The sequence below is a fragment of the Kosakonia sp. SOY2 genome (assembly GCF_027109175.1).
In the GTDB taxonomy this organism is placed as follows: domain Bacteria; phylum Pseudomonadota; class Gammaproteobacteria; order Enterobacterales; family Enterobacteriaceae; genus Kosakonia.
Map to the genome: position 1 here is coordinate 286,996 of NZ_JAPVXH010000003.1, position 57,671 is coordinate 344,666.

The following is a 57,671-nucleotide window of genomic DNA, read 5'->3' on the forward strand; positions in this document are numbered from 1 at the left end:
TAAAACGGGTCATTTGCTCTCTCAGCCGTTCAACAGCTCTACACCCGTGCTGTATTACAACAAAGACGCCCTTAAAAAAGCGGGTCTGAATCCGGATCAGCCGCCGAAAACCTGGCAGGATCTGGCCGAATACACCGCCAAACTGAAAGCGGCCGGGATGAAATGCGGCTACGCCAGCGGCTGGCAGGGCTGGATCCAGATTGAGAACTTCAGCGCCTGGCATGGTCTGCCGGTTGCGACCAAAAACAACGGCTTTGACGGTACTGACGCGGTACTGGAGTTCAATAAGCCGGAGCAGGTGAAACACATCGCCATGCTGGAAGAGCTGAACAAAAAAGGCGATTTCAGCTACTTCGGGCGTAAAGATGAGTCCACTGAGAAGTTCTATAACGGCGACTGCGCCATTACTACTGCCTCTTCTGGTTCGCTGGCAGATATTCGCCATTACGCCAAATTCAATTATGGCGTTGGCATGATGCCGTATGACGCCACCGTGAAAGGTGCGCCGCAGAACGCCATTATCGGCGGCGCAAGCCTGTGGGTGATGCAGGGTAAAGACAATGCCACTTACAAAGGCGTTGCCCAGTTCCTCGACTTCCTGGCAAAACCGGAAAACGCAGCGGAATGGCACCAGAAAACTGGCTACCTGCCGATCACTACCGCAGCGTACGATCTGACGCGTAAAGAGGGCTTCTATGACAAGAACCCGGGCGCAGATATCGCTACGCGTCAGATGCTGAACAAGCCGCCGTTGGCGTTCACCAAAGGTCTGCGTCTGGGCAACATGCCGCAGATCCGTACCATTGTTGATGAAGAGCTGGAAAGCGTATGGACCGGTAAGAAAACCCCGCAACAGGCGCTCGATTCCGCCGTTGAGCGTGGTAACCAGCTGCTACGCCGCTTCGAGCAGTCCACCAAGTCTTGATGTAGTGTTTTGCCGGGAGAAAAGTACTTATCCGGCAGACAAAGACGGCCTACTTTACGGTAGGCCGTTGCTATCCGGCCTATCTGAAAAGAGTTGCTTATGTCCTCATCCCGTCCGGTGTTTCGTTCGCGCTGGCTCCCATACGTGTTAGTAGCGCCGCAGCTGGCTATCACCATTATTTTCTTTATCTGGCCTGCGGCTGAAGCGCTGTGGTATTCGGTACAAAGTGTCGATCCGTTCGGCCTCTCCAGCCAGTTTGTCGGGCTGGATAATTTCGTCGCGCTGTTTCACGACAGCTATTACCTGGACTCTTTCTGGACCACCATGCGCTTTAGCGCGTGGGTGACGTTCAGCGGCCTGCTGGTTTCCCTGTTTTTTGCCGCGCTGGTGGATAACGTGGTGCGCGGCAGTCGCATTTATCAAACGCTGATGCTGCTGCCCTACGCCGTTGCGCCAGCGGTTGCCGCTGTGCTGTGGATTTTTCTCTTTAACCCCGGTCGCGGCTTGCTTACCCATTTTCTGGCGCAGTTTGGCTATGACTGGAACCATGCGCAAAACAGCGGCCAGGCCATGTTCCTCGTGGTTTTTGCTTCGGTATGGAAGCAGATCAGCTACAACTTCCTGTTCTTCTTTGCCGCTTTGCAGTCCATTCCGCGCTCACTGGTTGAAGCCGCCGCCATTGACGGTGCCGGGCCGATCCGTCGCTTCTTCAAATTGTCACTGCCGCTCATTGCGCCGGTGAGTTTTTTCCTGCTGGTGGTTAACCTGGTGTACGCCTTTTTCGACACGTTCCCGGTGATCGACGCCGCGACAGCCGGTGGCCCGGTTCAGGCGACGACGACGCTGATTTATAAAATTTACCGCGAAGGTTTCGCCGGGTTGGATCTCTCCACGTCTGCGGCACAGTCGGTGGTGCTGATGTTTTTGGTGATAGTGCTGACGGTGGTCCAGTTCCGTTATGTTGAAAGTAAGGTGCGCTACCAATGATTGAGAATCGCCCCGGGCTGACGTTATTCAGCCATATCATGCTTATTCTCGGGATTGCGGTGGTGCTGTTCCCACTGTATGTCGCCTTCGTAACGGCGACGCTGGATATCAACGCCGTGTACGACACGCCCATGACGCTGATCCCCGGCACCCATTTGTGGGAGAACCTGCGCAACATCTGGGTCAACGGTATTGGCGCGAATAGCGCGCCGTTCTGGTTGATGCTGACCAACAGCTTCATCATGGCGTTTGTCATCACCGTCGGCAAAATCGCCGTATCGATGCTCTCCGCCTTCGCCATTGTCTGGTTCCGCTTTCCGCTGCGCAACCTCTTCTTCTGGATGATCTTCTGCACGCTGATGCTGCCGGTTGAGGTGCGTATTTTCCCAACGGTGGAAGTGATTGCGAACCTGAAAATGCTCGACAGCTACACCGGTTTGACGCTGCCGCTGATGGCCTCCGCAACAGCAACGTTTTTGTTCCGCCAGTTCTTTATGACCTTGCCGGACGAGTTGATGGAAGCCGCGCGAATTGATGGCGCATCGCCAATGCGTTTTTTCCGCGACATCGTGTTGCCGTTGTCAAAAACCAACCTCGCGGCGCTGTTCGTCATCACCTTTATCTACGGCTGGAACCAGTATTTATGGCCGCTGCTAATTATCAGCGACGTCAATCTTGGCACCGCCGTGGCGGGGGTAAAAAGCATGATTGCCAGCGGTGAAAGCACCACGCAATGGAACCAGGTCATGGCAGCGATGTTACTGACGTTGATCCCCCCGGTCGTTATCGTTTTAGCCATGCAGCGCGCCTTTGTGCGTGGCCTGGTCGACAGTGAGAAGTAGGTTGTACGTGACGTCGACGCTGAGCCGAAACCGCGTAATCAAGGCGGAGGATGATGGACATAGTGGGCCTATGTCCAAATCCGACAACGCAGAGTACGCGGTTTCGGCACGCGTCCCGAAGGGCTGGGGCCATTTTTGCCCAAAGCTTCGTTACTCGCGTTTTATTTGGGCCCACCAAACTTCGCCGCTCGCGCCTTGCCTTGGGCAAAAATGGCCGCCAGCGACGTTCACGAACAATCAAGAGATGCAACCTTATATGGCAGGATTAAAATTACAAGCGGTCACCAAGAGTTGGGACAGCGGCAAAACCCAGGTGATCCAGCCGCTGACGCTGGATGTCGCCGACGGTGAGTTTATTGTGATGGTTGGCCCGTCGGGCTGTGGTAAATCAACGCTGCTGCGCATGGTCGCAGGCCTGGAGCGCGTAACCAGCGGGGATATCTGGATTGATACCCAGCGCGTCACCGAAATGGAGCCCAAAGATCGCGGTATCGCGATGGTGTTCCAGAACTATGCGCTCTACCCGCACATGAGTGTGGAAGAGAATATGGCGTGGGGGCTGAAAATTCGCGGCATGGGCAAAGAGCATATCGCCGGGCGTGTCGCGGAAGCGGCGCGTATTCTTGAATTAGAGGGCCTGTTAAAACGCCGCCCGCGCGAACTCTCTGGCGGCCAGCGCCAGCGTGTAGCGATGGGCCGCGCGATTGTCCGCGATCCAGCGGTGTTTCTCTTCGATGAACCGCTTTCCAACCTTGACGCCAAGCTGCGTGTGCAAATGCGCCTTGAGCTGCAACAACTGCATCGTCGTCTGAACACTACTTCACTGTACGTTACCCACGATCAGGTGGAAGCAATGACGCTGGCGCAGCGCGTGCTGGTGATGAATAAAGGCGTGGCGGAGCAAATTGGTACGCCGGTTGAGGTGTATGAAAAACCCGCCAGCCGCTTTGTGGCGAGCTTTATCGGTAGCCCGGCGATGAACCTGCTTGATGGCCGTATCAGCAGCGCCGGTACGCACTTTGAACTGGAGAGCGGCATGGCACTGCCGATCAACTGGTACTATCGCGGGTATGCAGGCCGCAAGATGACGCTGGGTATCCGCCCGGAACATATTGCGCTAAGCTCACAGGCCGCAGGCGGTGTACCGCTGGTGATGGACACGCTGGAGATCCTCGGCGCGGATAACTTAGCGCATGGTCGCTGGGGCGAGCAGAAACTGGTGGTGCGTTTGTCGCATCAGGATCGCCCGACGGCGGGCAGCACGTTATGGCTCCATCTGCCGGAAAATCACCTGCACTTATTTGATGGTGAAACAGGACAACGAGTATGAGCAACTGGCCATATCCCCACATTGTCGCCCATCGCGGCGGCGGTAAACTGGCACCGGAAAACACACTGGCAGCCATTGATGTTGGCGCGCGTTACGGGCACACGATGATTGAGTTCGATGCCAAGCTGTCGAAAGATGGGCAGATTTTCCTGCTGCATGACGACAATCTGGAGCGTACCAGTAACGGTTGGGGCGTCGCGGGCGAACTGGCGTGGAATGATCTGCTGAAAGTGGATGCAGGTGGCTGGTTCAGCGGTGAATTCAAAGGCGAACCGCTGCCGCTGCTCTCCCAGGTGGCCGAGCGCTGTCGCCAGCACGGCATGATGGCGAATATCGAAATTAAACCGACCACCGGCAGCGGGGCGCTCACCGGTAAAGTGGTTGCGCTGGCCGCGCGCGATCTGTGGGCCGGAATGACACCGCCGCTGCTTTCATCGTTTGAAATTGATGCGCTGGAAGCGGCGCAGCAAGCCGCGCCGGAACTGCCGCGCGGCCTGCTGCTCGATGAGTGGCGTGATGACTGGCAGGTGCTCACAGAACGGCTGGGCTGCGTATCGATCCATCTGAACCATAAACTGCTGGATGAAGCCCGCGTACGCATGTTGCGCGATGCGGGCTTGCGCATCCTGGTCTATACCGTCAACCAGCCCGCACGGGCGGCGGAACTGCTGCGCTGGGGCGTTGATAGCATCTGCACCGATAAAATTGACGATATCGGTCCGCATTTCCAGTACTAAGGTGTTGTCGACGGCGATGTGCTTTGCAGCATGTCGCCGTTTTGCGTTTGCGGCAGCATATGTTGCTGCGTCATACCGCTGCTAGTTGTTCCCCCGCTGAGCATCCCGGGGCTGTTGTTGGGGAGCACTTGCTGGCCGCCGGGATTGAGCTCCCCCGGCTGCGCCTGCCTTACCCGTTGGGAATTGTTGTTCATCTGCATCTGCAATTGTTGCTGTTGTAGCTGGGTTTGCGTTTGCATCTGTTGTTTCAGCATTCCTTGATGCTGTTGCTGCTGGTTGAGCATCTGCGTTTGCATTCGCTGCTGGCTTGGGATCACATACCCAGGCTGGTGCGGATCATTGGTGGTGTTTAATGGCTGTGCGAAGGCGCTAAAGGGCAGCAGCGCCGCCAGAATCAGTAATCGTTTCATCGTCCTGTCCTCCATTGAGGTTTCCTATCAGTTTACTCGCTTTCATTCGTGACAATGCATTTTTAAGAGTTGTGAACCAGGCTTAAGCGGGGACTGTAGCCCTTACTCGGGAGAACGACGATGATGAAACAGAAGTTTGCGCGTTGGCTGGCGATTGCCGCGCTGATGGCGGGAGGATGTTTTGGCGTTGCGGCGGCGCCGCCAGAAGGGCAGGCGACCGCGCCGCCTCCGGTATCTTACGGGGTTGAAGCCGATGTCTTTCATCCTGTTGTAGCGAAACAGGGCATGGTTGCCTCGGTGGATGAAACTGCCACGCGCGTCGGTGTCGATATTCTCAAGCAGGGCGGTAACGCGGTGGATGCAGCGGTGGCGGTTGGTTACGCACTGGCGGTTACGCATCCGCAGGCCGGTAACCTCGGCGGTGGCGGTTTCATGCTGATTCGTAGCAAAGAAGGGAACGTCACGGCGATTGATTTCCGTGAAATGGCCCCCGCTGGCGCGACACGCGATATGTTTCTCGACGATCAGGGCAACCCGGACAGTAAAAAATCCCTGACTTCTCATCTGGCGTCCGGCACGCCCGGCACCGTTGCAGGTTTCTCGCTGGCGCTGGAAAAGTACGGCACGCTGCCGCTGAACAAAGTGGTGCAACCGGCGATCAAGCTGGCGAAACAGGGCTTTGTGGTGAACGATGCGCTGGCGGGCGATTTTAAAACCTATGGCAGTGAAGTGTTGCCCAACCACGAAACCAGCAAAGCCATTTTCTGGAAAGATGGCGAGCCGCTGAAAAAGGGCGACAAGCTGGTGCAAAGCAATCTCGGCAAAAGCCTTGAGATGATTGCGGAGAAAGGCCCGGACGCCTTCTACAAAGGCGCGATTGCTGAGCAAATCGCCCAGCAGATGAGCAAAAACGGTGGGCTTATCACCAAAGAGGATTTAGCCAACTACAAAGCCGTGGAGCGCACGCCGATAAGCGGCAGCTATCGCGGTTACGAGATTTACTCCATGCCACCGCCCTCATCAGGCGGGATTCATATCGTGGAAATCCTCAATATCCTGGAAAACTTCGATCTGGCGAAGTACGGCTTTGGCAGTGCGGATGCGATGCAGGTGATGACCGAGGCGGAGAAGTATGCCTATGCGGACCGTTCGGAATATCTGGGCGATCCGGACTTTGTCAAAGTGCCGTGGCAGGCGTTAACCAACAAAGAGTACGCCAAATCGATCGCCGCGCAGATTGATGTCAACAAAGCGCGCCCCTCCAGCCAGATCCGCCCCGGCAAGCTGGAACCTTACGAAAGTAACCAAACCACGCACTTCTCGGTGGTGGATAAAGATGGCAATGCAGTTGCGGTCACTTATACGCTGAATACGGTATTCGGCACCGGGATTGTCGCTGGCAATACCGGCATTCTGCTGAATAACGAAATGGATGATTTCTCTGCCAAACCGGGCGTGCCGAATGTCTACGGGCTGGTGGGCGGCGATGCGAATGCGATTGGGCCGGGCAAACGCCCACTCTCTTCAATGTCGCCAACCATTGTGCTGAAAGATGGCAAAACCTGGCTGGTCACCGGCAGCCCCGGCGGTAGCCGTATTATCACAACAGTGCTGCAAATGGTGGTGAATAGCATCGATTTTGGTATGAATGTCGCCGAAGCTACCAACGCGCCGCGTTTTCATCATCAATGGCTGCCGGATGAACTGCGCGTCGAGAAAGGCTTTAGCCCGGACACGTTAAAACTGCTTGAACAGAAAGGGCAAAAAGTAGCCGTGAAGGAAGCGATGGGCAGTACGCAGAGCATTATGGTCGGGCCGGACGGTACATTGTATGGCGCGTCGGATCCGCGCTCGGTAGATGATTTAACCGCCGGATACTGAACAATTCCTCTCCCCGTTTGGGGAGAGGAATTTCTTAGCCTTTCATTCGTGCCATATAGTACGAATCAACATACTCGCCGTTACGCAACGCATAACGCTTGCCTGTACCCTCAATCTCGAAACCAAATTTACGGTACACGGCGAGCGCGGGGGCGTTATCAGCAAACACCGTTAACTCAATGCGTTCGATGCGCAACCAGTTATCGCACAGGTTAATCATTTCACGCATCAGCGCACTGGCGACGCCCCGGTTCTGGAACGCCGATGATACCGCCATGCCAAAAAAGGCGACATGGCTACGGCGCGGATTTTGTTCCACCATTAACGTCAGGTTCCCGACGACTTGCTCGTCAATGCAGGCAACCAACTGGCGGCGGCCGGGTTGCGGCTTCAGGCGATCTTCCCACAGTTCTGCAGGGGGATGAGGTAGCTGTAGCAGGTTATGATACACCTCGGGTTGCGCATAAAACTGACGTAAAGATTCTGCATCGCGCGCTTCGGCATGGCGTACCACTATCTTGCTCATCCTGCTTCTCCTGTTGATGGGGTAGACAGCTACCTTCCTGGCTTTCTGGCGAAGCGTCAACTGCCATTTTTTGCAAAAAAAAGTGGACAGGTGCGAATGATAATGATTATTATTGCCATGCGTTCAGGGAAACCGTTGCGGTAATCCTGAAAGCACGACATTGCTCACATTGCTTCCAGTATTTCTTAGCCAGCCGCGTGCTGGCTTTTTTTTGCCTGCGATTTGCCTTCCCGTTTGCCGCCCTTTTGGGAAAAGGGTCAGGGACACGTCCTTTGCAGATGCGCTATGGTTGTAAGAGTCAACTTGATAAGGACTGGATTATGACGCTACATTGCGCCTTTATCGGCTTTGGTAAAAGCACCACCCGTTATCACCTCCCGTATGTTCTGCACCGCAAAGACAGCTGGCATGTGGCGCATATTTTTCGCCGCCACCCGAAGCCGGAAGAGCAGCATCCGCAGTATCAACACATTCACTTCACCAGTGATATTGACGACATCTTTAATGATCCGCAGGTCAAACTGGTGATCGTTTGTACTCATGCCGACAGCCATTTCGACTACGCTAAGCGTGCGCTGGAAGCGGGTAAAAATGTGCTGGTGGAAAAACCATTCACCCCAACAATGGCGGAAGCGGTAACGCTGTTTGAGCTGGCAAAACGCAAAGGCCTGACGGTGACGCCGTACCAGAATCGTCGTTTTGACTCCTGCTTCCTCACCACGAAAAAGGCGATTGAAAGCGGCAAACTCGGTAACATCGTGGAAATCGAAAGCCATTTTGATTACTACCGCCCGGTAGCGGAAACCAAACCTGGTTTGCCACAGGACGGCTCATTTTATGGCCTTGGCGTGCATACGATGGATCAAATCATTTCGCTGTTTGGCCGCCCGGATCATGCCGCGTATGACATCCGCAGCCTGCGTAATAAAGCCAACCCGGATGATACTTTCGAAGCCCAGCTGTTTTATGGCGATTTAAAAGCCATCGTCAAAACCAGCCATCTGGTGAAGATTGATTACCCGAAATTTATCGTCCACGGCACCAAAGGGTCGTTTATTAAATACGGTATCGACCAGCAGGAAACCAGCCTGAAAGCCAATATCATGCCGGGCGAACCCGGTTTTGCCGCTGACGACAGCAAGGGCGTTCTGGAATATGTGAATGCGGCGGGTGAAACGGTGCGGGAAGAGGTCGCTCCGGAAACTGGCGACTATGGTCGCGTCTACGATGCGTTGTACGAAACGCTTTCAAACGGTGCGCCAAATTACGTCAAGGAATCTGAAGTTCTGACCAACCTTGAACTGCTGGAGCGCGCCTTTGAGCAGGCTTCTCCTGCCACGATAACCCTCGCGAAATAACTGAAAAAGACTCCTCGCAACTTGTTCACTTTTTTTGAACAGAGGAGTCAATTTTCACCCTCTATGATCGTTGGTCAATTGCGTCCACACTTACTCCATCGAAAACATACGGGGGTAAACAAGATGATCTTCTTACGCAAAGCAAATGACCGTGGCCATGCAAATCATGGTTGGCTGGATTCCTGGCACACTTTCTCGTTTGCCAACTATTACGACCCAAATTTTATGGGCTTCTCGGCACTGCGTGTGATTAACGATGACGTTATCGATGCAGGCCAGGGCTTTGGCACTCACCCGCACAAAGACATGGAAATCCTGACGTATGTGCTGGAAGGGGCGGTTGAACACCAGGACAGCATGGGCAACAAAGAACAGGTTCCTGCGGGCGAGTTCCAGATTATGAGCGCCGGTACTGGGGTGCGCCACTCGGAATACAACCCGAGCAAAACCGACCGTCTGCGCCTGTATCAAATCTGGATCATTCCAGAAACTAACGGCATCACGCCGCGCTATGAACAGCGTCGCTTTGATGCGGTGCAGGGCAAACAACTGGTGCTATCGCCGGATGCGCGTGATGGTTCGCTGAAAGTGCATCAGGATATGGAGCTTTACCGCTGGGCGCTGCTGAAAGATGAGCAGTCTGTACACCAGATTGCCGCTGAACGCCGCGTGTGGATCCAGGTGGTGAAAGGCGAAGTCACTATCAACGGGACAAAAGCCACCACCAGCGATGGTCTGGCCATTTGGGATGAGCAGGCTATCTCGGTGCATGCCGATAGCGACAGTGAAATCCTGCTGTTCGATCTGCCGCCGGTATGATGTTGGTTAAATAAATGACGCAACCTCCTGGTTTTGGCCGGAAGGTTGCGCGTTGTCCGTGATAAACTGAGGAAATCTCTTACTCAGAAAAATGTCAGGACGATGAAAAAGAAAAGACCCGTACTTCAGGATGTGGCCGATCGCGTTGGCGTGACCAAAATGACCGTCAGCCGTTTTTTGCGTAACCCGGAGCAAGTTTCCGTCGCGTTACGGGGCAAAATAGCTGCTGCGCTTGATGAACTGGGTTACATTCCAAATCGGGCTCCCGATATTCTCTCCAACGCCACCAGCCGGGCGATTGGTGTGCTTCTCCCTTCCCTGACCAACCAGGTTTTCGCCGAAGTGTTACGCGGCATTGAAAGCGTGACCGACGCGCACGGGTATCAAACTATGCTGGCGCACTACGGTTACAAAGCCGAAATGGAAGAAGAGCGCCTGGAATCGATGCTCTCATGGAACATTGACGGCCTGATCCTTACCGAACGTACCCATACCCCGCGCACGCTGAAAATGATTGAAGTTGCTGGGATTCCGGTGGTGGAGCTAATGGACAGCCGCTCGCCTTGCCTCGATATCGCCGTTGGCTTTGATAACTTCGAAGCGGCGCGGCAGATAACGACCGCCATCATTGAGCGCGGCCACCGTCGGGTTGCTTATCTCGGCGCACGCCTGGACGAACGTACTATCATCAAACAGAAGGGTTACGAGCAGGCGATGCTGGAGGCAGGTTTAACGCCGTACAGCGTGATGGTGGAGCAATCTTCCTCTTATACCGCCGGTATCGAACTGATGCGCCAGGCGCGCCGCGAGTACCCTCAGCTTGACGGAATTTTTTGTACTAACGATGACCTTGCCGTTGGCGCGGCGTTTGAGTGCCAGCGTCTGGGGCTGAAAATTCCGCAGGATATGGCAATCGCCGGGTTCCACGGTCACGACATTGGCCAGGTAATGGAGCCGCGTCTGGCAAGCGTGCTCACGCCGCGTGAACGCATGGGGCGAATTGGCGCTGAACGCTTACTGGCGCGCGTTCGTGGTGAGTCAGTTACGCCGAAAATGTTAGATTTAGGTTTCACTTTGTCACCGGGCGGATCTATTTAGTCTGACAAATTTGAGCTAGCTCACACTTATTTATCTCTGGCACGAATGGATATTGCTTCTCCGTTACCCCAGCAGGACAATGTTACCGATAACAGTTACCCGTAACAATTCACTCTTGCACCAGTGGGGGCTACCCTTGAGCACGACTAACCTTGATCACCACGTTTATGTTCTGATGGGCGTTTCAGGCAGCGGTAAATCCGCTGTCGCCAGCGAAGTGGCGCATCAGTTACATGCCGCGTTTCTCGACGGCGACTTCCTCCATCCGCGCAGCAACATCACCAAAATGGCGTCCGGTGAACCGCTGAACGACGATGACCGCAAACCGTGGCTGCAGGCGCTGAACGACGCCGCTTTCGCTATGCAGCGCACCAACAAAGTGTCGCTGATTGTTTGCTCGGCGCTGAAAAAACACTATCGCGACCAGCTGCGCGACGGTAACCCAAACCTCTCGTTCATCTACCTGAAAGGCGACTTCGACGTGATTGAAGGCCGTCTGAAAGCGCGTAAAGGGCACTTCTTCAAAACGCAAATGTTGGTAACGCAGTTTGAAGCGCTGCAAGAACCGGGCGCGGATGAGCCGGATGTTCTGGTTGTGGATATTGACCAGCCGCTGGAGGGTGTTGTTGCCAGCACCATTGAAGTCATTACTAAAGGCAGTGCTAAGTGAGTACATTAACGCTTGTTTTAACAGCAGTAGGCTCGGTTTTGCTGCTGCTGTTTTTAGTGATGAAAGCGCGTATGCACGCTTTTGTTGCTTTGATGGTGGTTTCCATTGGCGCAGGGCTTTTTTCCGGGATGCCGTTGATTAAAATCGCGCAGACCATGGAAAAAGGGATGGGCGGTACGCTCGGCTTTCTGGCGATTGTGGTCGCGCTCGGCGCGATGTTCGGCAAAATCCTTCACGAGACCGGCGCGGTGGACCAAATCGCCGTCAAAATGTTGCGATCCTTTGGTCACAGTCGCGCGCATTACGCGATTGGCCTCGCCGGTCTGATTTGCGCGCTGCCGCTGTTTTTTGAAGTGGCGATTGTGCTGTTGATTAGCGTGGCGTTCTCTATGGCGCGCCATACCGGCACCAACCTGGTGAAACTGGTTATTCCGCTGTTCGCAGGGGTTGCGGCAGCCGCGGCGTTCCTGCTACCGGGGCCTGCACCGATGCTGCTGGCATCGCAGATGCACGCAGATTTCGGCTGGATGATCCTGATTGGCCTGTGCGCGGCAATTCCGGGCATGTTGATTGCCGGTCCGCTATGGGGCAACTTTATCAGCCGCCATGTGGAGCTGCACATTCCTGATGATATTAGCGAGCCGCATCTGGGCGAAGGCAAAATGCCCTCGTTTGGTTTCAGCCTGTCGCTGATTTTGCTCCCGCTGGTGCTGGTGGGGATGAAAACCATCGCCGCGCGTTTCGTTACCGAAGGCAGCAATTTGTACGACTGGCTGGAGTTTATCGGTCACCCGTTCACCGCGATCCTCGTTGCGTGCCTGGTGGCGATTTATGGCCTGGCGATGCGACAGGGGATGCCGAAAGATCGCGTGATGGAAATTTGCGGTCAGGCGCTGCAACCGGCGGGCATTATTCTGCTGGTGATTGGTGCGGGCGGCGTGTTCAAGCAAGTGCTGGTGGATTCCGGCGTTGGCCCGGCACTGGGCGAAGCGCTGACCGGCATGGGCTTGCCTATCGCGATCACCTGTTTTGTGCTGGCTGCCGCGGTGCGCATTATTCAGGGTTCCGCCACGGTTGCTTGTCTGACGGCTGTCGGCCTGGTAATGCCGGTTATTGAACAGTTGCATTTCAACGGCGCGCAGATGGCAGCACTCTCCATCTGCATCGCGGGCGGTTCGATTGTGGTAAGCCACGTGAACGACGCCGGTTTCTGGCTGTATGGCCGTTTTACCGGCGCAACCGAAGCGCAAACGCTGAAAACCTGGACCATGATGGAAACCATCCTTGGCACCACCGGTGCGATTATCGGGATGATTGCGTTTTCACTGTTGAGCTAAGTTTACCAACCCTCTCCCGTCGGGAGAGGTTCGTTTTACCCCTTCATCCACACCCGAATCCCATCCAGGAACATCTGGGTGGCGAGCATCACCAGGATCAGACCCATCAGCCTTTCCAGTGCGTTAACCCCTTTCTCGCCGAGCAGGCGCAAAAACAGCGACGATTGCAACAAAATAGCCACCGTGCCGCCCCAGGCAATCAGCAGCGCAATCACCAGGTGGCTCATTTGATTCGGATATTGATGGGAAAGCAGCATTAACGTTGCCAGCAGCGTTGGGCCTGCCACCAGCGGGATTGCCAGCGGGACGATAAACGGCTCTTCGCCAGCGGGCAGGCCAGAACTGCTGCCGGATTCGCTGGGGAAAATCATCTTAATGGCAATCAGGAACAGAATAATGCCGCCGGAGATAGAAACCGTCTCCGCGCGTAAATTGAGTAGCGCGAGGATTTTTTCCCCGGCGAAGAGGAAGATAAACATCACCAGCAGCGCAATGAGCAGCTCGCGGATCATGATCGCCCGTCGGCGCTTCGGCTCGGTGTGTTTCAGTACCGACATAAAGATGGGCAGGTTGCCCAGGGGATCCATAATCAGGATCAACAACACGGTGGCGGAGATGATATCAGTCATTCACTCTTATCCCTGACGCAGTCGGCAAAATTACAGTAATTAGCTGCATTTCTGATACGTTCGCGATCATTGATTAATTTCACTTGCGACTTTGGCTGCATTTTGTAATGTGGCTATTCCCAGTGGGATACTGGTTCGTATACACAGCACACACCTTCGCAGGAACTTCGCTATGAAAAATGTTGGTTTTATCGGTTGGCGCGGAATGGTCGGCTCCGTTCTCATGCAGCGCATGATTGAAGAGCGCGATTTCGACGCCATTCGCCCTGTCTTCTTTTCCACTTCCCAGTTTGGGCAGGCTGCACCCGCGTTTGGCGGAAGTACAGCAGGCACGCTTCAGGACGCGTTCAATCTGGAAGCGCTGAAGGCACTCGACATCATTGTCACCTGCCAGGGCGGCGATTATACCAACGAAATCTATCCAAAGCTTCGTGAAAGCGGCTGGCAGGGTTACTGGATCGACGCGGCTTCCTCTTTACGCATGAAAGATGACGCCATCATTATCCTCGACCCGGTTAACCAGGCGGTGATCAACGACGGCCTGAACAACGGCGTGAAAACCTTTGTCGGCGGTAACTGCACCGTCAGCCTGATGCTGATGTCGCTCGGCGGGCTGTTTGCCAACGATCTGGTGGAGTGGGTATCAGTTGCCACTTACCAGGCCGCATCCGGCGGCGGCGCGCGCCATATGCGTGAACTGCTGACGCAAATGGGCCAGTTGCACAGCCATGTTGCCGCCGAGCTTGCCGATCCGGCGTCAGCGATTCTGGATATCGAACGTAAAGTGACCGCGCTGACCCGTAGCGGCGAGCTGCCGGTCGATAACTTTGGCGTACCGCTGGCGGGCAGCCTGATCCCGTGGATCGACAAACAGCTTGATAACGGCCAGAGCCGCGAAGAGTGGAAAGGCCAGGCTGAAACCAACAAAATTCTCAACACCGCGAATGTGATCCCGGTCGATGGCCTTTGCGTGCGCATCGGCGCGCTGCGCTGCCACAGCCAGGCGTTCACCATCAAGCTGAAAAAAGATGTGTCGATTCCGACTATCGAAGAGCTGCTGGCGGCGCATAACCCGTGGGCGAAAGTGGTGCCAAACGATCGCGAAATCAGCATGCGCGAACTGACGCCTGCCGCCGTCACCGGTACGCTGACCACGCCGGTTGGTCGTCTGCGTAAACTGAACATGGGGCCGGAGTTCCTCTCAGCCTTTACCGTTGGTGACCAGCTGTTATGGGGCGCGGCCGAACCGCTGCGTCGTATGTTGCGCCAACTGGCGTAACAGAGTTCACCACCACAAGGGGCGCTACGGCGCCCTTTTTTTGTGCTTTTTTGCCAGAAAGAAGCACAGATGTGTTTATTTTCTCAAGTGTTGAAAAGTGTTGGCTATGCTTTAGACAAGGTGTCGGAACATCTTGCCTGAAGATGGGACGGAGCAGAGAGGATGCACATTTGGTGCTGCGCCGTTCAGGTCAAAAAAGTGTCGCAACCGGACTTACTACGGTGGAAGGTGCGATGCCACAACAACAGGATGAGAACCATGTCCGTTCGTGTTGATAAAGACGTCATTAACGCGCTTATTGCGGGTCATTTTGCTGATCCTTTTTCGGTGCTGGGGATGCACCAGACTGAAGCGGGTCTGGAAGTACGTGCGCTGCTGCCTGATGCCACCGAAGTGTGGGTTATCGAGCCGAAAACCGGGCGCAAAGTGGGAAAACTGGAGTGCCTGGATTCCAGGGGATTCTTTAGCGGCGTGATGCAACGCCGTAAAAATCCTTTTTATTATCAGTTCGCCGTTATCTGGCACGGCCAACAAAATCTGATTGATGATCCTTACCGTTTTGGCCCGTTAATCCAGGATATGGATGCCTGGCTGCTGAGCGAAGGCACGCATATGCGGCCTTACGAAACGCTGGGAGCGCATGCCGATACGGTCGATGGCGTGGTGGGTACCCGTTTCTCCGTCTGGGCGCCGAACGCGCAGCGCGTCTCCGTGGTAGGGCAGTTTAACTACTGGGATGGCCGCCGCCACCCGATGCGCCTGCGTCGGGAAAGTGGTATCTGGGAGCTTTTCATCCCCGGTGCGCTCAATGGGCAGCTCTACAAATTCGAGATGATTGATGCGCAAGGTAAGCTGCGTATCAAAGCTGATCCTTATGCGTTTGAGGCGCAAATGCGGCCCGACAGCGCGTCGCTGATTTGCGGCTTGCCGGGCAAGAAAACGCAGAGCGAAGAGCGCAAACGCGCCAATGAATTCGATGCGCCAATCAGTATCTATGAAGTTCATCTTGGCTCCTGGCGTCGTCATACCGACAACAACTTTTGGCTCAGCTACCGCGAGCTGGCGGACCAGCTCGTGCCTTACGCGAAATGGATGGGCTTCACCCATCTTGAGTTGATGCCCGTGAATGAGCACCCGTTCGATGGCAGTTGGGGGTATCAACCTACCGGTTTGTACGCGCCAACCCGCCGCTTTGGTACGCGCGACGATTTCCTGCACTTTATTCACACCGCGCACGCGGCTGGTTTAGGGGTGATCCTCGATTGGGTGCCGGGCCATTTCCCGTCCGATGATTTTGGTCTGGCGGATTTCGACGGCACCAAACTCTACGAGCACAGCGATCCGCGTGAAGGCTATCACCAGGACTGGAACACGCTGATTTACAACTATGGTCGCCGGGAAGTGAGCAACTATCTGGTTGGTAACGCGCTGTACTGGATTGAACGCTTCGGTATTGACGCCCTGCGCGTGGATGCGGTGGCGTCGATGATCTACCGCGACTACAGCCGCAAAGAGGGGGAATGGATCCCCAATGAATACGGTGGTCGTGAGAACCTGGAAGCGATTGAGTTTTTGCGCAATACCAACCGCATTATCGGTGAACAAGCACCCGGCTCCGTCAGCATGGCGGAAGAGTCTACCGATTTCGCTGGCGTGTCGCGCCCGCCGTCGCTGGGCGGGCTGGGCTTCTGGTACAAATGGAACCTCGGCTGGATGCATGACACGCTGGATTATATGAAGCTTGATCCGGTGTACCGCAAGTACCACCACGACAAGATGACCTTCGGTATTCTCTATAACTACACCGAAAACTTTATCCTGCCGCTTTCCCATGACGAAGTGGTGCACGGCAAGAAATCCATTCTTGATCGTATGCCCGGCGATGCCTGGCAAAAGTTCGCCAATCTGCGCGCCTATTACGCCTGGATGTGGGCGTTCCCCGGTAAAAAGCTGCTGTTTATGGGCAACGAATTTGCGCAGGGGCGCGAGTGGAACCACGATGCCAGCCTCGACTGGCACCTGCTGGAGGGCGGTGATAACTGGCATCACGGCGTGCAGCGTCTGGTGCGCGATTTGAACCAGGTTTATCGCCATCACAAAGCGCTGCACGAGCTGGACTTTGACCCCTACGGGTTTGAATGGCTGGTGGTGGACGATCATGAAGCCTCGGTGTTTGCCTTTGTGCGCCGTGATAAGCAGGGCAATGAAATTATCGTGGTCAGCAACTTTACCCCTGTCCCGCGCCCCGGTTATCGCATTGGTATCAATCAGCCGGGTCGCTGGCGCGAAGAGCTGAACAGCGACTCAATGCATTACCACGGTAGCAACACCGGCAATGGCGGCGTGGTACACAGCGACGCGATCGCTAATCGCGGACGTGAACACTCTCTGCTGTTGACCATACCGCCGCTGGCGACTATCTGGCTGGTGCGGGAGGGCGAATGAGCAAGCTGACGGCCGGAAAAGCGACACCTCACGGCGCACATGTGCAAAGAGACGGCGTGAACTTTACGCTGTTTTCCGCCCATGCAGAGCGCGTGGAGCTGTGCCTGTTCGATGATGAAGGTAATGAACAGCGTGTCGACTTACCTGGCCGCACCGGCAATATCTGGCACGGTTTTCTGGCAGGGGCGAAGCCTGGCTTGCATTATGGCTACCGTGTTCACGGCCCGTGGGAGCCCGCTCGCGGGCACCGTTTTAACCCGGCCAAATTACTGCTCGACCCTTGTGCGCGGCGTGTTGAAGGCGAAACGCTCGACAACCCGCTGTTTCACGGCGGTTATGACGCGCCGGATCCCCACGATAACGCCGCGCTCGGCTTACGCAGCGTAGTGGTGCATGACAACTATGACTGGGAAGAGGATGCGCCGCCGCGCATCCCCTGGGGTAACACCGTTATTTACGAAGCACATGTCAAAGGGCTGACGTGGTTGCACCCGGCGCTGCCGCAGGAAATACGCGGCACCTACAAGGCGCTGGGCCACCCGGTGATGATCAACTGGTTTAAACAACTGGGGATCACCGCGCTGGAATTATTGCCTGTCGCGCATTTTGCCAGCGAGCCGCGCCTGCAGCGGCTGGGGCTGTCTAATTACTGGGGTTATAACCCGCTGGCGCTGTTTGCGCTGGAACCCCGCTACGCCAGTAACCCGGCGCAGGCAATTAATGAGTTTCGCGATGCGGTAAAAGCGCTGCATCGGGCGGGCATCGAAGTGATCCTCGATATTGTCCTCAACCATAGCGCCGAAAGCGATCTCGACGGACCGACTTTTTCCCTGCGCGGTATCGACAACCGAAGTTATTACTGGACTCGTGAGGATGGCGATTACCACAACTGGACCGGCTGCGGTAACACGCTGAATTTGAATAACGGCGATGTGGTGGATTACGCACATGCCTGTCTGCGGTACTGGGTCGAAACCTTTCATGTGGATGGTTTCCGCTTTGATCTGGCCTCGGTGATGGGACGCACCCCGGAATTCAGCCAGCAGGCACCGCTGTTTAACGCCATTAAAAACGACCCGCTGTTGCGCGTTCTGAAGCTGATTGCCGAGCCGTGGGATATCGGTCCCGGTGGTTATCAGGTGGGGAACTATCCGCCGCCTTTTGCCGAGTGGAACGATCATTTCCGCGATGCGACGCGCCGTTTCTGGCTCGAACAATCCCTCTCATTAGGGGAGTTCGCCGGGCGCTTTGCCGCTTCCAGCGATGTGTTCAAACGCGATGGTCGTCTGCCATCGGCCTCGGTCAATCTGATCACCGCGCATGACGGTTTTACGCTGCGGGATTGTGTCTCTTTTGACCATAAACACAACGAAGCTAATGGCGAAGACAACCGCGACGGCACCAACAGTAATCACAGTTTTAACCATGGAACAGAAGGACTCGGTGGCAGCCTTGATGTGATTGAAAGACGGCGTGCGAGCATGCACGCGCTATTAACCACGTTACTGCTTTCGCAAGGTACGCCGATGTTGCTGGCGGGCGACGAAATGGGGCATAGCCAGCACGGCAATAACAATGCTTATTGCCAGGATAACGCATTAACCTGGCTTGACTGGAGCCAGGTGGATAGCGGGCTGGTGACTTTTACCGCCGCGCTTATCCATTTGCGCCAGCGTATTCCTGCGCTCACGCGTGACGCGTGGTGGGAAGAGGGTGACGGCAACGTCGCCTGGTTAAATGACGAAGGGCAACAGCTAACGCCGCAGGCGTGGCAAAACGGGGTGCACCGCTTACAGATCCTGTTATCTGACAGCGTGTTAATCACCCTTAATGCCACCGCAGAAGTTGCAGAAATGGCTTTACCCGCAGGTGAATGGTGCGCCATTCCGCCTTTTGCCGGAGAGGACAATCCGGTCATCGTCTCTGTCTGGCACGGGCCCGCGCATGGAGTGTGCGTATTTCAGCGGTCATAAAAAAGGAGTTAGTCATGGTGAGATTAGATAAGAACGACCCAACAATGCTGGCGCGCCAGTTGCCGCTAAAATCTGTTGCCCTGATCCTGGCGGGCGGCCGGGGGACGCGTCTGAAAGATTTAACCAAAAAACGCGCCAAACCGGCGGTTCACTTCGGTGGCAAGTTCCGCATCATCGACTTCGCGCTTTCCAACTGCATTAACTCCGGCATTCGGCGAATTGGCGTCATCACGCAGTACCAGTCGCATACGCTGATTCAACATATTCAGCGCGGCTGGTCATTTTTTAATAACGAGATGAATGAGTTTGTCGATCTGCTGCCCGCTCAGCAGCGTGTGCATGGTGAAAACTGGTATCGCGGTACGGCAGATGCCGTCACGCAGAATCTCGACATCATTCGTCGTTATCGTGCGGAGTACATCGTCATCCTGGCGGGCGATCACATCTACAAGCAGGACTACTCGCGCATGCTGATTGACCATGTGGAAAAAGAGGCGCGCTGCACCGTTGCCTGCCTGCCGGTGCCCGTACATGAAGCCACCGCTTTTGGCGTAATGGCCGTTGATGAGAACGACAAAATAATCGACTTCGTAGAGAAACCCGCGTCGCCGCCCTGTATGCCAGGTGACGACAGCAAGGCGCTGGCCAGCATGGGGATCTATATTTTTGATGCGGAGTATCTGTACGACCTGCTGGAGCAGGACGATGAGAATGAAAATTCCAGCCATGATTTTGGTAAGGACATCATTCCGCAGATAGTGAAGTCTGGCATGGCGTATGCGCACCCTTTCCCGTTGTCCTGCGTGCAGTCCGATCCTGATGCTGGGCCATACTGGCGGGATGTCGGCACGCTCGAAGCCTACTGGAAAACGAACCTGGATTTAGCCTCGGTGATGCCGGAACTGGACATGTACGATCAAAATTGGCCTATCCGTACCTATAATCAATCTTTACCCCCGGCGAAATTCGTCCAGGACAGGTCGGGCAGCCACGGCATGACGTTGAACTCGCTGGTTTCCGGCGGTTGCGTTATTTCAGGATCGGTTGTTGTGCAGTCGGTGTTGTTCTACCGCGTGCGCGTCAACTCATTCTGCAATATCGACTCTTCGGTCTTGCTGCCGGAAGTGTGGGTGGGGCGTTCCTGTCGCCTCCATCGCTGCATTATCGACAGAGGCTGTGTGATACCGGAAGGCACGGTGATTGGTGAAAATGCGGAAGAAGATGCGCGTCGCTTCTACCGTTCCGAAGAAGGCATTGTGTTGGTCACACGAGAAATGTTGCGCAAATTAAAAGCTGAAAGCATCTGATTATAACCTTGCGCGGAAGGGGTCCGCGCGCTGTTTCCCCCTTTCTGGCGTCAAGGCCAACGGGTTTTGAACAGGAGCGATAATGCAGGTTTTACATGTATGTTCTGAGATGTTTCCGTTGCTGAAGACCGGGGGTCTGGCAGACGTGATTGGCGCGTTGCCTGCGGCACAAATTGCCGGTGGTGTTGATACTCGCGTTCTGTTACCTGCGTTCCCTGATATTCGTCGTGGTGTGAGCGATGCGAAAGTGGTGTCCCGGCGTGAGACGTTTGCCGGCCACATTTCGCTGTTATTCGGTCACTTCAACGGGGTGGGGATTTACATGATCGATGCGCCGCATCTGTACGATCGGCCCGGGAGTCCCTATCACGACACGAATTTGTTCGCCTATACCGACAACGTACTACGTTTTGCGTTACTTGGTTGGGTCGGCAGCGAAATGGCCAGCGGACTTGATCCATTCTGGCGCCCGGATGTGGTGCACGCGCACGACTGGCATGCAGGGTTGGCACCGGCGTACCTGGCGGCGAAGGGGCATCCGGCCAAGTCGGTGTTTACGGTGCATAACCTAGCCTATCAGGGCATGTTTTATGCACAGCATATGAATGACATCGAACTGCCATTGTCGTTCTTTAATATGCACGGGCTGGAGTTCAACGGACAGATTTCGTTTCTCAAGGCGGGGTTGTATTACGCGGACCATATTACCGCCGTCAGCCCGACGTACGCGCGTGAGATCACCGAACCGCAGTTCGCTTATGGCATGGAAGGGTTGTTGCGCCAGCGTCAACAGGAAGGTCGCCTGAGCGGCATCCTCAATGGCGTGGATGAAAAAATTTGGGATCCGGCCACCGATTTGCTGCTCGGTGCGCGCTACACGCGCGATACGCTGGAAGAAAAAGCGGAAAACAAACGCCAGTTGCAAGTGGCGATGGGGCTGAAAGTGAACGACAAAGTTCCGTTGTTTGCGGTGGTGAGCCGCCTGACCAGCCAGAAAGGGCTGGATCTGGTGCTCGAAGCCTTGCCTGGGCTGCTGGAGCAGGGTGGTCAACTGGCGCTACTCGGCGCGGGCGATCCGGTGTTGCAGGAAGGGTTCCTCGCCGCCGCCGCGGAACACTCCGGGCAGGTGGGGGTGCAGATTGGTTACCACGAAGCGTTCTCGCACCGCATTATGGGCGGGGCGGATGTGATTCTGGTGCCGAGCCGCTTTGAACCCTGCGGCCTGACGCAATTGTATGGCCTCAAGTACGGCACGCTGCCATTAGTGCGCCGCACGGGCGGGCTGGCGGATACGGTTTCCGACAGTTCGCTGGAAAACCTGGCGGATGGCGTCGCCAGCGGTTTTGTCTTTGAAGATAGTAATGCCTGGTCGCTGCTTAGGGCCATCAGGCGTGCTTTCGTGTTGTGGTCCCGTCCATCGCTTTGGCGTTTTGTGCAACGTCAGGCGATGGCGATGGATTTTAGCTGGCAGGTCGCCGCGCAGTCATACCGCGATCTTTACTTTCGGTTGAAATAGTTTTCCAGGAATCACTTATATGAATGCACCTTTTACTTATGCTTCACCTACGTTAAGTATTGAGGCGTTAAAACATTCGATTGCCTACAAACTGATGTTCACCATCGGTAAAGATCCGGCTGTCGCCAATCGCCACGAATGGCTGAACGCCACGCTGTTTGCCGTGCGCGATCGGCTGGTGGAGCGCTGGCTGCGTTCCACCCGTGCGCAGCTCTCTCAGGAAGTGCGTCAGGTTTACTACTTATCGATGGAGTTTCTGATTGGTCGTACCCTTTCTAACGCCTTGCTCTCACTCGGTATCTATGACGATGTGAAAAATGCGCTGGATGAAATGGGGTTCGATCTTGAAGAGCTGATTGATGAAGAGAACGACCCCGGCCTTGGTAACGGCGGGCTGGGTCGACTGGCGGCCTGCTTCCTGGATTCGCTGGCGACGCTGGGATTGCCCGGTCGCGGCTATGGCATTCGTTACGACTACGGGATGTTCAAGCAGAACATCGTCGACGGGCGGCAGAAAGAGTCGCCGGATTACTGGCTGGAATACGGCAACCCGTGGGAGTTTAAACGCCACAACACGCGCTACAAAGTGCGGTTTGGTGGGCGCATTCAGCAGGAAGGCAGAAAGAGCCGCTGGGTTGAAACCGAAGAGATCCTGGCGGTTGCCTACGATCAGATTATCCCCGGCTACGATACCGACGCGACTAACACGCTGCGTTTGTGGAACGCGCAGGCGAGTAGTGAAATCAACCTCGGCAAATTCAATCAGGGTGACTACTTTGCCGCCGTGGAAGATAAAAACCACTCGGAAAACGTCTCCCGCGTCCTCTACCCGGATGATTCAACCTACTCCGGTCGTGAGTTGCGTCTGCGTCAGGAGTACTTCCTGGTCTCCGCGACGGTGCAGGATATCCTCAGCCGCCACTATCAGCTGCACCAGACTTTTAGCAATCTGGCAGATAAAATCGCCATTCACCTCAACGACACCCACCCGGTGCTGTCGATTCCTGAGCTGATGCGTCTGCTCATTGACGAACATAAATTCGAATGGGATGACGCCTTTGAGGTGACCTGTCAGGTCTTCTCTTACACCAACCACACGCTGATGAGTGAGGCGCTGGAGACCTGGCCGGTAGACATGCTGGGTAAAATTTTGCCGCGCCATCTGCAAATCATCTTTGAGATTAATGATTATTTCCTCAAAACCTTGCAGGAACAGCACCCGAATAACACCGATTTGTTGAGCCGCACGTCGATTATTGACGAAGCCAGCGGACGCCGGGTGCGTATGGCCTGGCTGGCGGTGGTGGTGAGCCATAAAGTGAATGGCGTTTCCGAGCTGCATTCCAATTTAATGGTGCAGTCGCTGTTTGCCGATTTCGCAGAAATCTTCCCGATGCGTTTTCTCAACGTTACTAACGGCGTGACGCCGCGGCGCTGGCTGGCGCTGGCGAACCCGTCGCTTTCGCATGTGCTGGATGAAAATATTGGCCGCACATGGCGTACCGATCTCAGTCAGTTGAGCGAGCTGGAGCAGCATATTGATTACCCGACGGTGAACCAGGCGGTGCGCCAGGCGAAGCTGGAGAATAAAAAGCGGCTGGCGGTCGTTATCGCCCAGCAACTTAATGTGGTAGTGAACCCGAAAGCGCTGTTCGATGTGCAGATCAAACGCATTCATGAATATAAGCGCCAGCTAATGAACGTGTTGCACGTTATTGTTCGCTATAACCGCATCAAGGCCGATCCCACGGCGCAGTGGGTGCCGCGCGTCAATATCTTCGCCGGTAAGGCCGCGTCTGCTTACTACATGGCGAAACATATTATCCATCTGATCAACGATGTCGCGCAGGTGATCAACAACGATCCGCAGATTGGTGACAAACTGAAAGTGGTCTTTATCCCCAATTACAGCGTCAGTCTCGCGCAGGTTATTATTCCGGCGGCGGATCTTTCCGAGCAGATTTCACTGGCGGGCACGGAAGCATCCGGCACCAGTAATATGAAGTTTGCCCTCAACGGTGCGCTGACGATTGGCACGCTGGATGGCGCGAATGTTGAGATGCAAGAGCACGTTGGCGAAGAGAATATCTTTATCTTCGGTAACACGGCGGATGAAGTCGAAGCGCTGCGGCGCAAGGGCTATAAGCCGCGTGAATACTACGAGAAAGATGAAGAGTTACATCAGGTGCTGACGCAAATCGCCACTGGCTTATTCAGCCCGCAGGAACCCGGGCGCTACCGCGATCTCGTCGATTCCTTGATTAACTTTGGCGACCATTATCAGGTACTGGCAGATTTCCGAAGCTATATCGACTGCCAGGAAAAAGTGGATGAGCTTTATCGACACCCGGAAGAGTGGACTAATAAAGCGATGCGCAACATCGCCAATATGGGGTACTTTTCATCGGATCGCACCATTCAGGAATATGCTGATTATATCTGGCATATCAAACCGGTTCGGCTGTAATAAAAAACCTCTCCCGGTTGGGAGAGGTTTCTTCTCTCGCAATGCCGCTCTCCCGTTGGGAGAGGTTTCTTCTCTTGCGATGCCACTCTCCCGGTTGGGAGAGATTTCTTCTATTGCAATGCCATTCTCCCGCTGGGGAGAAGCGGATTCTGTTACGACGCCAGCGACAGTTCCGTTTTATGATGACGGGTTAACCATTGCGCCACGCGCGACTGCTCTTCCGCATTCAGCCACATGCCGAGTTTGGTGCGACGCCAGATCGCGTCGTCCAGGCGTCTGACCCATTCGTGTTCGACCAGGTAACGCAATTCGGCTTCATACAGTTCGTGGCCGAAATGCTCGCCTAACGCTTCCAGGCTGGTGGCATTCGCCAGTATCAGTTCGCTGTTGCTGCCGTAAGTGCGGGCATAGTGGCGCGCCAGCGATTCGCTGATAAACGGATAACGGCGGCGCAATTTGGCGGCGTAATCATCGCGGTCGCCTGCAATATCCCCGCCTGGTAACACACAGCTTTTTGTCCATGCCGGACCAATACCTTTGTAGTACGGCGTCAGTTTTTCCAGCGCATGTTCGGCCAGCTTGCGGTAAGTGGTCAACTTGCCGCCAAACACGGAGAGCAGCGGTGCTTTGCCGTTTTCGTCGTGGATATCCAGCGTGTAGTCACGCGTGATAGCCTGCGGCGAATCGGATTCGTCATCGCACAGCGGGCGTACGCCGGAGTAAGTCCACACAATATCCTCGCGGCTTAGCTGTTTCTTGAAGTGACCGTTATAGACTTTCAGCAGGTAATTGATCTCGTTTTCGTCGATCTCCACGTGCTTCGGATCGCCTTTATACTCCACGTCCGTGGTGCCGATAATCGAAAACTCATCCATCCACGGAATCACAAAGACAATACGCTTATCTTCGTTTTGCAGGATATACGCCTGTTTTTGCGCGTGTGCTCGCGGCACCACAATATGGCTGCCTTTGATCAGACGGATGCCGTAAGGGGATGGCAGATGCATACCGTCATCAAAGAACTCTTTCACCCACGGGCCGGTGGCGTTAACCAGACCGCGCGCCTGCCAGCTAAATTTTTCTCCGGTGTCGATATCTTCCGCTTCAACAATCCACATGCCGTTTTCACGGCGTGCGCTGGTGGCGCGGGTGCGGGTCATCACTTTACCGCCTTTTTGTTCCACCATCTGCGCATTGGCGAGTACCAGACGCGCATCGTCCACCCAGCAGTCAGAATATTCGAAACCGCGCACGATTTCCGGTTTCAGCACCGATTCTGCGCCAAAACGCAAACCGCGCGATGCAGGCAAACTGGTGCGTTTACCCAGATGATCGTACATAAACAGACCAATACGGATCATCCACGCCGGGCGCAGGTGCGGGCGGTGCGGCAGACGAAAACGCATCGGGAAAGCGATGTGTGGTGCCATTTTCAGCAGCACTTCGCGTTCGGCCAGCGCTTCGCTCACCAGGCGGAATTCGTAGTGTTCAAGGTAGCGCAGGCCGCCGTGAATCAATTTGGAGCTGTTGCTGGATGTCGCGCAGGCGAGATCCTGTGCTTCCAGCATCAGCACGGACAAACCACGCCCTGCGGCGTCAACCGCGATACCGGCACCATTAATGCCCCCGCCTATCACAATCAGATCTTTGGTTTCCATGCTGTCCTCATGCACTTTCGTTATAGCTCAAAAATGTTCGATATCGCTCATAATAGCAAAGGAACGCGCTTTTGGTAACATCAAAAAAACAATTTAGAGTGATATGCATAACATAATGGCGCTAACCCGCTGTCACGACGTACACTTGACGGCAGGATAGCCATTAACTGTGTCAATTAAGAGAACGTCATGGATCACTTTGAGTGTATTAACGTAGAAGAAGCCCACCAAAAATTGCACCAGCAGCAGGCCGTGCTGGTGGATATTCGCGACCCGCAGAGCTTTGCGATGGGGCATACGCCAGGCGCGTTTCATCTCACCAACGACACGCTGGGCGCGTTTATGCGTGATAACGACTTCGAAACGCCGGTGATGGTGATGTGCTATCACGGCAACAGCAGTAAAGGTGCTGCGCAATATTTATTGCAGCAGGGCTACGATCAGGTCTACAGCGTGGATGGCGGTTTCGACGCCTGGCATCGCCACTTTCCGTCTGAAGTGATGCACGGCGCGCTGTAGGCATTGCGCTCGTCTTCGGTATACTGTCTTTTTTTGTAGGGACTAAACGACGCCTGCCATGTTGATGATTACCTCTTTTTCCAACCCTCGCGTCGCCCAGGCGTTTGTTGATTATATGCAGACCCAGGGTGTGATCCTCACCCTTCAACACCATCAGCAAAGCGATGTCTGGCTGGCAGATGAAAGCCAGGCGGAGCGCGTGCGCAGCGAACTGGCGCGTTTTATGGAAAACCCCGGTGACCCGCGTTATCTGGCGGCGAGCTGGCAATCCGGGCAAATCGATAGCGGCTTGCACTATCGCCGCTTTCCGCTGCGGGCGGCGCTGCGTGAGCGCGGCGGGCCATTAACGTTGCTGATGTCGGCGCTGTGCGTCGTGGTGTTTGTGATGATGAGCATCATCGGCGATCAAACGGTGATGATGTGGCTTGCCTGGCCGTGGGACGCAAGCGTGCAGTTTGAAGTCTGGCGCTACTTTACCCATGCGGTAATGCACTTTTCGCTGGTGCATATCATCTTCAACCTTTTCTGGTGGTGGTATCTTGGCGGCGTGGTTGAAAAACGTCTGGGCACCGGAAAACTGGTGGTCATCACCCTCATTAGCGCTTTATTGAGCGGTTTTGTGCAGCACCAGCTTACTGGTCCGTGGTTTGGCGGCTTATCCGGCGTGGTTTATGCGCTGATTGGCTATGTCTGGCTGCGCGGTTTACGTGACCCGGAATCGCAGATTGCGTTACCTAACGGATTGTTTATCTTCACCGTTGTGCTGATGGTGGCGGAGTGGTTTGGTTTGACCGGTTTCGCGATTGCTAACGGCGCGCACACGGCGGGGATGGTGATTGGGCTGGCGATGGCGCTGGTCGACACGAAAAATGTGCGAAAACGAACATAATTATCCAGGGACAATTCATGAAACAAACACAGCGTCATGACGCAATTATTGAACTGGTTAAACAGCAGGGATACGTCAGTACCGAAGAGTTAGTCGAGCAATTTTCCGTTAGTCCACAAACGATTCGCCGCGATCTGAACGATCTGGCGGATCAAAATAAAATTTTGCGTCATCACGGCGGCGCGGCGCTGCCATCGAGCTCGGAAAACACCTCCTGGCACGATCGCAAAGCGACACAAACGGCGGAAAAAGAGCGTATCGCCCGCAAAGTGGCGGAACAGATTCCCAACGGCGCCACGCTGTTTATTGATATCGGCACCACGCCGGAAGCGGTCGCCCATGCGCTGCTCAACCACAGCGATTTACGCATCGTCACCAACAATCTGAACGTCGCCAATACATTAATGAAAAAAGACGATTTCCGGGTGATTCTGGCGGGCGGTGAGTTACGCAGCCGGGACGGCGGGATTGTGGGCGAGGCGACGCTCGATTTTATCTCTCAATTCCGCCTCGATTTCGGCATCCTCGGCATTAGCGGCATTGATGCCGATGGCTCATTGCTGGAGTTTGATTACCATGAAGTGCGCACCAAACGGGCGATTATTGAAAACTCGCGGCATGTGATGCTGGTGGTGGATCACTCGAAGTTTGGCCGCAACGCGATGGTCAATATGGGCAGTATTAGCATGGTGGACGCGGTTTACACCGATACCATGCCACCCGCCAGCGTGGTGCAGGTGATTACCAGCAACAATGTGCAACTGGAGCTGTGCTAAACCGCCTTGCGGCGGTTTTTACACCCCGTAGCCCATGATCTTCAGCAACTGCTGCGCATGCTGAACCGCATCCTGGCGATGGGCGACGCCGAGTTTCTGATAGAGGTTGCGGATATGGGTTTTAATGGTCGTCGCCGCGACAGCCAGTTCGCCCGCAATCTGTTCATTACTGTAGCCAGAATAAATCAGCCCCAGCACCTGCCATTCGCGCTGGGTCAGCGGGCTGGTGCGGATCAGTTCCGGTACTTCCGGGTGAGTTAGCAGCCGTTCGACAAAGTTCTCGTCAAAATGCGCGAACTTATGTCGATGATGCTGATTAATGTCGCGCAGAATGCGCTGGGCGCGGTGCTGATCCAGCTCCGGCAGCGTGTTGAGCTGAATTAACTGACGCAACTGCTGCGCCATCGCTTCACCTTCAATCACGAAGTGGCTGATAAATCCGGTGCGGTTAGCCAGTTGTAAGGCCTCCAGCAACACCCGCTGCGCGTCATTTTTACGTCCCGCCTGCCAGTAAAGCTGGTTCAACAGCAACAGGTTACGGTTGATATCACTCATCAGACGCAGGCTGCGCGCGTTTTCGTTTAGCTCTTCAAGCACCATCTCAGCCGGGTCGAAATCACCAAGCAGGATCTGCGCGCGGGCAATATTACGCCACTGGCTTTGCAGGAAGTGGTTATTGGCAAATTCTGGTTTAGGCGTCTGGCGCAGCCATTGAGCCGCCGCTTTTTTATCGCCGGTCATTTGCCAGTAGATCACCCGCACTTTGTCGGCGTTCGACACCCAGTCGCTATGGTACTGACCATTGCCGAGCAAGTTTTCCAGCCGGTGCAGGTGACTACGGGCATTATCGAGATCGCCACGCGCCAGCGAGTTTTGCACCAGCAACGCCAGACACTGCAACTGCTGCTGCGGTTGCAGGGCGGAAAGCACCTCCATACCCTGGCGTGCCGCCGCTTCGGACTCGTCCAGCCGCGCCCACGCCCACAACAGTTGCGCGCGGATGCGCAGTAAAAATTCATGCATCGGCAGTTGTTCAAGATGCTGCTCACGGATAAGCGTGAAAGCCTTCTCTTGCATCTCCCAGGCCGCTTGCAGGAAGCCCTGGGCGAACAGAATTTCGCTTTGCTGAATAAGGCTCCACAACGCGTAGTGCCAGACATCGTGGCGACGCGCCATCTGCTCGGTTTGCTGCATAACCGACAGCGAATTAGTTAACTCGCCTTTGCAGTGCAACACTTCGCCGTGAACCGAGGTGGCCACAATGCGGCTGTAGTAATTTGCCAGCGGCAACTCTTCGAGCGCCACCATCGCCAGCCGTTCGGCTTCCACCGGATCACCATCGTTGATGGCGACCTGCGCGCGCAACGCGTTGAAATCGCCATGCAGCGAGGCGTCCATTTGCGTGGTCATCTCCTGTTCGGCGCGCGCCAGCAGGGTGTTCACTTCGCTGTAGCGGTGCTGGCTTTGCATCAGCCAGGCTTGTAACAGCACCAGGCGAGGGTTTTCCAGCAGGCTTTCCCACGGCAGCGCTTTCAGCGACTCTTCCAGCACACTCAGCTCGCTGTGGTTGAATAGCCCCCAGGCGTGATGCAGCAGAATATCGCGCAGCATAATGCCATCGCCCGCCGCTAGCGCATGGTGAATAGCTTCGCTCGGGAAGCCTTGCGCCATCCAGCTTTCCGCCGCCGCGCGGTGAATATCCGGTAACTCTGTCGCCAGTTCCCACTGGCAGCGCTGGCGCAGGAAGTTGCCAAACAGCGGATGGTAGCTAAACCATTCGCCGGAATCGTCCATCCGTTGCAGGAACAGGCCCTGGCGCTCAATCTCTTCCAGCCGCATCTGCCCGTTCTCTTCGCCGGTCACGCGCACAATCAGCGCATCGTTCATCGAACGCAGCAGCGCGCTTTTCAGCAGGAAATGACGGGTATCAACATCGACATTATCCAGCACTTCATCAACCAGATAATCCGAAAGATGGCTGGCGTTAATGCCCGCCAGACGGCGCGCAGACTGGTGCGGTGCGCTGTGATTTTGCCGGGCAGAAAGCGCGATAAGCTGGAGCGCCGTTGCCCAACCGGCCACGTCGTCGCACAGGCGGCTGCTCTCTGCCGCTTCAATAGGTGAGGTCAGGCGACAGTCAAAGAACTGTTTGGCTTCCTGGTGGGTAAAGGCAAGCTGGTGGCTGCCAATTTCCAGCAACTGCTCGCGCACACGAAGATTCGCGATGCCTAACTGCGGCAAGTTGCGCGACAGCACAATCAGCGTCAGGTTTTCTGGCTGATGGCGTAAGAAAAAGCGCATCGCATCGTGAATGACCGGGTTGGTGACGAGATGGTAATCATCAATCACCAGATACAACGGGCGCTGCCATTCGGTCAGCTCAATAAACAGCTGTGAAAAGAGTGACGGCAGACTGGCGTACTGGCGCTTTTGCGCCATCACTTCACTGCTGACGCAGTGCCCGCCCGTCGCCTGCTGGACGGCGGCGATAAAATAACTGGCAAAGCGTTCTTGCTGGTTGTCTCCTTCATCCAGCGAATACCAGCCAACGTCGTTCTTACCTGCCGCCCACTGCGAAATGAGCGTGGTTTTGCCGTAACCCGCAGGGCTGGTTACCAGCGCAAGCCGATAATTGTTGGCGCCGGAAAGTTTAGCCAGCAGCCGTTCCCGCACCACCGTGTGGTCGAGACGAACCGGGCGACTTAATTTGGACGGAATCAACATAGTTATCACTTCACTGTGCGAAAAACGGAGGGGACGATTTTTTTTGCGCTTCGTAATTAATAGTAATAAGGTCGGCCAGATGAAGAAATATTGCAAGTTATGTCCGAATCTGGCGATTGTGAATTTGCACCATGTCACATTTCTATTTATGTCGTGAATAAAGAAAGCACAATAATGGCAAAAGAGGGGGAGCCAGGACTGGCGGGCGATGCAGACCGGGTTATTAAATACTATTGGCAACTATAAGGTCTTTATTAGAAATATTAAGACATTGGCTGACATAAACGCACAAATAGCAAAAAACGAACAATTCCGCTCAGCGAAATATTATTTCGCTAAATTTTCACCGGTCAGCAATAGTTATTCTCTCCGAAACGACATTTCATTTTTCCTGCCCGCATGCGGAATTTCTCATCTTCTGTTGCTGCTTTTTTGATTGAGTAATGTTCAAAAAAGACGCTACCTTTAGGTGGCGGCGATCACACTTTTCGCTCATCCCCGCTACTCCTCCCCGGCTAATCCCTGGCAGGATGAGGAAGTCACCTGTTGAGCCAGGCACACTAGCGCAAACGTCGATTTACTTCATTACAGGACCCGGATTCTTTATGTCAAAGCCAACGTTTAATAAAGCGGAATTTGAAACGGCTCTTACGCGCCAGTGGCAGCGTTTTGGGGTTCAGGCCGCGAGCGACATGACAACCCGTCAGTGGTGGCAAGCGGTCAGCGGTGCGCTGGCGGAATTGCTGGCGGCGCAGCCCGCACCGAAAACGGCGAAAAATCAGCGCCACGTCAACTATATCTCCATGGAGTTTTTGATTGGTCGCCTGACCGGCAACAACTTGTTGAATCTGGGCTGGTATCAGGACGTTGGCGAGGTGCTGCAACACCACAACATCAACCTCACCGACCTGCTGGAAGAGGAGATCGATCCAGCGCTCGGCAACGGTGGTTTAGGGCGCCTGGCGGCCTGTTTCCTCGATTCGATGGCCACCGTTGGTCAGTCGGCCACTGGTTACGGTCTGAACTATCAATACGGCTTGTTCCGCCAGTCTTTTGTTGACGGGCAACAACACGAAGCGCCGGACGACTGGCATCGCCGTAGCTATCCGTGGTTTAGCCATAACGAGCAATTAGATGTGCAGGTGGGCATTGGCGGGAAAGTCAGCAAAGAAGGCCACTGGCAACCGGCTTTCACGATTGCAGGCGAAGCCTGGGATCTGCCGGTTATCGGTTATCGCAATGGTGTCACTCAGCCGCTGCGTCTGTGGCAGGCGACCCACGCGCATCCGTTTAATCTCACTAAATTTAACGATGGTGATTTCCTGCGTGCCGAACAAACGGGTATTGATGCGGAAAAACTTACCAAAGTGCTCTACCCGAATGACAACCATCAGGCAGGCAAAAAGCTGCGTCTGATGCAGCAATATTTCCAGTGCGCCTGCTCGGTGGCCGATATTTTGCGCCGCCATCACCTGGCCGGACGCAAGCTGGCGCAACTGCCGGACTATGAAGTCATTCAACTCAACGATACGCACCCGACCATCGCCATACCGGAGCTGCTGCGTGTGCTGATCGATGAACATCAGCTGGGCTGGGATGATGCGTGGGCGATCACCAGCCGCACTTTCGCCTATACCAACCATACGTTGATGCCAGAAGCGCTGGAGCGCTGGGACGAAACGCTGGTGAAAGCGCTGCTGCCGCGCCATATGCAAATCATCAAGCAGATCAACGACAAATTTAAAGTGCTGGTCGAGAAAACCTGGCCGGGCGACAAAGCGGTGTGGGAAAAACTTGCGGTAGTGCATCACAAGCAAGTCCGCATGGCGAACCTGTGCGTGGTTGGCGGTTTCGCGGTCAACGGCGTTGCGGCGCTGCACTCGGATCTGGTGGTAAAAGATCTGTTCCCGGAATACCACCAGTTGTGGCCGGGCAAATTCCATAACGTCACCAATGGCATCACTCCGCGCCGCTGGATTAAACAGTGCAACCCGCAGCTGGCTGCGTTGCTTGATAAGACGCTGAAAAAAGAGTGGGCCAACGATCTCGACCAGTTGATTAACCTGGAGAAATACGCCGACGACGCGGCGTTCCGTAAACAGTACCGCGAGATAAAACAGCACAACAAACAACAACTGGCGGCGTTTGTGAAAGCGCGTACCGGCATCGAAATCAATCCGCACGCGCTGTTTGATATCCAAATCAAGCGCTTGCATGAGTACAAACGCCAGCATCTTGGTTTGCTGCATATTATCGCGCTGTATAAAGAGATCCGCGAAAACCCGCAAGCTGACCGTGTACCGCGCGTGTTCCTGTTTGGTGCGAAGGCCGCGCCGGGTTACTACCTGGCGAAAAACATTATCTATGCCATTAATAAAGTGGCGGAAGTGATTAATAACGATGCCAGCATTGGCGACAAGCTGAAGGTCGTTTTCTTGCCGGATTATTGTGTATCGGCGGCGGAAAAATTGATTCCGGCGGCGGATGTTTCCGAGCAGATCTCCACGGCCGGTAAAGAAGCCTCCGGCACCGGCAACATGAAGCTGGCACTGAATGGCGCGTTAACCGTCGGTACGCTGGACGGTGCCAACGTCGAGATTGCCGAACAGGTGGGCGAGGAGAATATCTTTATCTTCGGTAACACCGTTGAGCAGGTGAAAGCGCTGAAAGCGAAAGGTTACGACCCGCTGAAGTGGCGCAAAAAAGACAAGCAACTTGATGCGGTACTGAAAGAGCTGGAAAGCGGTAAATACAGCGATGGCGATAAACATGCCTTCGACCAGATGCTGCACAGTCTCGGCAAGCAGGGCGGCGACCCGTATCTGGTGCTGGCGGATTTCGCCGATTACGTAGCCGCGCAAAAACGTGTCGATGTGCTCTACCGTGACCAGGAAGCCTGGACGCGTGCCGCAATCCTGAACACCGCGCGCTGCGGTATGTTCAGCTCCGACCGTTCGATCCGCGATTATCAAACCCGTATCTGGCAGGCGAAACGCTAAGGAAGGGTGATGGAGAGTAAACGTCTGGAACAGGCCGCGCTGGCGGCGGGGATCAGCCCGAACTACATCAATGCGCACGGTAAACCGCAATCCATTACCGTGAAAACCAAGCAGCGTTTGCTGGATGCGATGCATCCGGCGCCTGCGGTGGCAACCAGTGCGCCGCCGGTGCCCGTGGTACAGGTGTTTATCCATGGCAAGAAAAAGGTGCTGCCGGTTGTTGGTAAAGGTGATTTCCAGTGGCAACTCACCACGGAAACGGGCAAGCAGTACCAGGGCGAGGTGCGCGGTGGGGCGAATTTGCCGCTGCCCGCTGGCCTGGCGCTGGGTTATCACACGCTGAGCGTGACGCAGAAAAATCAACACTGGCAGTGCCGGGTGATCATCGCGCCAGCGCGGTGTTATGAACCTCAGGCGCTGCTCGACGGTAAGAAACTGTGGGGTGCCTGCGTGCAGCTTTACACCCTGCGTTCTGAGAGTAACTGGGGGATTGGTGATTTCGGCGATCTGAAAAAGATGCTCGGCGAGGTGGCCAGCCGTGGCGGTGCGTTTATCGGGCTTAACCCGATTCATGCGCTCTATCCGGCGAACCCGGAAAGCGCCAGCCCGTACAGCCCATCATCGCGCCGCTGGTTGAATGTTATCTATATCGATGTCAATGCGGTGGCGGATTTCCGCGACAGCGAAGAGGCGCAGGCGTGGTGGAATTTACCCACCACGCGCGAAACGCTACAGGCCGCCCGCGATGCACAATGGGTGGATTACGCCACCGTCACTGCGCTGAAACTGGAGGCATTGCGCATGGCGTGGCAGCGCTTTCGCCAGCGTGCGCAGAGCGATGAACAGGCTGTGGCGTTCCAGCGTTTTGTGCAGCAGGAAGGCGAGAGCCTTTACTGGCAGGCGGCGTTCGATGCGATTCATGCTAATCAGGTGAAAGAAGATGTGCTGCGCTGGGGCTGGCCGGTGTGGCCGGAAGGGTATCAGAATACGAACAGCCCGCAGGTGAAAGCGTTCTGCAAAGAGCATGAAGATGAGGTCAATTTCTACCTCTGGCTGCAATGGCTGGCTTACACCCAGTTCGCCGAATGCTGGCAAACCAGCCAGGGTTACGCGATGCCGATTGGTTTGTACCGCGACCTGGCCGTGGGTGTGGCGGAAGGTGGCGCAGAAACCTGGTGCGATCGCGAGTTGTATTGCCTGAAAGCATCCGTTGGCGCGCCGCCGGATATTCTCGGCCCGTTGGGGCAAAACTGGGGCTTGCCGCCGATGGATCCGCATGTGATCCACGCCCGCGCTTATGCGCCATTTATCGATCTGCTGCGTGCCAATATGAAAAACTGCGGTGCGCTGCGGATTGATCATGTGATGTCGATGCTGCGTCTGTGGTGGATCCCGTATGGTGAAACGGCGGATCACGGCGCGTATGTGCAGTACCCGGTCGATGACCTGCTCGCCATTCTCGCGCTGGAAAGCCAGCGTCATCAGTGCATGGTGATTGGTGAAGATCTGGGAACCGTACCGGTGGAGATCGTCGGTAAACTGCGTAGCAGCAGTGTGTACTCTTACAAAGTGCTCTACTTCGAAAACGATCATGAAAAAACGTTCCGCGCGCCGCAGGCGTACCCGCAACAGTCAATGGCGGTGGCGACAACGCACGATCTTCCAACCCTGCGTGGCTACTGGGAAAGCGGCGATTTGACGCTCGGTAAAACGCTGGGGCTCTATCCGGATGAAGTGGTTTTGCGCGGGTTGTACCAGGATCGCGAACTGGCGAAACAGGGGCTGCTTGATGCGCTTCATCAGTACGGTTGTTTGCCACAGCGTGCCGGACATAAAGCGTCGCGTATGCCAATGACGTCGGTACTCAACCGTGGGATGCAGCGTTATATCGCCGACAGCAACAGTGCGCTGTTGGGGCTGCAACCGGAAGACTGGCTGGATATGGCCGGGCCGGTGAATATTCCGGGCACCAGTTATCAGTATAAAAACTGGCGGCGGAAGCTGGCGGTGTCGCTGGAGGCGATGTTTGCCGATGAAAAGGTCAATAAGTTATTAAAAGACCTCGATCGACGCCGTAAAGCGGCGGCAAAGCGGAAATAAAAAAGGCCCGGTTATCCGGGCCTTTTTACGTGCAGCGACTGAATTAAACCACCATGCCCAGCAGCAGGCAGCCAACCAGACCGCACACGGAAATGATGGTTTCCAGCGCCGACCAGGAGCGCATGGTCTCGCCGATGGTCAGGTTGAAATACTCTTTGAACAGCCAGAAACCCGGATCGTTAACGTGAGAGAAAATCACGCTACCGGAACCGACTGCAATCACCATCAACTCCGGGCTTACGCCGGTGGTGGCAATCAACGGCGCCGCAATACCACCTGCGGTGATTGCCGCAACGGTGGCGGAACCCAGCGCGATACGCAGCACTGCGGCAATTGACCACGCCATAAACAGCGGGGAGAGATTGGTGGAATGCATCATTGAAGCGATGTATTTATCGACGCCGCTATCAACCAGAACCTGTTTGAACGCACCACCACCACCGATGATCAGCAGCATCATGGCAATGATTTTGATGGAGCTGGTCAGCGTTTCGTTGATGTCGTCCATCGAACGGCCACGGTTCAGGCCGAAGGTGAATACCGCAATCAGCACCGCAATCATGGTTGCCATGACCGGGTCGCCGAAGAATTCAGCGTAAGGCAGCAGCGCATGGCCTTTCGGCAGCAGCATTTCTGCTACCGCGCGCAGTGCCATCAGGATCACCGGTACCAGCGATGTCCAGACGCTGACGCCAAAGCCCGGCATCTCTTCTTCGGTGAAGGTTTTCGCGTTGTAGAGACCATCCGGGATCGGTTTATCAATGCTTTTCAGGAAACGGGCATAGACCGGGCCAGCAAGGATAACGGTTGGGATACCGAGCAGTGTTCCGTAGAGCAGCGTTTTGCCCATATCCGCATGGAAAATGGTCGCAATCGCTGTTGGGCCCGGGTGTGGAGGCAGAAAGCCGTGCGTCACTGACAGTGCTGCCGCCATCGGGACACCCACATACAGCAGCGGAATACGTGCGGATGCCGCAATGGTAAACACCAGCGGCAGCAGCAGTACGAAGCCGACTTCATAAAACAGCGCGAAACCGACGGTAAAACCGGTCAGCACCACTGCCCACTGAATGTACTGGCGACCAAATTTTTCGATAAGCGTGGTGGCAATGCGCTGTGCGCCGCCGCAGTCCGCCAGCAGTTTGCCGAGCATGGCACCAAAACCCATGATCAGCGCAAGGCTGCCGAGCGTACCGCCAACACCATTTTTAATGGATTTAATAACGGCATCGAGCGGCATGCCCTGCATCATCCCCACGGCGAGCGCCACAAGGATTAGGGCGATAAATCCGTTCAGTTTGAAGCGGATCATTAACAGGAGTAAGAGAGCAACACCGATAGCGACTATGACTAATGGCATGATTTACCTGGCCTTTAATTTGTTATGGGTAACGTCAGTATTTCTGGCAGCCGCTGAAAATTCCCGAAAGAGGAAGGAGCGAGCTGCGGCACCGTTGCGGCTGACATCCATTGCTAAAAATTGTAGTCGGATGTTTTTTAAGTTGTCGGTGCTGGCAGGAATGATACGGGTAACATCCACGAAAAGAGAATCACTCTGGCGATCTAAATGTAAGATCTGAGACATGCGTCATATTAACGCCAGGAAACTAAACAGGTATGAAAAGAGAAATGTGGGCGGGGAGATACGGGTAACACACGGGTTAACGTTGTAGACCCGGCAGGCAGAACGCCGCCGGGCAATCTACAGCAGAAAGCAGGCTTAGTAGTAAGAGTGCTCGCCGCGCTGATGTTCGGTCAGATCGCGCACACCTTTCAGCTCCGGGAACTCGGTCAGCAACTGCTTTTCGATACCCTCTTTCAGCGTCACGTCGACCATGGAGCAACCGTTACAGCCACCGCCAAACTGCAGAATGGCGTAGCCTTCATCGGTGATCTCCATCAGCGAAACACGACCGCCGTGGCCGGCTAACTGCGGGTTTATTTGCGACTGCAGCAAATACTCAACGCGCTCCATCAGCGGCGCGTCGTCGGACACTTTACGCATTTTGGCGTTCGGCGCTTTCAGCGTCAGCTGGGAACCCAACTGGTCGGTGACAAAATCGATTTCCGCATCTTCCAGATACGGCGCGCTCAGCTCATCGACATAGGCAATCAGTTGTTCAAATTTCAGCGCGGTGTCGGTGGCTTCAACCGCGTCCGGCGGGCAATAAGAGACGCCACACTCAGCGTTGGGTGTGCCGGGGTTAATCACAAATACGCGGATTTGTGTCCCTTCTTCCTGATTTGCCAGCAGTTTGACAAAGTGCGCTTGGGCAGCGTCGGAAATACGGATCATAGCAATGGCCTAATAGTTGACTATTTTACTTGGTTATAATACGCCCATCATCGAGGGTCTACAAGGTTCGACACAGGCACCAGACCTGAACAGTTGCTGCGCCGCTGCGTAATAGCAGCCGGGTGATTTCCGCAACGGTGCTGCCGGTCGTGACGACATCATCCACCACGACGATATGGAGACCTGCAACGGGCAATTCAAGACGAAAGGCATTTTTCAGGTTCTGCTTGCGCAAACGGGCATTGAGTTGATGCTGCACAGGCGTTGCCCGCACCCGGCGTAGAGCGCCGGAAGAGTATGGGCATTGCAACCAATGCGCCAGCGCCCGGCACAGGAGATCGCTTTGATTAAAGCCTCTGCGCCACTGGCGACGCGCATGTAGCGGTACGCTGAAGATAATATCCGGCGCCTGCCAGTTTCCGCTGCGGCGTGCGTTTAATACGGCTAACACCAGCAGACGGGTCAGCGCGCGGGCGATTTCCAGGCGAGGCATAAATTTAAACTGCTGCACCAGCGGACTAAGCGGTGGTGCATAACGGCTGACGGCAATCAGCCGCTGCCAGGGCGGCGGTTTTTGCAGACAGCGCCCGCAGGCAATGTCGTCGCGAGCGGCGGGTAAACCGCACAAAGGGCAAACTTTTTCGCGCACTTCCATGGTGCGCGTGCAGCCGGAACAGACTCCCCACTGGCTCAGCATCAATGGCATTCGACATAGCCAGCATAAGCCTGGCACTGTTAGCATGTGCCACCTCCTTGTGTGAAAGAAGAGAACGATAGCTGATGAAGAACATCTGGTGGCAAACCAAAGGCGAAGGAAATTGTCATCTTGTGCTGCTGCACGGATGGGGGCTGAATGCGCAGGTCTGGGATTGCATTACACCGGAACTGAGTTCGCAATTTACGCTGCATTTAGTGGATCTGCCGGGCTATGGCAGAAGTGAAGGATTTGGCGCACTGGCGCTGCAACAGATGGCGGATATCGTGTTATCTCATGCGCCAAAAAAGGCGATATGGCTGGGCTGGAGCCTGGGCGGGCTGGTGGCGAGCCAGATTGCGTTGCAATCACCTGAACGCGTCAGTGCGTTGGTTACGGTTGCTTCATCTCCCTGTTTTAGCGCGCAGGGCGATTGGGCGGGTATTAAGCCTGAGGTGCTGGCCGGTTTTCAACACCAATTGAGTGAGGATTTTCAGCGTACCGTTGAGCGTTTCCTGGCATTGCAGACGCTCGGCACTGAAACCGCAAGGCAGGATGCGCGCGAGCTGAAAAACGCGGTGTTGTCGCTTCCGATGCCGCCAACGGAAGTGCTGAACGGCGGGCTGGAGATTTTAAAAACGGTAGATTTACGTGAAGCACTGAGTGGACTGACGCTGCCGTTTTTACGTATGTATGGCCGTCTTGACGGACTGGTGCCGCGTAAAATCGTTCCGTTACTGGATGATATGTGGCCGCAGAGCGAGTCGTTGATTTTCCCGAAAGCGGCACATGCGCCGTTTGTTTCCCATCCTGCCGCGTTCTGCGAGGCGTTGCTGGCGCTGAAAGCCAGGCTTGTTTAACGCAGCGCCCACCACTCGCGAGAGCAGGCGCTTTTCCCTTCCGGGCACTGCTTGCAGCTACCGGTTAAACAACCGGTAGCCTCTTCCTGAATACGCACGGCTTTACCCATGGCTTCCATGCGAGCGAGCATGGCGTCGATCATCGCGCGCGGCGTATGCAGCGCGGCGCTCAGTTGCTGAGCCTCCATCCGGCCTTGCAATGCCAACAAATCACGCACTTCAATTAACGACGTCATCGTTGTTGCTCCTTAGTGACAATCGCCCGCCGGGCTGTCGCAGCAGCTGGCGACGGTTTTACGCGTAGCCAGCAGGCTGACGTCCACCCGGCTTCTGGCGCGGCGAAGGGCGCTAATTACCACCACGTTAAACAGCAGAACCGCCAGAATACAGATCAGGCTGTAGACCGGGTGCTCGCTGAAGGTCGCCGTCTGGTAAAAGAGCGTGGCGAGCGAGTAGGCGATATTCAGCCCCCACAGCACCGAGAAGCCCATCCAGCCACGGCTGGATTCGCGGGCGATAGCGCCCATCGCGGTGATACACGGTACGTAAAGCAGCACAAAAATCAGGTAGCTGTAAGCGGCTGCCGCACTGCCGAATTTTTCGCTCATTACGCCCATGGTACCGGTCGCCATTTCGCCATCGCCTTTGCTGGCTTCGATTGGGTTAGCCAGTACGCTCAGGCTAAACGTCTCTTTCACGCTTTTCGCCGTATCTTCCAGAGCGGCAATCAGCTCACCCGTCAGGCTGAATTCCGCCGGGTTAAAGGCTTCCTGCTCAATATTTTCCGCGGTGTAAAGTGAGTTCAGCGTACCGACGACCACCTCTTTCGCCATTGCGCCCGTAACAAGACCCACGGTGGCTTGCCAGTGGTCGCCATGCACGCCAATCGGCTCCAGCAGCGGGGTAAAGACGCGGCTGACTGAGGCCAGTGCAGATTCATCAATTTTGTGTACGGTACGACCATCCAGCGAGAAGCTGTTCATCGCGCTGAGGAAAATGCTGACGATGATAATCACTTTACCCGCGCGGATGACAAAGCCTTTCAGACGCTGCCAGGTTTGCAGCAACAGGCTTTTCAGATGCGGCACGTGATACACCGGCAGTTCCATCACAAACGGTGATGCTTCGCCGCGCAGCAGCGTATGTTTCAGCACCAGACCGGTAAGGATCGCCATCACGATACCAATCACATACAGCGAGAAGACGGTGAGCGCTCCTTGCTGGCCGAAAAAGGCGGCAGCGAACACCGCGAAAATGGCCAGACGCGCACCACAGGACATAAACGGCGCCATCATGATGGTTATCAAGCGCTCACGCGGCGCGTCTAATGTGCGTGCGCCCATCACTGACGGTACGTTACAGCCGAAACCGACAATCAGCGGTACGAAAGATTTGCCCGGCAGCCCCAGCGATTGCATCAGACGATCCATCACAAACGCGGCGCGCGCCATATAACCGGAGTCCTCAAGAAAAGACATAAACAGGTACATCATGCCGAGCTGCGGCACCAGCGGCAGCACGGTATTCACGCCGCCACCAAGCCCTTGTGCGAGGAATACGGTCAGCCATTCCGGGAAGTGCAGCGTATAACCCAGCCACTGAATACCGTGAATGAAGATCGCGACTGAACCTGCGTCGAAAATCGGCTGGAACGCGCCGCCGATGTTAATCGCGAACAGGAACATCAGATACATGACGAACAAAAAGATCGGCAACCCTAAAAAGCGGTTAATGATGATGCGATCAACCGCGGCGGTGAACTGGCTTGGCTCAGCGGTGAGCGTGTTGCTGACGGTATCGCAAATCGCCGCAATCGATTGATAACGCGCATCAGCAATATGCAACGCCGGATCGTCCATTTCCGCTCCCAGGCGAGCGAGCGAGGCAGCCAGTTGCTGTTCGTTTACGCCAGAATTGGCGCGGCTGTAGATATCACCTTCCAGCATTTGCAGGCCCATCCAGCGACGTTGCTGCAACGGCACATCATCGGCCATTTGCTGCGCCAGCGCGTCTGCTTCGCGGGAAAGGGGGTGGGCGTAATGCACCAGTTCAACGTTGTCGTTGTGTTGGTGACGATCGACAGCCATTTTTAGCGCTTCAATCCCGCGACCACGCGTGGAAACCAGCGGGATCACCGGGCAGCCAAGGCGTGTGGCAAGACCATCGATATCAATACGGACTTTCTGTTTTTCCGCGATATCCAGCATGTTGAGGGCGATAATGCACGGCACGCCCAGCTCCAGCAATTGCAGCGTCAGGTAAAGGTTGCGCTCAAGATTGGAAGCATCGACCACGTTGATCACCAGATCGGCGTCACCGCTTAAAATGTAGTGGCAGGCGATTTGCTCATCGAGCGACGTTTGCGCGGAAATGGTAGTGAGCGAATAGGTGCCGGGAAGATCGACCAGCGTCACCTGGTGGTCGGTCGTGTTGAACTGTCCCTCTTTGCGCTCAACGGTTACGCCGGACCAGTTTCCCACCCGCTGACGCGCGCCGGTGAGCTGATTAAATAACGTTGTCTTGCCAGAATTAGGGTTACCAATTAAGCCAATGGTCAATTTTTTCATTTTTACTTAGCACTCTTTGTAACAACTGGCTGATTAACGAGATACCGCTTCCAGTTCAAGGAACGCGAGATCTTTTTTCCGTAACACTAAATTAACGCGGCGGGTTTCAATATGAATAGGGTCACCCAAAGGGGCGACGCGCACCACATTAAAAGAGGAGCCGGGCAACATCCCTAATGACAGAAGTTTCTGTCGCCAGGCCGGACTTATTTCTTGGGAGAAACCGGTAATTTTCCACGCACTGTCTGGAGAGAATTGCATAGAGCCTACTTATTTACGCTGCGAGCCAAGAGTTTCCACGCGCCGTCTGGCGCACTGTTCATCATCGAAGGAGTGGAGAAATAATCTACTGATCCAATGATAATGAGAATAGTTTTTATCATCAATCATAAAAATGCGTTTGCCGGGGGCAGAAATGAGAATTTGATTCTCTTTTGACGTAGCTCAAAAATTTGTTGGGTTGTGTATTACCAGCGCAAAACGAGAAAATATTACCGCCAGGTTAAAAAGGTAATTTTTATTTTACAAAGTTAATTCGCGTTTAATGTTTGTAATATGCGCCGCGCAAGGAAAATAACGCCGCTGCCGATTGCGTAATTAAATACAGGTAGTGATTAGTTAATAATTTTGAATAGTAAATAACAGCTGAAATAACGAGTTAATTGCTTTTCGTTCATCATTTGACAGATTTAATCTGGACTTTTTCGAACGTGTTTGCAAAAAATACCCCTCCCGGTGAAGGGAGGGGTAAAGATTAACGTTTTTTACCCATTGCCGCAGCGAGTGCATCCATCATTGCACTGTTGCCACCTGGCGGGTTGTCGCGACCGCGTGGCGCTTTCGCCGGACGAGCCGAGTTGCGGTTCGCGTTATCGCGATTGCCCGTGTTGCCGCTTCCTCGACGGGAATTGGTCTCGCCTGGCTGTTCGTCCAGACGCATGGTCAACGCGATTCGTTTGCGCTGTAAATCCACTTCCAGCACTTTGACCTTCACGATATCGCCCGCTTTCACCACGGTATGCGGATCTTCGACGAACTTATCCGCCAGCGATGAAATATGCACCAGACCATCCTGATGCACGCCGATATCAACGAAGGCGCCAAAGTTCGTCACATTGGTGACCGCGCCTTCAAGCACCATGCCCGGTAGCAGGTCATTCATCGTTTCCACGCCTTCGGCAAAGGTCGCGGTTTTAAACTCCGGACGCGGATCGCGGCCTGGTTTTTCCAGCTCTTTGATAATGTCGGTGACCGTCGGTACACCAAACTGCTCATCGGTAAAATCGCTGGCTTTCAGCTTGCGCAACTCCGCGCTATTGCCCATCAGATCGCGCAGTGACTGCTCGGTTGCCGCCAGAATACGTTCAACCACCGGGTAGGTTTCCGGGTGAACGGTGGAGGCGTCCAGCGGGTTGTCGCCGTGGTTAATACGCAGGAAGCCCGCGCACTGCTCAAAGGCTTTCGGCCCCAGACGGCTCACTTTCAGCAACTGCTGGCGGTTCTGGAACTGACCATTTTCATCGCGCCAGGCGACAATATTCTGCGCCATCATGCGGGTTAAACCGGCGACGCGCGTCAGCAGCGGCACAGAGGCGGTATTCAGGTCGACGCCGACGGCGTTCACGCAATCCTCCACAACTGCATCCAGTTTGCGCGCCAGTTGCGTCTGGCTGACATCGTGCTGGTACTGGCCGACACCGATAGATTTCGGATCGATTTTCACCAGCTCCGCCAGCGGGTCTTGTAACCGGCGGGCAATAGAGACCGCACCGCGCAGTGAAACATCCAGATCCGGGAATTCGAGCGCCGCCAGTTCGGAAGCGGAATAAACCGATGCGCCCGCTTCGCTGACAATCACTTTCTGCGCGGCCACGTTCGGGAACTGTTTCTGCACATCGAGGTAGAAGCGTTCTGTTTCGCGCGAGGCGGTGCCGTTACCAATCGCCACCAGTTCAACATTGTGTTTTTCACACAGCGCTGCGACGGCTACCGCCGCTTTTGCCGCTTGCCCGGTATGCGGATAGATCGTGTCGGTGGCGACCAGTTTGCCGGTGGCATCCACCACCGCGACTTTCACACCGGTACGCAAGCCCGGATCAAGACCCATCGTGGCGCGCAGCCCGGCAGGGGCGGCCATCAGCAGATCGTGCAGGTTACGGGCGAAAACATTGATGGCTTCGTCTTCAGCGCGTTCGCGCACCGTGCCCATCAGCTCCGTTTCCAGATGCATCAACACTTTGATACGCCACGTCCAGCTCACCACGCCTTTACGCCAGCTGTCCGCTGGCGCGTTGTTCAGGCGCAGGCCGAGGTGGTCGATAATAATTTGCTCGCAGTGGCTCTCTTTTGGCGGCTCATCAAACTGCGGATCGGCGTTCAGCGCCAGTTGTAGCACACCTTCGTTACGCCCGCGAAACATCGCCAGCGCGCGGTGCGAAGGAACAGTCGAAATCGGTTCGTGATGATCGAAATAGTCGCGGAATTTCGCGCCTTCATCCTCTTTGCCGCTAACCACGGTGGAGACGAGATGGGCGTTTTTCCACAAATAGTCACGCACTTTTGCCAGCAACGCGGCATCTTCCGCGAAGCGTTCCATCAGGATATAGCGCGCGCCATCGAGTACCGCTTTGCTGTCGGCGACGCCTTTGTCGGCATCGACAAACGTTGCGGCCAGTGTTTCCGGATCTTGCGACGGGTCATTCCAGAGGGAATCTGCCAGCGGTTCCAGCCCTGCTTCAATGGCGATTTGCCCGCGCGTGCGGCGTTTTGGTTTGTACGGCAGGTAGAGATCTTCAAGCTCGGTTTTGCTCAGCGTACCGTTAATGGCTTTTGCCAGCTCATCGCTGAGTTTGCCCTGTTCGCCAATCGATTTCAGAATCGCCTGGCGGCGCTCTTCCAGCTCGCGCAGATAACCAAGGCGGGTTTCGAGCTGACGCAATTGCGTGTCGTCCAGACCGCCGGTGACCTCTTTACGATAGCGCGCGATAAACGGCACTGTGTTCCCTTCATCAAGCAGGCGAACGGCGGATTCCACCTGTTCGGTTCGTGCCTGAAGTTCACCCGCAATAATGCGGCAGAGCGAATCATTCATCATGTCATTTCATCTTCTGAACAAAAATCAGGGGATAGTTATACGGACTGGCATCGCAAAATGCCAGCCGCACAGGGCTTCTCGGACGGTTCTGGGGGCTATTTCACGTATTCAATTTGATTGACGTACCAGGTTGCTTCACCGCCGGGCGTTTGCACTACCGCCACGTCGCCTTCCTCTTTCTTGAGCAGGGCGCGCGCCATCGGCGAATCGATAGAGATGTAATCTTTGCGGCCGAAAATTTCGTCATAACCCACAATGCGAAAACGCAGTGTATCGCCGTCGTCGTTTTCGATTTCCACCCAGGCGCCAAAAAAGACTTTGCCTTCCTGCTGAGGGGAGTAATCAACGATTTTGAGATTTTCCAGGCATTTGGTGAGATAGCGCACGCGGCGGTCAATCTCGCGCAGGCGCTTTTTGTTGTACTGATAATCGGCGTTTTCGCTGCGGTCGCCGAGGCTGGCCGCCCAGGTGACTTTTTTGGTGACTTCCGGGCGCTCCTGACGCCAGAGAAAATCGAGTTCCTGCTTCAGTTTTTCATAACCTTCGCGGGTAATCAGGGGCGTTTTCATTCTTGGGCCTTATTTCCGTGACGTTCTTGCCTGCACACACGTTACAAACGCGATAGTGTAAGGTGCAGATTAATCATGCTTTCTGTGATGACATATGCATATAAGCTGCTGTTAAATATGCTTTGTAACAATTTCGACTAGAATGTATACCAGATTTCGCTGGTCGTGAACGCGCACTTTTCTAGAATACGGAAACATTATTGTCGGAACCTTTGGGAGTATAAACAATGCAAGAGAATTATAAGATTCTGGTCGTGGATGACGACATGCGCCTGCGCGCATTGCTTGAGCGTTACCTTACCGAGCAGGGCTTCCAGGTTCGCAGCGTGGCTAACGCTGAGCAGATGGATCGTCTGTTAACCCGTGAATCTTTCCATTTGATGGTGCTGGATCTGATGCTGCCAGGCGAAGATGGCCTCTCTATCTGCCGCCGTTTGCGCAGCCAGAGCAACCCGATGCCGATTATTATGGTGACGGCGAAAGGCGAAGAAGTGGACCGCATTGTGGGTCTGGAAATTGGTGCCGACGATTATATTCCCAAACCGTTTAACCCGCGTGAGCTGCTGGCGCGTATTCGTGCTGTGCTGCGCCGCCAGGCGAATGAATTGCCGGGCGCGCCGTCTCAGGAAGAAGCGGTAATTGCGTTTGGTAAGTTCAAGCTGAATCTTGGTACGCGCGAAATGTTCCGCGAAGATGAACCGATGCCGCTGACCAGCGGTGAATTCGCGGTGCTGAAAGCACTGGTGAGCCATCCGCGTGAGCCATTATCGCGCGATAAGCTGATGAACCTGGCGCGCGGGCGTGAATACTCGGCGATGGAGCGTTCTATTGACGTGCAGATCTCGCGCTTGCGTCGCATGGTGGAAGAAGATCCGGCGCACCCGCGCTATATCCAGACCGTTTGGGGCCTTGGCTACGTTTTTGTACCGGACGGCTCTAAAGCATGATGCGAGTGCGTTTCTCGCCGCGCAGTTCTTTTGCCCGCACCCTGTTACTTATCGTCACCTTGCTGTTCGCCAGCCTGGTGACGACCTACCTGGTGGTGCTGAACTTCGCCATTCTGCCCAGCCTCCAGCAGTTTAATAAGGTTCTCGCCTACGAAGTGCGTATGTTGATGACCGATAAACTGCAACTGGAGGACGGCACGCAGCTGGTGGTACCTCCGGCGTTTCGCCGTGAGATTTACCGCGAGCTGGGCATTTCGCTTTACTCCAACGAGGCCGCAGAAGACGCCGGTCTGCGTTGGGCGCAGCATTACGAATTCTTAAGTCAGCAAATGGCGCAGCAGCTTGGCGGCCCGACCGAAGTGCGCGTTGAGGTGAATAAAAGCTCGCCGGTGGTGTGGCTGAAAACCTGGCTGTCGCCCAATATCTGGGTGCGCGTACCGCTGACCGAAATTCATCAGGGGGATTTCTCCCCGCTGTTCCGCTACACGCTGGCGATTATGCTGCTGGCGATAGGCGGTGCCTGGTTGTTTATCCGCATTCAGAACCGCCCGCTTGTTGACCTGGAGCACGCTGCGCTGAAGGTGGGTAAAGGGCATATTCCGCCGCCGCTGCGTGAATATGGCGCGTCGGAAGTGCGCTCGGTCACCCGAGCTTTTAACCAGATGGCCGCCGGGGTGAAACAGCTTGCCGACGATCGCACGTTATTGATGGCGGGCGTCAGCCACGATCTGCGTACGCCGCTCACGCGTATTCGCCTGGCGACGGAGATGATGGCGGAAGAAGATGGCTATCTCGCTGAATCTATTAATAAAGATATTGAAGAGTGCAACGCGATTATCGAGCAGTTTATCGATTACCTGCGTACCGGGCAGGAAATGCCGATGGAAGTGGCTGAACTGAACGCGGTGCTTGGGGAAGTCATCGCGGCAGAAAGTGGCTACGAGCGTGAAATCGATACCGGGTTGAAAGAGAGCGAGATTTTCGTGCGTATGCACCCGCTTTCCATTAAACGCGCGGTTGCCAATATGGTGGTTAACGCGGCGCGCTACGGCAATGGCTGGATCAAAGTCAGCAGCGGTACCGAGCACAATCGCGCCTGGTTCCAGGTTGAAGATGACGGCCCGGGCATCAAACCGGAGCAGCGCGAACATCTGTTCCAGCCGTTTGTCCGCGGTGACAGCGCGCGCAGCACCAGCGGTACGGGCCTGGGGCTGGCAATCGTGCAGCGTATTGTGGATAACCATAACGGCATTCTTGAATTGGGTACCAGCGAGCGGGGCGGGCTCTGTATTCGCGCCTGGCTGCCGATTCCGATTGCCCGGCTGAGCGGGCAGAATAAAGAAGCGTAAAAAAACCCGCCATCTGGCGGGTTTTGTTTCTCTTGCGTAGCCAAATTACACTTTTGGCCCGGCGCTGACTAACGCGGCACCGGCGGCGGTATCGGTGTACTTCTCGAAGTTTTCAATAAACAACGTTGCCAGCTGCGCGGCTTTCTCCTGCCACTGCTCCGCAGACGCGTAGGTATTGCGCGGGTCGAGAATGCGCGTATCTACGCCCGGCAGCGAAGTCGGGATGGCCAGGTTGAACATCGGCAGGGTAAAGGTTTCCGCATCGTCCAGCGAGCCATTAAGGATCGCGTCGATAATCGCCCGCGTATCCTTGATAGAGATGCGTTTACCGGTGCCGTTCCAGCCGGTATTGACCAGATACGCCTGCGCGCCTGACGCCTGCATTCTTTTCACCAGAACTTCCGCATATTGCGTTGGATGCAGTGATAAAAACGCGGCACCAAAACAGGCCGAGAAGGTGGGTGTCGGCTCGGTGACGCCGCGTTCGGTTCCGGCAAGTTTAGCGGTAAAACCAGAAAGGAAATGGTACTGCGTCTGGCTGGCGGTCAGGCGTGAAACCGGCGGCAGCACGCCGAACGCATCTGCCGTCAGGAAGATAACTTTCGTGGCGTGGCCTGCTTTGGAGACCGGTTTTACGATGTTCTGAATATGGTAAATCGGGTACGACACCCGGGTGTTTTCCGTTTTCGACGCATCATCATAATCAATGCTGCCGTCGGCGCGGACGCTGACATTTTCCAGCAGCGCATCGCGACGGATGGCGTGGAAGATATCCGGTTCAGCCTCTTCCGAAAGCCGAATAGTTTTGGCGTAGCAACCGCCTTCGAAGTTGAAAACGCCGTCATCATCCCAGCCGTGTTCATCGTCGCCAATCAGGCGGCGTTTCGGGTCGGTGGAGAGGGTGGTTTTGCCGGTACCGGAAAGCCCGAAGAACACGGCAACATCGCCTTTTTCACCGACGTTTGCTGAACAGTGCATCGAGGCGATGCCCTGTAACGGCAGCAGGTAGTTCATGATTGAGAACATACCTTTCTTCATCTCGCCGCCGTACCAGGTTCCGCCAATCAACTGGATGCGTTCGGTGAGATTAAAGGCGACAAAGTTTTCCGAGTTGAGACCTTGCTCTTGCCATTGCGGGTTGGTGCATTTCGCGCCATTCATCACGATAAAGTCTGGCGTAAAGCTTGCCAGCTCTTCTTCGGTCGGGCGAATGAACATGTTCTTCACGAAGTGCGCCTGCCAGGCCACTTCGGTGATAAAACGCACCGAGAGACGCGTGTCCGGGTTTGCGCCGCAAAAGGCGTCAATAATAAACAGACGCTTGCCGGAAAGCTGCCTGGTGACCAGGCCTTTTAGATGTTGCCAGACCTCAGGCGAGATCGGCTTGTTGTCGTTCTTGCCTTTGCCTTTATCGGACCACCACACGGTATCGCGGGTGGTGTCATCACGCACAATATACTTATCCTTCGGCGAACGGCCGGTAAAAATACCGGTGTCGACGGCGACAGCACCAGAATTCGTCAGCACACCACGCTCATATCCTTCCAGGTCTGGACGGAGCTCCTCCTGATACAGCGTATCGTAATCGGGGTTGTAGACGACATCCTGAACATCGTTGATACCATAAGCCTTGAGATCCTGCGGGGTTAAGCTCTTAACGCGCATGTCACTGCTCCTTAGCCAATATGTACTGCCTGAAATTGTAGGGTTGTTTTTTACCCGCTTACCGGGACGAGGCTCATAGATTTACCTAACTCGACAAACCCAGACTGACGGAAAACACTGTGATTGTGGTCACGTAACGAGACGGATTATGGCAAAAATAGTCTCATTTATGGGGTAAATGTTCCAAAAATGGCGTAAGACGACATTTTTAACCGCGGCTTTGTGACTGTAATCGCTTTCATGAAAGTAAGTTACGTAACACTTTCATTGAGGATTTTAGCGGAAACGTGACGAGTCATGCAAAAGCGCCGCCCGCAGGCGGCGTGAGGAAGGATGTTTAATGCACCTGTGGATCGGCAGGGGAGGCGTTGTTGCGGATCTCGGCAATATCCATCGCGTTAAACAGATAGTGGCTGCCGCAATAGTCGCAGTGCATGTCGATTTCGCCTTCTTCAGCGAGGATGCTATCCACTTCTTCGTCCGGCAGTGTCTTCAGCGCACCCGCACAGCGTTCGCGCGAGCAAGTGCATTTGAATTCCACATCTTGCGGATCGTACAGCGTGACTTCTTCTTCGTGATACAAGCGCCACAGCACATCTTCCGCCGCCAGCGTCAGCAACTCTTCCGCTTTGATGGTTTCCGTCAGCACGGCCAGATGCTCAAAATCTTCGGCCTGCGTTTCCTGTGCCGGTAATACCTGCAGCAGCATGCCGCCCGCTGCGGGTTGGCCATCGACCTCGCCGGTGCGGATAAACAAGCGCGTTGGCAACTGCTCTGAACGCATAAAGTAATCTTCCAGACAAGCCGCCAGCGTATCACCTTCAAGACCCACAACGCCCTGATAACGCTCGCCCTCTTCCGGCGTAATGGTGATAACCAAATAGCCGTTACCCACCAGCGTTTTCAGATCCGCATTTTCTGGCACATCGCCCTGAACACGCGCCACACCGCGCATTTGCTGGCGATTGTTACCGTTGATCACCGCCAGGCTCATCGGGCCGTCACCCTGCAACTGCACGGTGATATCACCGGCAAATTTCAGCGTTGCGGTCAGCAGGCTGGTGGCAACCAGCAACTCGCCGAGCACCGTTTTTACCGGCAGCGGATAGTTGTGGTTTTCGAGGATCTGTTTCCAGGTATGGGAAACGGTCACCAGCTCGCCGCGAACAGCGTAGTTTTCAAAAAGATAGCGGTGTAATTGGTCTTGAATGTCCATGATTATCTCTCTTGCGGGTGAGTGTTATTCGCTGTCACCCAATTTAAATTTTATAAGATCGCGACGTTCTTTCTTATCCGGGCGGCGATCGGGGTGGGGCATGGTGAGCGCGTTAAGTTTGCGGGCCAGCGCCATTTTTTCGCGTTTCTCAATGCTTTCTGCCGTCTCTTCATACAGCTCGACAGCTTCATTTGCCGGTCGGCGCTGCTCCGTAATGCCTTTAATGATCACGGTTCGCTCATCATTTCCCTGACGCAGCGTGAGCGTGGCGTTCAGCTCGACGATTTTACTCGGCTTGCTGCGCTGCCCGTTGTAATGCACTTTGCCGCCGTCAACCATTTCGCGGGCAAGGGCGCGAGTTTTATAAAAACGCGCGGCCCACAGCCACTTATCCAGACGAACCTCTTGCGCAGGCTGCTGTTTCATCACATCTCCTTGAGAAGTGAGGGGATCATGCCGCGGTAGTCATTAGTGCCTGGATGGCGCAGATAACGTTTTTCCGCAAGCCCGGAATCCGGGTTGGTGACGCCCAGGCAATAGCGGATGCCAAATTTCGCCGCCGCATCAAGAATCGGTTCGCTGTCATCGATAAACAGCGTCCGTTCAGGATTAAGCCCGGTTTCCTGCGCGACAGCCTGCCACAGGCGCTGATCCTCTTTCGGATAACCAAATGTATGGGTGGAAAGTAATAAATCAAGGTGCGACGCAAGACCCGTGTGCTCAAGTTTGACCGCCAGATTATGCGGATGCGCATTGGTCAGTAAAATGCGGCGTTTACCGCTTTTTTGTAACGCATCCAGAAACGGCACCGTATCTTCACGCAGCACCGCGCGCGGCCCCTGCTGGGTGGTCATGGCGCAAATATCCAGGCCCAGGCGTTCGCTCCAGTAATCCAGACAGTACCAGTTTAGCGTATGCTGCACGGCGTGATACTCCTGACGGAGAACGTTCTGCGCTTCTTCTGGCGTTAAGCCTTGTTTGACGCCAAAGGTTTCCGGCACCAGTTTTTGCCAGAAGAAGTTATCAAACGCGAGATCGAGAAGCGTGCCGTCCATATCCAGCAAAACGGTATCGACGTCCTGCCATGCGATATCAAGGTGCATTAAAAACTCCAGCCAGAGAAAACGTGCGCGACAGGTTAACACAGCTCGCACGACAGATCGTTAGCTGCTGAGGCTATCCTGGGTGGGCAGAAACTGGGGGTTCAGACAGCTTGCGTAATACTGCTGAATCTCTTCGATACGTGTGCGATTGCGCTGGTAACGCCGAAGCGCCAGCACACCGTTGTAAAGGCTGCAAATCACCATCGCGACCAGCAGAAGTGTGGTTCCCGCATAACGCCACAGGCCGCTGGCATCCGGCATGCGGTGCAGGCTGATGTGCCTGGTGCCGTTAGCATCGGTATAGATATTGGTAATGATCCCTTCCGCGCGAAACGGCGTCTGCATCAGCATTTGCGCCAGCCGCTGAAATTCCTTCCATTGTTCCTGTGCAGGGTAGTCATACAGGGCAATCGGCGGCCAGGGTTGATCAACCAGCTCGCTACCTTCTTCACTGCTAATCACAAAACCGCCAGGTGCCGGGCTGTTCAGCGCCTGCGCGGCGCGGGTCGTTTCCCGCATAATGAACGGCGCGGTGGAGGTGGTAACCAGATTATCCAGCGACTCGGCACTTACCGGGCGCAGCAAGACGTTCACGCCGGTGAGTTTCCCGTCGCTGGCGCGTTTGGTCAGAGTTTCCCAGTCTTTACTGTTTCCGAGGTTGACCAGCGCGTTTTTCAACCGCAAACACTCATCCTGGTCGGCACACAAATCTTGAGTTTTCAGTACGATATCGGCGAAATCATCCAGCAGCACCATGCCGGATTTCTGAATGGCTGAGCGCAACACCGGGCTCACGCGGGAATCTTCTTCGGTAGTGGGGTGAAGCTGGCGGCTGACCGCCTGAGCAAGCGCGGTGGCTTTGTTCACAATATCGGATTCTGGCAACGGCAGGGGTGGGGCGTTGTTCCAGATAATTTGCGAGCAGTCGAACGGCGTAAACGGCGACGTCTGGCGCGAGGTCCAGTTATTTTGCATGTGAATATTACACATGCCGGTACCGCTGATGCGCAACGTGTCACCAATCCGCAACCCGGCAGCTTCAAGCTGATTCACACTGCTCGCTTCAACGGTCTGCGCGCCTTTAATCCACGACACGGTAAATTTGATCGGCATATCCAGCGGCACCCAAATCAACAACATCGCCAGCACCACCAGCGAACCGATGGAAATGACGGCGCTGCGCACCCAGTGCTGCAGCGGGAAATTTTTCACTTCATCGTGCAGGGAGAGAAAACGCCCCTGGCGCACAACGTGGCGATCGAGGTAGATATCAATATCGGTTTGCTGGCCCAAATCCTGTGTGACGAAGGGCTGCCAGTGACGCGGATAAATCAGGTCGATAATACCTAACGAGATATTATTCATTTGCTCCTGATTATTCTCACCGAACAGCCCCCAGCGCTTTGGCGTGCCACGCAGACAATGAATCTCCCGCAGTGTGTTTTTAGCCGGTGGCGCATATAACCCCCAGAGCCCGGCGGCAAGCAACATCACGCCGCCGCCCGCCAGCCACGGGATAAAGACATCGGGCGAGGCCAGACAGAAGAAAAACAGTAAAAACGAGACCGAAATCAGCAGCGCTTCGCGCATGCCGTCCGGGCGGCTTAATGCATATTCTTCCGATGTTTCCCGGCGAATATTCAGCAGCTCAATTTGCTCGCTTTCTTCGCCACGGATGGCGGATTGACTCGACGAGACGCGTTCCAGTTCACCGCCGCGCTCTTCGCTCATGTATTCGCTAAGCGTATGCCCGTTAAGCGAAATAACCAGCGGCATTGAGTCGGTGCGGATCAGTTCAACATTGTTTTCGTCGGTAATGTACTGCTCCCATGAAGGGGGCAAGTGCACTTCGACGGAATCAAGGTAGTAGCGCCATTTATTCGGGGCGTCAGTGGTGATGCCATAGCGGGTGATCGAGTGCGTGACATACAGCACCGTGTTGCTATGTGCGTTAAGGCTGATGGAGACAGGGGCGGCAGTCGCGCCCGTCGGGGCGAGATTGTTTTGCGTGCGGGAGAGCGTTTCCAGATAGCGTTCCGCCGTTTCACGCTCTTCAGGTGTTAATTTACGGGTAGTCGCGCCAGTGAATGCCTGCAAATAAGGCAGTCGATACCGACGTTGCGACCTGAACCTGAAAATCCATCCGGCGAGGAATGCGCAGGCCAGCATAGCAGCGAAAAAAATCAAAATGGTGCTCATGCTTTCCCCATCTTACTTTTTCTAACAGGTGTAGTCAGTTGCACCCTTCCCGTAACAATCTAATGTGGTTGGCCTTTTAAGCAAGCAATTAACTTGAGTATTTTTAAGCGCATACCAATGTCAAAGAGAATAGCAAAACCACCCTAACGGGAATATCAGCAAATTCTTAGTTTTATTTCAAGCTATTGACTTTTGGGTTAAATTGGGAATTGATTTCGAAGAGGTTGCAGGAATGTAAATTAGCGGCAAAGTACATTGCCCAAACAGTGCGTAGTGTCGCACAATAACGAAAGTTTCTCTGCAAAGACCGATAATAATGAGCGAATCATTGCAAAAACCCACCATTCTTAACGTAGAAACGGTCGCGTCTTCACGACTTTTTAACGTAGAACGTGTGGATCTGGAATTCAGTAACGGCGTGCGCCGTGTTTATGAACGTATGCGCCCCTCTACGCACGAAGCCGTGATGATTGTGCCAATTGTTGACGATCACCTGATCCTGATCCGCGAATATGCGGTTGGCACTGAATCCTACGAACTGGGATTTTCCAAGGGTCTTATCGATCCGGGTGAGAGTATATACGAAGCGGCGAACCGTGAACTAAAAGAAGAAGTCGGATTTGGCGCAAAAGAGCTTACTTTTCTGAAAAAACTCAGTATGGCGCCTTCTTACTTCTCCAGCAAAATGAACATTATCGTGGCAGAAGATCTCTATCCTGAGTCGCTGCCGGGTGATGAACCAGAACCGCTACCGCAGGTACGCTGGCCGCTGAAGCATTTGATGGACCTGCTGGAAGATCCTGATTTCAACGAAGCCCGCAATGTCAGCGCGCTGTTTTTGGTTCGCGAATGGCTAAAAGGCCAGGGGCGGCTCTGAACGCACAAAAGAATAAATGAAAAGGGCGCATTCGCGCCCTTTTTGCTGTCTGTCAGCCGGGACAAGCCCGGCGCCGAGTTAAAACAGCTCGTGAGACTCACCGTTATCCATTAACGTGGTGCCCACTTCATGGACGGCTTGCTGCGTTGGCTGCGTCCCTTCGATAAAGTACTCCTGGCGGCTGCTACCACCGTTCGCCAGTTGGCCGGTGCTGCGGTCGATATTCACCGTCACTATGCCTGGCGGCGGGGTTAATGGCTCTTCAGGAACCCCATCCAGCACGACTTTCATATACGCATCCCAGGCAGGTTGTGCGCTTTTCGCGCCGCCTTCGTAGCCGGAAATCTGATCTTTAATCGCGCCGGAGGCGGTAGTACGCCCCAAATCCCTGCGATGATCGTCAAAGCCGATCCAAACGGAGGTCACCACACCCGGGCCATAACCCGAGAACCAGGCATCTTTCGAACTGTTCGTGGTCCCGGTTTTACCGCCAATATCATTGCGTTTGAGATCACGACCTGCGCGCCAGCCTGTGCCCTGCCAGCCGGGCTCGCCAAAGATGTTACTGTTCAGCGCGCTTTTGATCAAAAACGACAGCGGAGTGCTGATAACATGTGGCGCGTACTCTTCGGCGCCGCTTCTTTGCACCAGCGCCTGGTTGGCTTGCTCAAGCTGCGGCTGCGGTACGGCTGCGTTCTGCTGCTCTTGTGAGGTGGCGACGTTTTCCATGTCTTTGTTTTCCAGCACGTTCGATTTCGGCGTATCGCCGTAAATCACCGGAATATCACAATCGGCACAGGCGATTTTCGGACGTACTTCAAACAGCACATTGCCCTGATCGTTTTCGATTTTGGTAATGAAATACGGATCGATCAGGAAACCACCGTTCGCCATCACCGAATAACCACGGGCAACCTGCATTGGTGTAAAAGAAGCAGAGCCCAACGCCAGCGATTCGGTGTGAACAATGTTTTGCGCCGGGAAGCCGAAACGCTGCAGATATTCCGCCGCGTAATCCACACCCATTGCGCGCATTGCACGCACCATCACCACGTTTTTAGACTGCCCCAAACCCTGGCGTAAACGAATCGGACCGGCATATTCGTCCGGCGAGTTTTTGGGTCGCCAGTCGGAGCCTGCGCCCGCGTCCCAGCGGGAAATTGGCGCATCATTCAGAATGCTCGCCAGCGTCAGGCCCTTATCCATTGCCGCGGTGTAAAGGAACGGCTTGATGTTAGAACCCACCTGGCGCAGCGCCTGTGTCGCGCGGTTAAACTTGCTTTGGTTGAAATCGAAGCCGCCCACGAGCGCCAATACGGCGCCGTTACGTGGGTTGATGGAAACCAGCGCCGAGTTAACGTCCGGCACCTGTGCCAGCCACCACGCGTCATCCACCTGGCGAACCCAAATCTGCTGTCCGGCCTGCACCACGTCGGTGACTTTGCGCGGCGTTGCGCCTTGTTGCGTATCGGAACGATAAGGACGCGCCCAGCGCATGCCTTCCATGCGCAAAGAGACCGAGGTGCCATCTGCCATCATCGCCGTCGCTTCTTGCGGATTGGCACTGGTCACCACTGCTGGCGAGAGCGGGCCATAAGACGGCAGCGTTTTCAGGGAATCGGTGATTTTTTTACTGTCCCACGCCGCTTCGCCCACTTTCCACAACACATTCGACGGGCCGCGATAACCGTGGCGCATGTCGTAATCCATCACGTTATTACGCACGGCGGCCTGCGCGGCCTGCTGCACTTTGCGGGTGATGGTGGTGTAAACGCGGTAGCCATCTTCGTAGGCTTTATCGCCATAGCGATTGACCAAATCCTGGCGCACCATTTCGGAAAGGTAAGGCGCGGAAAAAGCGATTTCCGGCGCATGGTAATTGGCATCGATAGCTTCACCGCGCGCTTGATCATACTGCTGCTCGGTGATGTAGCCTTCGCTCTCCATACGTGCCAGCACCACATTACGGCGCGCGGTAGCGCGATCAAGTGAATAGAGCGGGTTAAACGTAGACGGTGCCTTTGGCAGACCGGC

The 57,671-nt window shown here is 55.0% G+C and carries 46 protein-coding genes (2 of these 46 only partly in view); 26 read left to right on the forward strand and 20 right to left on the reverse strand.

Annotation, left to right across the window (positions count from 1 at the left end; genetic code table 11):
- From ugpB to ugpQ, 5 genes are all read left to right on the forward strand, one after another.
- Positions 1 to 925, forward strand: the 3' portion of a protein-coding gene (ugpB, locus tag O3S68_RS18215; protein WP_269232154.1) for a sn-glycerol-3-phosphate ABC transporter substrate-binding protein UgpB. The gene continues 392 nt to the left of window position 1, outside the view; 925 of the gene's 1,317 nt are visible here — the last part of the coding sequence; its start codon lies beyond the left edge, outside the window; it ends in the stop codon at positions 923 to 925.
- 99 nt (positions 926 to 1,024) lie between these two features.
- Positions 1,025 to 1,912: a sn-glycerol-3-phosphate ABC transporter permease UgpA gene (gene ugpA, locus O3S68_RS18220; protein WP_020455584.1), complete on the forward strand. Its 888-nt coding sequence runs from the start codon at positions 1,025 to 1,027 to the stop codon at positions 1,910 to 1,912.
- Positions 1,909 to 2,754, forward strand: coding sequence for a sn-glycerol-3-phosphate ABC transporter permease UgpE (ugpE, locus tag O3S68_RS18225; protein ID WP_020455583.1), 846 nt, complete (start codon positions 1,909 to 1,911; stop codon positions 2,752 to 2,754). The genes ugpA and ugpE overlap by 4 nt, the downstream gene beginning before the upstream one ends.
- A 256-nt stretch (positions 2,755 to 3,010) precedes the next feature.
- Positions 3,011 to 4,084, forward strand: coding sequence for a sn-glycerol-3-phosphate import ATP-binding protein UgpC (locus tag O3S68_RS18230; protein ID WP_017459562.1), 1,074 nt, complete (start codon positions 3,011 to 3,013; stop codon positions 4,082 to 4,084).
- Positions 4,081 to 4,821: a glycerophosphodiester phosphodiesterase gene (gene ugpQ / locus O3S68_RS18235; RefSeq protein ID WP_020455581.1), complete on the forward strand. Its 741-nt coding sequence runs from the start codon at positions 4,081 to 4,083 to the stop codon at positions 4,819 to 4,821. Before O3S68_RS18230 ends, ugpQ begins: the two co-directional genes overlap by 4 nt.
- Here ugpQ and O3S68_RS18240 read toward each other — a convergent pair.
- Positions 4,818 to 5,231, reverse strand: a complete 414-nt coding sequence (locus tag O3S68_RS18240; protein WP_020455580.1) for a DUF2756 family protein — start codon at positions 5,229 to 5,231, stop codon at positions 4,818 to 4,820. The genes ugpQ and O3S68_RS18240 overlap by 4 nt on opposite strands.
- A 120-nt stretch (positions 5,232 to 5,351) precedes the next feature.
- Here O3S68_RS18240 and ggt point away from each other — a divergent pair, with 120 nt between their 5' ends.
- The gene (gene ggt, locus O3S68_RS18245; RefSeq protein ID WP_269232155.1) at positions 5,352 to 7,112 is read left to right on the forward strand and encodes a gamma-glutamyltransferase; all 1,761 of its coding nucleotides are present in this window, start codon (positions 5,352 to 5,354) and stop codon (positions 7,110 to 7,112) included.
- A gap of 34 nt (positions 7,113 to 7,146) precedes the next feature.
- Here ggt and yhhY read toward each other — a convergent pair whose 3' ends face one another.
- Positions 7,147 to 7,638: an N-acetyltransferase gene (yhhY, locus tag O3S68_RS18250; RefSeq protein ID WP_020455578.1), complete on the reverse strand. Its 492-nt coding sequence runs from the start codon at positions 7,636 to 7,638 to the stop codon at positions 7,147 to 7,149.
- Positions 7,639 to 7,958: 320 nt separating this feature from the next.
- Between yhhY and O3S68_RS18255 the strand changes: the two genes are divergently transcribed.
- From O3S68_RS18255 to gntU, 5 genes are all read left to right on the forward strand, one after another.
- Positions 7,959 to 8,996, forward strand: coding sequence for an oxidoreductase (locus O3S68_RS18255; protein ID WP_020455577.1), 1,038 nt, complete (start codon positions 7,959 to 7,961; stop codon positions 8,994 to 8,996).
- 123 nt (positions 8,997 to 9,119) lie between these two features.
- Positions 9,120 to 9,815, forward strand: a complete 696-nt coding sequence (locus O3S68_RS18260) for a pirin family protein (protein WP_020455576.1) — start codon at positions 9,120 to 9,122, stop codon at positions 9,813 to 9,815.
- Between the two features lie 102 nt (positions 9,816 to 9,917).
- Positions 9,918 to 10,913: a gluconate operon transcriptional repressor GntR gene (gene gntR / locus O3S68_RS18265; RefSeq protein WP_269232156.1), complete on the forward strand. Its 996-nt coding sequence runs from the start codon at positions 9,918 to 9,920 to the stop codon at positions 10,911 to 10,913.
- A gap of 136 nt (positions 10,914 to 11,049) precedes the next feature.
- Positions 11,050 to 11,583: a gluconokinase gene (gene gntK / locus O3S68_RS18270; protein ID WP_044489513.1), complete on the forward strand. Its 534-nt coding sequence runs from the start codon at positions 11,050 to 11,052 to the stop codon at positions 11,581 to 11,583.
- On the forward strand, positions 11,580 to 12,920 hold the full coding sequence (gntU, locus tag O3S68_RS18275; protein WP_045507792.1) for a gluconate transporter: 1,341 nt from the start codon (positions 11,580 to 11,582) through the stop codon (positions 12,918 to 12,920). Before gntK ends, gntU begins: the two co-directional genes overlap by 4 nt.
- 35 nt (positions 12,921 to 12,955) lie before the next feature.
- On the opposite strand, the gene O3S68_RS18280 is transcribed toward gntU, so the two are convergent.
- On the reverse strand, positions 12,956 to 13,549 hold the full coding sequence (locus O3S68_RS18280) for a YhgN family NAAT transporter (RefSeq protein WP_017459552.1): 594 nt from the start codon (positions 13,547 to 13,549) through the stop codon (positions 12,956 to 12,958).
- A gap of 172 nt (positions 13,550 to 13,721) precedes the next feature.
- Here O3S68_RS18280 and asd point away from each other — a divergent pair, with 172 nt between their 5' ends.
- The 6 genes from asd (at position 13,722) to glgP (ending at position 24,536) form a co-directional block, all read left to right on the forward strand.
- Positions 13,722 to 14,828, forward strand: coding sequence for an aspartate-semialdehyde dehydrogenase (asd, locus tag O3S68_RS18285; protein WP_020455572.1), 1,107 nt, complete (start codon positions 13,722 to 13,724; stop codon positions 14,826 to 14,828).
- Between the two features lie 258 nt (positions 14,829 to 15,086).
- Positions 15,087 to 17,273 carry a 1,4-alpha-glucan branching enzyme gene (gene glgB, locus O3S68_RS18290; protein ID WP_269232157.1) on the forward strand — a complete coding sequence of 729 codons (2,187 nt, stop codon included), beginning with the start codon at positions 15,087 to 15,089 and terminating at the stop codon, positions 17,271 to 17,273.
- Complete coding sequence (gene glgX / locus O3S68_RS18295; RefSeq protein WP_269232158.1) at positions 17,270 to 19,246, forward strand: glycogen debranching protein GlgX; 1,977 nt, start codon at positions 17,270 to 17,272, stop codon at positions 19,244 to 19,246. The genes glgB and glgX overlap by 4 nt, the downstream gene beginning before the upstream one ends.
- A gap of 14 nt (positions 19,247 to 19,260) precedes the next feature.
- The gene (glgC, locus tag O3S68_RS18300; RefSeq protein ID WP_020455569.1) at positions 19,261 to 20,553 is read left to right on the forward strand and encodes a glucose-1-phosphate adenylyltransferase; all 1,293 of its coding nucleotides are present in this window, start codon (positions 19,261 to 19,263) and stop codon (positions 20,551 to 20,553) included.
- A gap of 82 nt (positions 20,554 to 20,635) precedes the next feature.
- Positions 20,636 to 22,069 carry a glycogen synthase GlgA gene (gene glgA, locus O3S68_RS18305; protein WP_017459547.1) on the forward strand — a complete coding sequence of 478 codons (1,434 nt, stop codon included), beginning with the start codon at positions 20,636 to 20,638 and terminating at the stop codon, positions 22,067 to 22,069.
- A 19-nt stretch (positions 22,070 to 22,088) separates the two neighbouring features.
- On the forward strand, positions 22,089 to 24,536 hold the full coding sequence (glgP, locus tag O3S68_RS18310) for a glycogen phosphorylase (RefSeq protein ID WP_020455568.1): 2,448 nt from the start codon (positions 22,089 to 22,091) through the stop codon (positions 24,534 to 24,536).
- 152 nt (positions 24,537 to 24,688) lie between these two features.
- On the opposite strand, the gene glpD is transcribed toward glgP, so the two are convergent.
- Positions 24,689 to 26,194, reverse strand: a complete 1,506-nt coding sequence (glpD, locus tag O3S68_RS18315; RefSeq protein WP_020455567.1) for a glycerol-3-phosphate dehydrogenase — start codon at positions 26,192 to 26,194, stop codon at positions 24,689 to 24,691.
- Positions 26,195 to 26,383: 189 nt separating this feature from the next.
- On the opposite strand from glpD, the gene glpE reads away from it, so the two are divergent.
- From glpE to O3S68_RS18330, 3 genes are read left to right on the forward strand one after another with little or no spacing between them, the layout of a single operon-like run.
- The gene (gene glpE / locus O3S68_RS18320) at positions 26,384 to 26,713 is read left to right on the forward strand and encodes a thiosulfate sulfurtransferase GlpE (protein WP_017459544.1); all 330 of its coding nucleotides are present in this window, start codon (positions 26,384 to 26,386) and stop codon (positions 26,711 to 26,713) included.
- A gap of 58 nt (positions 26,714 to 26,771) precedes the next feature.
- Positions 26,772 to 27,602, forward strand: coding sequence for a rhomboid family intramembrane serine protease GlpG (gene glpG, locus O3S68_RS18325; RefSeq protein WP_045507806.1), 831 nt, complete (start codon positions 26,772 to 26,774; stop codon positions 27,600 to 27,602).
- A 17-nt stretch (positions 27,603 to 27,619) separates the two neighbouring features.
- Positions 27,620 to 28,378: a DeoR/GlpR family transcriptional regulator gene (locus O3S68_RS18330; RefSeq protein WP_017459542.1), complete on the forward strand. Its 759-nt coding sequence runs from the start codon at positions 27,620 to 27,622 to the stop codon at positions 28,376 to 28,378.
- A gap of 18 nt (positions 28,379 to 28,396) precedes the next feature.
- Here O3S68_RS18330 and malT read toward each other — a convergent pair whose 3' ends face one another.
- On the reverse strand, positions 28,397 to 31,102 hold the full coding sequence (gene malT / locus O3S68_RS18335; RefSeq protein ID WP_020455564.1) for an HTH-type transcriptional regulator MalT: 2,706 nt from the start codon (positions 31,100 to 31,102) through the stop codon (positions 28,397 to 28,399).
- 605 nt (positions 31,103 to 31,707) lie between these two features.
- Here malT and malP point away from each other — a divergent pair.
- Positions 31,708 to 34,101 (forward strand): maltodextrin phosphorylase, encoded by a 2,394-nt coding sequence (malP, locus tag O3S68_RS18340; RefSeq protein ID WP_269232159.1) that lies wholly within the window; start codon positions 31,708 to 31,710, stop codon positions 34,099 to 34,101.
- 9 nt (positions 34,102 to 34,110) lie between these two features.
- Positions 34,111 to 36,201 (forward strand): 4-alpha-glucanotransferase, encoded by a 2,091-nt coding sequence (malQ, locus tag O3S68_RS18345; protein ID WP_269232160.1) that lies wholly within the window; start codon positions 34,111 to 34,113, stop codon positions 36,199 to 36,201.
- Positions 36,202 to 36,244: 43 nt separating this feature from the next.
- On the opposite strand, the gene gntT is transcribed toward malQ, so the two are convergent.
- The 4 genes from gntT to gntX form a co-directional block, all read right to left on the reverse strand.
- A complete protein-coding gene (gene gntT, locus O3S68_RS18350) occupies positions 36,245 to 37,561 on the reverse strand; it encodes a gluconate transporter (RefSeq protein ID WP_020455560.1) in 1,317 nt (438 codons plus the stop codon).
- Positions 37,562 to 37,564: 3 nt separating this feature from the next.
- A complete protein-coding gene (locus O3S68_RS18355) occupies positions 37,565 to 37,786 on the reverse strand; it encodes a hypothetical protein (RefSeq protein ID WP_147271695.1) in 222 nt (73 codons plus the stop codon).
- Positions 37,787 to 37,921: 135 nt separating this feature from the next.
- A complete protein-coding gene (nfuA, locus tag O3S68_RS18360) occupies positions 37,922 to 38,497 on the reverse strand; it encodes a Fe-S biogenesis protein NfuA (RefSeq protein WP_017459535.1) in 576 nt (191 codons plus the stop codon).
- A 58-nt stretch (positions 38,498 to 38,555) separates the two neighbouring features.
- Complete coding sequence (gene gntX, locus O3S68_RS18365; RefSeq protein WP_269232161.1) at positions 38,556 to 39,239, reverse strand: DNA utilization protein GntX; 684 nt, start codon at positions 39,237 to 39,239, stop codon at positions 38,556 to 38,558.
- A 38-nt stretch (positions 39,240 to 39,277) separates the two neighbouring features.
- Between gntX and bioH the strand changes: the two genes are divergently transcribed.
- Positions 39,278 to 40,051 carry a pimeloyl-ACP methyl ester esterase BioH gene (gene bioH, locus O3S68_RS18370; RefSeq protein ID WP_020455558.1) on the forward strand — a complete coding sequence of 258 codons (774 nt, stop codon included), beginning with the start codon at positions 39,278 to 39,280 and terminating at the stop codon, positions 40,049 to 40,051.
- Here bioH and feoC read toward each other — a convergent pair.
- The 5 genes from feoC to greB form a co-directional block, all read right to left on the reverse strand.
- Entirely contained in the window at positions 40,048 to 40,287 is a 240-nt protein-coding gene (gene feoC / locus O3S68_RS18375; RefSeq protein ID WP_269232162.1) for a [Fe-S]-dependent transcriptional repressor FeoC, read from the reverse strand. The two genes, bioH and feoC, sit on opposite strands and share 4 nt — an antisense overlap.
- A gap of 12 nt (positions 40,288 to 40,299) precedes the next feature.
- On the reverse strand, positions 40,300 to 42,618 hold the full coding sequence (feoB, locus tag O3S68_RS18380; RefSeq protein WP_269232163.1) for a Fe(2+) transporter permease subunit FeoB: 2,319 nt from the start codon (positions 42,616 to 42,618) through the stop codon (positions 40,300 to 40,302).
- Between the two features lie 33 nt (positions 42,619 to 42,651).
- A complete protein-coding gene (feoA, locus tag O3S68_RS18385) occupies positions 42,652 to 42,879 on the reverse strand; it encodes a ferrous iron transporter A (protein ID WP_017459530.1) in 228 nt (75 codons plus the stop codon).
- Between the two features lie 493 nt (positions 42,880 to 43,372).
- Complete coding sequence (locus tag O3S68_RS18390; RefSeq protein WP_269232164.1) at positions 43,373 to 45,712, reverse strand: Tex family protein; 2,340 nt, start codon at positions 45,710 to 45,712, stop codon at positions 43,373 to 43,375.
- Positions 45,713 to 45,807: 95 nt separating this feature from the next.
- Positions 45,808 to 46,281, reverse strand: a complete 474-nt coding sequence (gene greB, locus O3S68_RS18395) for a transcription elongation factor GreB (protein ID WP_017459528.1) — start codon at positions 46,279 to 46,281, stop codon at positions 45,808 to 45,810.
- A 227-nt stretch (positions 46,282 to 46,508) separates the two neighbouring features.
- Here greB and ompR point away from each other — a divergent pair, with 227 nt between their 5' ends.
- Entirely contained in the window at positions 46,509 to 47,228 is a 720-nt protein-coding gene (gene ompR / locus O3S68_RS18400; RefSeq protein ID WP_001157751.1) for an osmolarity response regulator transcription factor OmpR, read from the forward strand.
- The gene (gene envZ / locus O3S68_RS18405) at positions 47,225 to 48,577 is read left to right on the forward strand and encodes a two-component system sensor histidine kinase EnvZ (RefSeq protein ID WP_017459527.1); all 1,353 of its coding nucleotides are present in this window, start codon (positions 47,225 to 47,227) and stop codon (positions 48,575 to 48,577) included. The genes ompR and envZ overlap by 4 nt, the downstream gene beginning before the upstream one ends.
- Positions 48,578 to 48,622: 45 nt before the next feature.
- Here the strand turns inward: envZ and pckA are convergent, their stop codons facing one another.
- From pckA to O3S68_RS18430, 5 genes are all read right to left on the reverse strand, one after another.
- Positions 48,623 to 50,242 (reverse strand): phosphoenolpyruvate carboxykinase (ATP), encoded by a 1,620-nt coding sequence (pckA, locus tag O3S68_RS18410; RefSeq protein WP_160268457.1) that lies wholly within the window; start codon positions 50,240 to 50,242, stop codon positions 48,623 to 48,625.
- A gap of 337 nt (positions 50,243 to 50,579) precedes the next feature.
- Complete coding sequence (hslO, locus tag O3S68_RS18415; protein WP_269232165.1) at positions 50,580 to 51,458, reverse strand: Hsp33 family molecular chaperone HslO; 879 nt, start codon at positions 51,456 to 51,458, stop codon at positions 50,580 to 50,582.
- Between the two features lie 24 nt (positions 51,459 to 51,482).
- A complete protein-coding gene (hslR, locus tag O3S68_RS18420) occupies positions 51,483 to 51,884 on the reverse strand; it encodes a ribosome-associated heat shock protein Hsp15 (protein WP_020455549.1) in 402 nt (133 codons plus the stop codon).
- Positions 51,884 to 52,561: a GMP/IMP nucleotidase gene (gene yrfG / locus O3S68_RS18425; RefSeq protein ID WP_045507969.1), complete on the reverse strand. Its 678-nt coding sequence runs from the start codon at positions 52,559 to 52,561 to the stop codon at positions 51,884 to 51,886. The genes hslR and yrfG overlap by 1 nt, the downstream gene beginning before the upstream one ends.
- Positions 52,562 to 52,621: 60 nt before the next feature.
- Complete coding sequence (locus O3S68_RS18430; protein WP_269232166.1) at positions 52,622 to 54,760, reverse strand: intracellular growth attenuator family protein; 2,139 nt, start codon at positions 54,758 to 54,760, stop codon at positions 52,622 to 52,624.
- A gap of 316 nt (positions 54,761 to 55,076) precedes the next feature.
- Between O3S68_RS18430 and nudE the strand changes: the two genes are divergently transcribed.
- Positions 55,077 to 55,637 carry an ADP compounds hydrolase NudE gene (gene nudE / locus O3S68_RS18435; RefSeq protein WP_020455546.1) on the forward strand — a complete coding sequence of 187 codons (561 nt, stop codon included), beginning with the start codon at positions 55,077 to 55,079 and terminating at the stop codon, positions 55,635 to 55,637.
- 78 nt (positions 55,638 to 55,715) lie between these two features.
- Here the strand turns inward: nudE and mrcA are convergent, their stop codons facing one another.
- Positions 55,716 to 57,671, reverse strand: the 3' portion of a protein-coding gene (gene mrcA / locus O3S68_RS18440; protein ID WP_020455545.1) for a peptidoglycan glycosyltransferase/peptidoglycan DD-transpeptidase MrcA. The gene runs 597 nt beyond the window's last position; the window shows 1,956 of its 2,553 coding nt (coding positions 598-2,553); its start codon lies off the right edge, out of view — the gene reads right to left on this strand; its stop codon occupies positions 55,716 to 55,718.

Coding starts and splice junctions, on each gene's coding strand:
- glgB (WP_269232157.1), top strand. CDS start 15,087: ATGTCCGTTCGTGTTGATAAAGACGTCATTAACGCGCTTATTGCGGGT.
- malT (WP_020455564.1), bottom strand. CDS start 31,102: ATGTTGATTCCGTCCAAATTAAGTCGCCCGGTTCGTCTCGACCACACG.
- ugpA (WP_020455584.1), top strand. CDS start 1,025: ATGTCCTCATCCCGTCCGGTGTTTCGTTCGCGCTGGCTCCCATACGTG.
- glpE (WP_017459544.1), top strand. CDS start 26,384: ATGGATCACTTTGAGTGTATTAACGTAGAAGAAGCCCACCAAAAATTG.
- ugpE (WP_020455583.1), top strand. CDS start 1,909: ATGATTGAGAATCGCCCCGGGCTGACGTTATTCAGCCATATCATGCTT.
- O3S68_RS18330 (WP_017459542.1), top strand. CDS start 27,620: ATGAAACAAACACAGCGTCATGACGCAATTATTGAACTGGTTAAACAG.
- gntR (WP_269232156.1), top strand. CDS start 9,918: ATGAAAAAGAAAAGACCCGTACTTCAGGATGTGGCCGATCGCGTTGGC.
- O3S68_RS18280 (WP_017459552.1), bottom strand. CDS start 13,549: ATGACTGATATCATCTCCGCCACCGTGTTGTTGATCCTGATTATGGAT.
- bioH (WP_020455558.1), top strand. CDS start 39,278: ATGAAGAACATCTGGTGGCAAACCAAAGGCGAAGGAAATTGTCATCTT.
- hslO (WP_269232165.1), bottom strand. CDS start 51,458: ATGGACATTCAAGACCAATTACACCGCTATCTTTTTGAAAACTACGCT.
- gntT (WP_020455560.1), bottom strand. CDS start 37,561: ATGCCATTAGTCATAGTCGCTATCGGTGTTGCTCTCTTACTCCTGTTA.
- ggt (WP_269232155.1), top strand. CDS start 5,352: ATGATGAAACAGAAGTTTGCGCGTTGGCTGGCGATTGCCGCGCTGATG.
- nfuA (WP_017459535.1), bottom strand. CDS start 38,497: ATGATCCGTATTTCCGACGCTGCCCAAGCGCACTTTGTCAAACTGCTG.
- glgA (WP_017459547.1), top strand. CDS start 20,636: ATGCAGGTTTTACATGTATGTTCTGAGATGTTTCCGTTGCTGAAGACC.
- pckA (WP_160268457.1), bottom strand. CDS start 50,242: ATGCGCGTTAAGAGCTTAACCCCGCAGGATCTCAAGGCTTATGGTATC.
- feoA (WP_017459530.1), bottom strand. CDS start 42,879: ATGCAATTCTCTCCAGACAGTGCGTGGAAAATTACCGGTTTCTCCCAA.
- envZ (WP_017459527.1), top strand. CDS start 47,225: ATGATGCGAGTGCGTTTCTCGCCGCGCAGTTCTTTTGCCCGCACCCTG.
- O3S68_RS18240 (WP_020455580.1), bottom strand. CDS start 5,231: ATGAAACGATTACTGATTCTGGCGGCGCTGCTGCCCTTTAGCGCCTTC.
- feoC (WP_269232162.1), bottom strand. CDS start 40,287: ATGACGTCGTTAATTGAAGTGCGTGATTTGTTGGCATTGCAAGGCCGG.
- O3S68_RS18255 (WP_020455577.1), top strand. CDS start 7,959: ATGACGCTACATTGCGCCTTTATCGGCTTTGGTAAAAGCACCACCCGT.
- gntX (WP_269232161.1), bottom strand. CDS start 39,239: ATGCTAACAGTGCCAGGCTTATGCTGGCTATGTCGAATGCCATTGATG.
- asd (WP_020455572.1), top strand. CDS start 13,722: ATGAAAAATGTTGGTTTTATCGGTTGGCGCGGAATGGTCGGCTCCGTT.
- glgC (WP_020455569.1), top strand. CDS start 19,261: ATGGTGAGATTAGATAAGAACGACCCAACAATGCTGGCGCGCCAGTTG.
- feoB (WP_269232163.1), bottom strand. CDS start 42,618: ATGAAAAAATTGACCATTGGCTTAATTGGTAACCCTAATTCTGGCAAG.
- malQ (WP_269232160.1), top strand. CDS start 34,111: ATGGAGAGTAAACGTCTGGAACAGGCCGCGCTGGCGGCGGGGATCAGC.
- ompR (WP_001157751.1), top strand. CDS start 46,509: ATGCAAGAGAATTATAAGATTCTGGTCGTGGATGACGACATGCGCCTG.
- O3S68_RS18260 (WP_020455576.1), top strand. CDS start 9,120: ATGATCTTCTTACGCAAAGCAAATGACCGTGGCCATGCAAATCATGGT.
- glgX (WP_269232158.1), top strand. CDS start 17,270: ATGAGCAAGCTGACGGCCGGAAAAGCGACACCTCACGGCGCACATGTG.
- O3S68_RS18230 (WP_017459562.1), top strand. CDS start 3,011: ATGGCAGGATTAAAATTACAAGCGGTCACCAAGAGTTGGGACAGCGGC.
- greB (WP_017459528.1), bottom strand. CDS start 46,281: ATGAAAACGCCCCTGATTACCCGCGAAGGTTATGAAAAACTGAAGCAG.
- malP (WP_269232159.1), top strand. CDS start 31,708: ATGTCAAAGCCAACGTTTAATAAAGCGGAATTTGAAACGGCTCTTACG.
- glgP (WP_020455568.1), top strand. CDS start 22,089: ATGAATGCACCTTTTACTTATGCTTCACCTACGTTAAGTATTGAGGCG.
- hslR (WP_020455549.1), bottom strand. CDS start 51,884: ATGAAACAGCAGCCTGCGCAAGAGGTTCGTCTGGATAAGTGGCTGTGG.
- nudE (WP_020455546.1), top strand. CDS start 55,077: ATGAGCGAATCATTGCAAAAACCCACCATTCTTAACGTAGAAACGGTC.
- glpG (WP_045507806.1), top strand. CDS start 26,772: ATGTTGATGATTACCTCTTTTTCCAACCCTCGCGTCGCCCAGGCGTTT.
- yrfG (WP_045507969.1), bottom strand. CDS start 52,561: ATGCACCTTGATATCGCATGGCAGGACGTCGATACCGTTTTGCTGGAT.
- O3S68_RS18390 (WP_269232164.1), bottom strand. CDS start 45,712: ATGATGAATGATTCGCTCTGCCGCATTATTGCGGGTGAACTTCAGGCA.
- O3S68_RS18430 (WP_269232166.1), bottom strand. CDS start 54,760: ATGAGCACCATTTTGATTTTTTTCGCTGCTATGCTGGCCTGCGCATTC.
- yhhY (WP_020455578.1), bottom strand. CDS start 7,638: ATGAGCAAGATAGTGGTACGCCATGCCGAAGCGCGCGATGCAGAATCT.
- glpD (WP_020455567.1), bottom strand. CDS start 26,194: ATGGAAACCAAAGATCTGATTGTGATAGGCGGGGGCATTAATGGTGCC.
- ugpQ (WP_020455581.1), top strand. CDS start 4,081: ATGAGCAACTGGCCATATCCCCACATTGTCGCCCATCGCGGCGGCGGT.
- O3S68_RS18355 (WP_147271695.1), bottom strand. CDS start 37,786: ATGTCTCAGATCTTACATTTAGATCGCCAGAGTGATTCTCTTTTCGTG.